Source organism: Flavobacterium gelidicaeli (assembly GCF_013294005.1).
Classification (GTDB): Bacteria; Bacteroidota; Bacteroidia; order Flavobacteriales; family Flavobacteriaceae; genus Flavobacterium.
Window position 1 is genome coordinate 403,700 of record NZ_JABSNK010000001.1, and the last position, 57,671, is coordinate 461,370.

General features: G+C 34.1%; 58 protein-coding genes and 1 riboswitch (2 of these 59 running past the window's edge). Of the genes, 34 read left to right on the forward strand and 24 right to left on the reverse strand.

Annotated features, from left to right (window positions below):
- Window positions 1-911, reverse strand: partial view of a metallophosphoesterase gene (locus tag HNP99_RS01775; protein ID WP_173850653.1) — the 5' portion only. The gene continues 322 nt to the left of window position 1, outside the view; 911 of the gene's 1,233 nt are visible here — the first part of the coding sequence; the start codon lies at window positions 909-911; its stop codon lies off the left edge, out of view.
- Window positions 912-1,204: 293 nt separating this feature from the next.
- Window positions 1,205-2,722, reverse strand: a complete 1,518-nt coding sequence (locus tag HNP99_RS01780) for a hypothetical protein (RefSeq protein ID WP_254596801.1) — start codon at window positions 2,720-2,722, stop codon at window positions 1,205-1,207.
- Between the two features lie 354 nt (window positions 2,723-3,076).
- Here HNP99_RS01780 and polA point away from each other — a divergent pair, with 354 nt between their 5' ends.
- Both polA and HNP99_RS01790 read left to right on the forward strand, forming a co-directional pair.
- On the forward strand, window positions 3,077-5,914 hold the full coding sequence (gene polA, locus HNP99_RS01785) for a DNA polymerase I (protein ID WP_173850655.1): 2,838 nt from the start codon (window positions 3,077-3,079) through the stop codon (window positions 5,912-5,914).
- A gap of 44 nt (window positions 5,915-5,958) precedes the next feature.
- The gene (locus tag HNP99_RS01790; protein WP_173850658.1) at window positions 5,959-7,080 is read left to right on the forward strand and encodes a hypothetical protein; all 1,122 of its coding nucleotides are present in this window, start codon (window positions 5,959-5,961) and stop codon (window positions 7,078-7,080) included.
- A 290-nt stretch (window positions 7,081-7,370) separates the two neighbouring features.
- On the opposite strand, the gene HNP99_RS01795 is transcribed toward HNP99_RS01790, so the two are convergent.
- Window positions 7,371-8,402, reverse strand: a complete 1,032-nt coding sequence (locus tag HNP99_RS01795) for a LacI family DNA-binding transcriptional regulator (RefSeq protein WP_173850660.1) — start codon at window positions 8,400-8,402, stop codon at window positions 7,371-7,373.
- A 345-nt stretch (window positions 8,403-8,747) separates the two neighbouring features.
- Between HNP99_RS01795 and rplM the strand changes: the two genes are divergently transcribed.
- The 15 genes from rplM to HNP99_RS01870 all read left to right on the forward strand — a co-directional run bounded on the left by rplM (window position 8,748) and on the right by HNP99_RS01870 (window position 21,297).
- Window positions 8,748-9,203 (forward strand): 50S ribosomal protein L13, encoded by a 456-nt coding sequence (gene rplM, locus HNP99_RS01800; RefSeq protein WP_173850662.1) that lies wholly within the window; start codon window positions 8,748-8,750, stop codon window positions 9,201-9,203.
- Window positions 9,203-9,589, forward strand: coding sequence for a 30S ribosomal protein S9 (rpsI, locus tag HNP99_RS01805; protein WP_173850664.1), 387 nt, complete (start codon window positions 9,203-9,205; stop codon window positions 9,587-9,589). The genes rplM and rpsI overlap by 1 nt, the downstream gene beginning before the upstream one ends.
- Window positions 9,590-9,760: 171 nt before the next feature.
- Window positions 9,761-10,579 carry a 30S ribosomal protein S2 gene (rpsB, locus tag HNP99_RS01810; protein WP_173850666.1) on the forward strand — a complete coding sequence of 273 codons (819 nt, stop codon included), beginning with the start codon at window positions 9,761-9,763 and terminating at the stop codon, window positions 10,577-10,579.
- 112 nt (window positions 10,580-10,691) lie between these two features.
- On the forward strand, window positions 10,692-11,516 hold the full coding sequence (gene tsf / locus HNP99_RS01815; protein WP_173850668.1) for a translation elongation factor Ts: 825 nt from the start codon (window positions 10,692-10,694) through the stop codon (window positions 11,514-11,516).
- 413 nt (window positions 11,517-11,929) lie between these two features.
- Window positions 11,930-12,367: a lipocalin-like domain-containing protein gene (locus HNP99_RS01820; RefSeq protein ID WP_173850670.1), complete on the forward strand. Its 438-nt coding sequence runs from the start codon at window positions 11,930-11,932 to the stop codon at window positions 12,365-12,367.
- 73 nt (window positions 12,368-12,440) lie between these two features.
- Window positions 12,441-13,022, forward strand: coding sequence for a DNA-3-methyladenine glycosylase I (locus HNP99_RS01825; protein WP_173850672.1), 582 nt, complete (start codon window positions 12,441-12,443; stop codon window positions 13,020-13,022).
- A gap of 59 nt (window positions 13,023-13,081) precedes the next feature.
- Window positions 13,082-13,178, forward strand: a riboswitch (TPP riboswitch).
- An 86-nt stretch (window positions 13,179-13,264) separates the two neighbouring features.
- Window positions 13,265-13,471: a sulfur carrier protein ThiS gene (gene thiS, locus HNP99_RS01830; RefSeq protein ID WP_173850674.1), complete on the forward strand. Its 207-nt coding sequence runs from the start codon at window positions 13,265-13,267 to the stop codon at window positions 13,469-13,471.
- Window positions 13,472-13,788: 317 nt separating this feature from the next.
- Window positions 13,789-15,612 (forward strand): phosphomethylpyrimidine synthase ThiC, encoded by a 1,824-nt coding sequence (thiC, locus tag HNP99_RS01835; protein WP_173851024.1) that lies wholly within the window; start codon window positions 13,789-13,791, stop codon window positions 15,610-15,612.
- Between the two features lie 50 nt (window positions 15,613-15,662).
- Complete coding sequence (locus HNP99_RS01840) at window positions 15,663-16,256, forward strand: thiamine phosphate synthase (RefSeq protein WP_173850676.1); 594 nt, start codon at window positions 15,663-15,665, stop codon at window positions 16,254-16,256.
- Window positions 16,229-16,984: a hydroxymethylpyrimidine/phosphomethylpyrimidine kinase gene (locus tag HNP99_RS01845; RefSeq protein WP_173850679.1), complete on the forward strand. Its 756-nt coding sequence runs from the start codon at window positions 16,229-16,231 to the stop codon at window positions 16,982-16,984. Before HNP99_RS01840 ends, HNP99_RS01845 begins: the two co-directional genes overlap by 28 nt.
- Complete coding sequence (locus HNP99_RS01850) at window positions 16,977-17,615, forward strand: thiamine phosphate synthase (RefSeq protein WP_173850681.1); 639 nt, start codon at window positions 16,977-16,979, stop codon at window positions 17,613-17,615. The genes HNP99_RS01845 and HNP99_RS01850 overlap by 8 nt, the downstream gene beginning before the upstream one ends.
- The gene (locus HNP99_RS01855) at window positions 17,596-18,372 is read left to right on the forward strand and encodes a thiazole synthase (protein WP_305798034.1); all 777 of its coding nucleotides are present in this window, start codon (window positions 17,596-17,598) and stop codon (window positions 18,370-18,372) included. Before HNP99_RS01850 ends, HNP99_RS01855 begins: the two co-directional genes overlap by 20 nt.
- Window positions 18,373-18,616: 244 nt before the next feature.
- Entirely contained in the window at window positions 18,617-18,994 is a 378-nt protein-coding gene (locus HNP99_RS01860; protein WP_173850683.1) for a GxxExxY protein, read from the forward strand.
- 69 nt (window positions 18,995-19,063) lie between these two features.
- Window positions 19,064-20,179, forward strand: coding sequence for a 2-iminoacetate synthase ThiH (thiH, locus tag HNP99_RS01865; RefSeq protein WP_173850685.1), 1,116 nt, complete (start codon window positions 19,064-19,066; stop codon window positions 20,177-20,179).
- 407 nt (window positions 20,180-20,586) lie between these two features.
- Window positions 20,587-21,297, forward strand: coding sequence for a HesA/MoeB/ThiF family protein (locus tag HNP99_RS01870; RefSeq protein WP_173850687.1), 711 nt, complete (start codon window positions 20,587-20,589; stop codon window positions 21,295-21,297).
- Window positions 21,298-21,701: 404 nt separating this feature from the next.
- Here HNP99_RS01870 and aat read toward each other — a convergent pair whose 3' ends face one another.
- Window positions 21,702-22,343: a leucyl/phenylalanyl-tRNA--protein transferase gene (aat, locus tag HNP99_RS01875; RefSeq protein WP_173850689.1), complete on the reverse strand. Its 642-nt coding sequence runs from the start codon at window positions 22,341-22,343 to the stop codon at window positions 21,702-21,704.
- Window positions 22,344-22,412: 69 nt separating this feature from the next.
- On the opposite strand from aat, the gene HNP99_RS01880 reads away from it, so the two are divergent.
- Window positions 22,413-23,144 carry a phosphatase PAP2 family protein gene (locus HNP99_RS01880; protein WP_173850691.1) on the forward strand — a complete coding sequence of 244 codons (732 nt, stop codon included), beginning with the start codon at window positions 22,413-22,415 and terminating at the stop codon, window positions 23,142-23,144.
- A 56-nt stretch (window positions 23,145-23,200) separates the two neighbouring features.
- Here HNP99_RS01880 and HNP99_RS01885 read toward each other — a convergent pair whose 3' ends face one another.
- On the reverse strand, window positions 23,201-23,575 hold the full coding sequence (locus tag HNP99_RS01885) for a DUF3127 domain-containing protein (RefSeq protein ID WP_173850693.1): 375 nt from the start codon (window positions 23,573-23,575) through the stop codon (window positions 23,201-23,203).
- Between the two features lie 27 nt (window positions 23,576-23,602).
- Window positions 23,603-24,478: a flavin reductase family protein gene (locus tag HNP99_RS01890; RefSeq protein ID WP_173850695.1), complete on the reverse strand. Its 876-nt coding sequence runs from the start codon at window positions 24,476-24,478 to the stop codon at window positions 23,603-23,605.
- Window positions 24,479-24,666: 188 nt separating this feature from the next.
- Here HNP99_RS01890 and HNP99_RS01895 point away from each other — a divergent pair, with 188 nt between their 5' ends.
- Window positions 24,667-25,830 (forward strand): sensor histidine kinase, encoded by a 1,164-nt coding sequence (locus HNP99_RS01895; RefSeq protein WP_173850697.1) that lies wholly within the window; start codon window positions 24,667-24,669, stop codon window positions 25,828-25,830.
- An 18-nt stretch (window positions 25,831-25,848) separates the two neighbouring features.
- Here HNP99_RS01895 and HNP99_RS01900 read toward each other — a convergent pair whose 3' ends face one another.
- Complete coding sequence (locus HNP99_RS01900) at window positions 25,849-26,238, reverse strand: HIT family protein (RefSeq protein WP_173850699.1); 390 nt, start codon at window positions 26,236-26,238, stop codon at window positions 25,849-25,851.
- Between the two features lie 28 nt (window positions 26,239-26,266).
- A complete protein-coding gene (gene greA / locus HNP99_RS01905) occupies window positions 26,267-26,743 on the reverse strand; it encodes a transcription elongation factor GreA (RefSeq protein WP_173850701.1) in 477 nt (158 codons plus the stop codon).
- 258 nt (window positions 26,744-27,001) lie between these two features.
- Between greA and HNP99_RS01910 the strand changes: the two genes are divergently transcribed.
- A complete protein-coding gene (locus tag HNP99_RS01910; RefSeq protein WP_173850703.1) occupies window positions 27,002-27,415 on the forward strand; it encodes a Rieske (2Fe-2S) protein in 414 nt (137 codons plus the stop codon).
- Window positions 27,416-27,471: 56 nt separating this feature from the next.
- On the opposite strand, the gene HNP99_RS01915 is transcribed toward HNP99_RS01910, so the two are convergent.
- From HNP99_RS01915 to HNP99_RS01935, 5 genes are all read right to left on the reverse strand, one after another.
- A complete protein-coding gene (locus tag HNP99_RS01915) occupies window positions 27,472-29,709 on the reverse strand; it encodes a TonB-dependent receptor (protein ID WP_173850705.1) in 2,238 nt (745 codons plus the stop codon).
- Window positions 29,710-29,957: 248 nt separating this feature from the next.
- A complete protein-coding gene (gene arfB, locus HNP99_RS01920) occupies window positions 29,958-30,362 on the reverse strand; it encodes an alternative ribosome rescue aminoacyl-tRNA hydrolase ArfB (RefSeq protein ID WP_173850707.1) in 405 nt (134 codons plus the stop codon).
- On the reverse strand, window positions 30,350-32,479 hold the full coding sequence (locus HNP99_RS01925; RefSeq protein ID WP_173850709.1) for a DUF4301 family protein: 2,130 nt from the start codon (window positions 32,477-32,479) through the stop codon (window positions 30,350-30,352). The genes arfB and HNP99_RS01925 overlap by 13 nt, the downstream gene beginning before the upstream one ends.
- Complete coding sequence (gene pnuC, locus HNP99_RS01930) at window positions 32,440-33,063, reverse strand: nicotinamide riboside transporter PnuC (protein WP_173850711.1); 624 nt, start codon at window positions 33,061-33,063, stop codon at window positions 32,440-32,442. The genes HNP99_RS01925 and pnuC overlap by 40 nt, the downstream gene beginning before the upstream one ends.
- 1 nt (window position 33,064) lies before the next feature.
- Window positions 33,065-33,805 carry a phosphoglycerol geranylgeranyltransferase gene (locus tag HNP99_RS01935; RefSeq protein WP_173850714.1) on the reverse strand — a complete coding sequence of 247 codons (741 nt, stop codon included), beginning with the start codon at window positions 33,803-33,805 and terminating at the stop codon, window positions 33,065-33,067.
- 82 nt (window positions 33,806-33,887) lie between these two features.
- Here HNP99_RS01935 and HNP99_RS01940 point away from each other — a divergent pair, with 82 nt between their 5' ends.
- From HNP99_RS01940 to HNP99_RS01950, 3 genes are all read left to right on the forward strand, one after another.
- The gene (locus HNP99_RS01940; protein WP_173850716.1) at window positions 33,888-34,499 is read left to right on the forward strand and encodes a Crp/Fnr family transcriptional regulator; all 612 of its coding nucleotides are present in this window, start codon (window positions 33,888-33,890) and stop codon (window positions 34,497-34,499) included.
- Between the two features lie 61 nt (window positions 34,500-34,560).
- Complete coding sequence (locus HNP99_RS01945) at window positions 34,561-34,842, forward strand: hypothetical protein (RefSeq protein ID WP_173850718.1); 282 nt, start codon at window positions 34,561-34,563, stop codon at window positions 34,840-34,842.
- A 1-nt stretch (window position 34,843) separates the two neighbouring features.
- Window positions 34,844-35,233, forward strand: coding sequence for a group III truncated hemoglobin (locus tag HNP99_RS01950; protein WP_173850720.1), 390 nt, complete (start codon window positions 34,844-34,846; stop codon window positions 35,231-35,233).
- A gap of 77 nt (window positions 35,234-35,310) precedes the next feature.
- On the opposite strand, the gene HNP99_RS01955 is transcribed toward HNP99_RS01950, so the two are convergent.
- A complete protein-coding gene (locus HNP99_RS01955) occupies window positions 35,311-35,961 on the reverse strand; it encodes a 4'-phosphopantetheinyl transferase family protein (RefSeq protein ID WP_173850722.1) in 651 nt (216 codons plus the stop codon).
- Window positions 35,962-36,236: 275 nt separating this feature from the next.
- On the opposite strand from HNP99_RS01955, the gene ahcY reads away from it, so the two are divergent.
- The 5 genes from ahcY (at window position 36,237) to HNP99_RS01980 (ending at window position 40,232) form a co-directional block, all read left to right on the forward strand.
- Window positions 36,237-37,553 carry an adenosylhomocysteinase gene (ahcY, locus tag HNP99_RS01960; protein ID WP_173850724.1) on the forward strand — a complete coding sequence of 439 codons (1,317 nt, stop codon included), beginning with the start codon at window positions 36,237-36,239 and terminating at the stop codon, window positions 37,551-37,553.
- Between the two features lie 301 nt (window positions 37,554-37,854).
- Complete coding sequence (locus tag HNP99_RS01965) at window positions 37,855-38,370, forward strand: hypothetical protein (RefSeq protein WP_173850726.1); 516 nt, start codon at window positions 37,855-37,857, stop codon at window positions 38,368-38,370.
- Between the two features lie 91 nt (window positions 38,371-38,461).
- Window positions 38,462-38,980: a hypothetical protein gene (locus HNP99_RS01970; protein WP_173850728.1), complete on the forward strand. Its 519-nt coding sequence runs from the start codon at window positions 38,462-38,464 to the stop codon at window positions 38,978-38,980.
- A gap of 148 nt (window positions 38,981-39,128) precedes the next feature.
- Window positions 39,129-39,539, forward strand: a complete 411-nt coding sequence (locus HNP99_RS01975) for an Rrf2 family transcriptional regulator (RefSeq protein ID WP_173850730.1) — start codon at window positions 39,129-39,131, stop codon at window positions 39,537-39,539.
- A gap of 60 nt (window positions 39,540-39,599) precedes the next feature.
- Window positions 39,600-40,232: an NAD(P)-dependent oxidoreductase gene (locus tag HNP99_RS01980; protein ID WP_173850732.1), complete on the forward strand. Its 633-nt coding sequence runs from the start codon at window positions 39,600-39,602 to the stop codon at window positions 40,230-40,232.
- A gap of 59 nt (window positions 40,233-40,291) precedes the next feature.
- On the opposite strand, the gene rpmA is transcribed toward HNP99_RS01980, so the two are convergent.
- Both rpmA and rplU read right to left on the reverse strand, forming a co-directional pair.
- Entirely contained in the window at window positions 40,292-40,558 is a 267-nt protein-coding gene (gene rpmA, locus HNP99_RS01985; RefSeq protein ID WP_091082981.1) for a 50S ribosomal protein L27, read from the reverse strand.
- A 24-nt stretch (window positions 40,559-40,582) separates the two neighbouring features.
- Window positions 40,583-41,020: a 50S ribosomal protein L21 gene (gene rplU / locus HNP99_RS01990; protein ID WP_173850734.1), complete on the reverse strand. Its 438-nt coding sequence runs from the start codon at window positions 41,018-41,020 to the stop codon at window positions 40,583-40,585.
- Between the two features lie 247 nt (window positions 41,021-41,267).
- Here rplU and HNP99_RS01995 point away from each other — a divergent pair, with 247 nt between their 5' ends.
- Both HNP99_RS01995 and HNP99_RS02000 read left to right on the forward strand, forming a co-directional pair.
- Entirely contained in the window at window positions 41,268-42,593 is a 1,326-nt protein-coding gene (locus HNP99_RS01995; protein ID WP_173850736.1) for a M16 family metallopeptidase, read from the forward strand.
- A gap of 12 nt (window positions 42,594-42,605) precedes the next feature.
- Window positions 42,606-44,021 carry a M16 family metallopeptidase gene (locus tag HNP99_RS02000; protein ID WP_254596802.1) on the forward strand — a complete coding sequence of 472 codons (1,416 nt, stop codon included), beginning with the start codon at window positions 42,606-42,608 and terminating at the stop codon, window positions 44,019-44,021.
- Between the two features lie 59 nt (window positions 44,022-44,080).
- Here HNP99_RS02000 and HNP99_RS02005 read toward each other — a convergent pair whose 3' ends face one another.
- Window positions 44,081-44,947: a DMT family transporter gene (locus tag HNP99_RS02005; protein ID WP_173850738.1), complete on the reverse strand. Its 867-nt coding sequence runs from the start codon at window positions 44,945-44,947 to the stop codon at window positions 44,081-44,083.
- 110 nt (window positions 44,948-45,057) lie between these two features.
- On the opposite strand from HNP99_RS02005, the gene HNP99_RS02010 reads away from it, so the two are divergent.
- The gene (locus tag HNP99_RS02010) at window positions 45,058-45,438 is read left to right on the forward strand and encodes a heavy-metal-associated domain-containing protein (protein WP_173850740.1); all 381 of its coding nucleotides are present in this window, start codon (window positions 45,058-45,060) and stop codon (window positions 45,436-45,438) included.
- A gap of 156 nt (window positions 45,439-45,594) precedes the next feature.
- Here HNP99_RS02010 and gldD read toward each other — a convergent pair whose 3' ends face one another.
- From gldD to mutY, 4 genes are read right to left on the reverse strand one after another with little or no spacing between them, the layout of a single operon-like run.
- On the reverse strand, window positions 45,595-46,179 hold the full coding sequence (gene gldD, locus HNP99_RS02015) for a gliding motility lipoprotein GldD (RefSeq protein ID WP_173850742.1): 585 nt from the start codon (window positions 46,177-46,179) through the stop codon (window positions 45,595-45,597).
- Window positions 46,172-47,470, reverse strand: a complete 1,299-nt coding sequence (locus HNP99_RS02020) for a gliding motility-associated protein GldE (protein WP_173850744.1) — start codon at window positions 47,468-47,470, stop codon at window positions 46,172-46,174. The genes gldD and HNP99_RS02020 overlap by 8 nt, the downstream gene beginning before the upstream one ends.
- Before the next feature lie 22 nt (window positions 47,471-47,492).
- Window positions 47,493-47,933: a single-stranded DNA-binding protein gene (locus HNP99_RS02025; RefSeq protein WP_173850746.1), complete on the reverse strand. Its 441-nt coding sequence runs from the start codon at window positions 47,931-47,933 to the stop codon at window positions 47,493-47,495.
- 48 nt (window positions 47,934-47,981) lie between these two features.
- Window positions 47,982-49,016 (reverse strand): A/G-specific adenine glycosylase, encoded by a 1,035-nt coding sequence (mutY, locus tag HNP99_RS02030; protein ID WP_173850748.1) that lies wholly within the window; start codon window positions 49,014-49,016, stop codon window positions 47,982-47,984.
- A gap of 134 nt (window positions 49,017-49,150) precedes the next feature.
- Here mutY and HNP99_RS02035 point away from each other — a divergent pair, with 134 nt between their 5' ends.
- From HNP99_RS02035 to HNP99_RS02045, 3 genes are all read left to right on the forward strand, one after another.
- On the forward strand, window positions 49,151-49,441 hold the full coding sequence (locus HNP99_RS02035; RefSeq protein WP_016989051.1) for an HU family DNA-binding protein: 291 nt from the start codon (window positions 49,151-49,153) through the stop codon (window positions 49,439-49,441).
- A gap of 387 nt (window positions 49,442-49,828) precedes the next feature.
- Window positions 49,829-51,373 (forward strand): Rne/Rng family ribonuclease, encoded by a 1,545-nt coding sequence (locus HNP99_RS02040; RefSeq protein ID WP_173850749.1) that lies wholly within the window; start codon window positions 49,829-49,831, stop codon window positions 51,371-51,373.
- Between the two features lie 241 nt (window positions 51,374-51,614).
- The gene (locus tag HNP99_RS02045) at window positions 51,615-52,145 is read left to right on the forward strand and encodes a hypothetical protein (protein WP_173850751.1); all 531 of its coding nucleotides are present in this window, start codon (window positions 51,615-51,617) and stop codon (window positions 52,143-52,145) included.
- A 142-nt stretch (window positions 52,146-52,287) separates the two neighbouring features.
- On the opposite strand, the gene HNP99_RS02050 is transcribed toward HNP99_RS02045, so the two are convergent.
- From HNP99_RS02050 to HNP99_RS02060, 3 genes are all read right to left on the reverse strand, one after another.
- Entirely contained in the window at window positions 52,288-53,445 is a 1,158-nt protein-coding gene (locus tag HNP99_RS02050; RefSeq protein WP_173850753.1) for an MFS transporter, read from the reverse strand.
- Window positions 53,446-53,584: 139 nt separating this feature from the next.
- Window positions 53,585-55,960 (reverse strand): penicillin-binding protein 1C, encoded by a 2,376-nt coding sequence (gene pbpC, locus HNP99_RS02055; protein WP_173850755.1) that lies wholly within the window; start codon window positions 55,958-55,960, stop codon window positions 53,585-53,587.
- A gap of 53 nt (window positions 55,961-56,013) precedes the next feature.
- A protein-coding gene (locus HNP99_RS02060) for an alpha-2-macroglobulin family protein (RefSeq protein WP_173850757.1) crosses the window boundary here: on the reverse strand, window positions 56,014-57,671 show its 3' end. It continues 4,033 nt past the right edge of the window; the window shows 1,658 of its 5,691 coding nt (coding positions 4,034-5,691); the start codon falls outside the window, past its right edge — the gene reads right to left on this strand; its stop codon occupies window positions 56,014-56,016.

Below are 57,671 nucleotides of genomic sequence, written 5' to 3' on the forward strand. Positions count from 1 at the left end.
GCAGCCGCTTTGTTTATGTCTCCGGCCTTCTTAAAATTATGCCCCCAATTTTCTACTCCAATTAATGCCAACTTATCTTTCCCTTTTTCAATATAGGTATGCTCATTTAGCATTAATTGAAATCCTATTTGACCGTATAAACTTTTTATTGCTTTAAAATTAGCCTCTTTATCTGCTTCGGTAGGCCAAGTAACATACTCACCATAATCGTGGTTCCCTAATACTGCATACTTACCGTACTTATGCTCCTTAATTTTATTGAAAGTTTCAATCCAAGGATACATTTCTTTAGCGTGTGTATTAACAATATCTCCTGTAAAAAGAATCATATCAGAGTCTTGATCGTTTACCAAATCAATAGCATAACTAATCTTTTCTGGATTATCAAAACTCCCACTATGTACATCAGATATTTGTGTGATCTTAAACCCATCAAACTCCTCAGGTAAATCCGGGAAATAAATGCGTTGCTTAATTACCTTATAATTGTATTTCCCCACGGTGATACCGTAAATTAAAGAAGCAAAAGGAATGGCAGCCAATCCAAGCCCTATTTGGCTCACAAATTTTCGTCTAGAATTTAAGAATTCAAATTTTTCATTATTGATAAAATAGCGAGCTGAACCTGAACCAATCCTAAAAACATCTTCTCCTAACATTATTAGGCATAAAATTATTTTTGGAACATAAATCACTAGCAACATACCCATGGTAAACATGGTTTGCTTAGTTTGTCCAATAGAACGATCAAACTGCGTAAAAGAATAAACGATAAAAACCAAGGCAATAGCACTAAGTATTTGATAAGCGGTAAGAACCCACTTTAGCTTTATCAAAGTTTTCAACGCTTGAAAAGCATAAAGCTCTACTATAAATAAAAAAAGACTCAGCAAGAAAACACGAAAAACCATTATAATTATTTTTTTGACAAAATAACAAATTATGAAGGGACTACGCATTGATATTAATCAATATTTAACTAAAAAAATGGAATATAAATTGACTACCTTAAAAAACACATAAGTTCTTGATTTAATTAATTTCAACAACCATTAACGACATAGCAATATTTAATCACTAAAAGATATAAAGTAAATTAATATAAAAATGACAATAAGACAAAAATATATGAGATTCAAAATTAATGCTGGCAATTGCTAATATTAATTTTAAACCTCATACTCAAAACCTTTTCTTTCATTAATTACCTCAATGACATATTATAAGAATTAAAAGTTATTACACCACCATTGGCAGTATTACCACTAGCTTTACGAACGTATAATGAAACATAATCACCATCTGACAATTCAACTGTTCCAGTAACCGAAAAACTTTGCACAAAACCTGAATTCGAATCAATAAACGTATCTGAATCGCTTATGAAACTACCACTACCACCAGAAAATTTAACAAATGAAAACAAATAATCTTGTGTTCCAGTGGTACCACTTGCTTGCATAGAAATTGAAGCTGAAACTGTAAAAACTCGCTTCGCTCTTCCTTTATATACTAACTTATTATTTTCCGATGTAGGATCACCATCTGCCATTCGGAATAATCTTGATGAAATAGTTGTCCCATTCAGTCTAACAGCAGTCCCCACAGCTAAATTTGACACGTTATTTTGCGCTGTTGTTGATCTGTCTAGATACAATGTGCCAGTAGCGAACCTATCTCCTTCTAAAGTTATTCCAGGACAATTTATAGTCCATTTATTAGTAAAATTATAACCACTATATGTACCAGTTCCCGTATATGCTTTTACAAATCCAGCAATATTAGATCCAGTAAATACAACAGCTTCCATAACTGCATCTCCTGAGATAATTGGATTAGAAGATACATCAAAACCAATAGCCGAACCATTAACTTCGGTAAATCCACTTTGCTTTTGAACTAAACCAAAAGTCCCTATTAATTTTTCATAAGTTCCACTATTAGTTCCAAACCACCCAATGTTACTCAACAATAATTTACTAATATTTGTGTAAGTAACACCTGCAGCATTACCAGCATATTGAACAATACTAGAAAACACAAGCCCAAACCCACTTATCGTTCCAATACTTTGAGAATTAACAACAACACAATCCCTAAAAATTAATGATTCAGTTGAACCACCTGTCAATGTAAAAACAGCCCCAACAGTTGCCTGAAGAGTAAGCCCTTTAATAGAACCACCTTTCCCAGTAAAAAGAGCGCCCATTGCCTTTACTAATTTATCTTCGTTAGTATCCAAACCAATCACATAAGCATCATTAAGATCTATAGGTAAATCTAAATTAATTGTACCATTAATTTCATATAGTGTATTGGTATTTAAAAGATATTTACCCCCTAAACCCGCTGTTTTTTCAGCAGCTAAAACCGTAGCTAAAACATCAGTAGATTTAATGCGTTTAAAGTTTAATCTATCTGATGCACCAGCTACACTATTCATCGGAAGCCACAAACTAGTGGTTGCTTCATAATAATAAAATGATTTAAGCGTAGTATCATAAACCATTAATCCGTTTGCAGGAGTCGTAATAGCATTTCTTTGCGTTGTAGTCATTCTAGGAGTAAGCATACCCTTTGTTGTAGAGCTTACATCAAGAACAGCAGTTGCATCAGGTGTAACAGTACCTATTCCTACTTGTGCGACAGTCAAATTCGCAAAAAACAAGAAAAATAAAAACAAACTAGTAATCAGCGACTTATAAAATGTAGTTTTATTCATAATAATTGATATTAAAAAATTAAAAAATATTTTCTCTCTCAGTAGAATATATTAGATCAAACATACAACTTAATCCGATTAAAAGCGTATTATTCCGATTAAATACATCTTATTTTAACTATTACAATATTATTCGCTATTAAAATAGCTTATTTACTACAAAAAATAAAAGGCTTTATAGTAAATAACTAACCTAATTTATCAAAAAAAAACTAATAAAAACCGTTTATGAGTAAAATAAAACGATCTAAAAAAGAAATAAACGATCTAAAACCAATTCCTTATAAATTTAACTTCGTACAACACATTATCTTTTAAGTTTTGTACTTTTGAAATCTTTACAAAATTATAACCATGTCACAACAAAAAAGACTTTTTCTATTAGATGCCTACGCTTTAATTTTTCGTGGCTATTATGCCTTCATAAAAAACCCTCGAATAAATTCAAAAGGAATGGACACCTCTGCCATAATGGGATTCATGAATTCCTTGATGGATGTTATTAAAAGAGAAAAACCGGATCACTTAGCAGTCGCTTTTGATAAAGGAGGTAGCGCTTTAAGAAATGAACTTTTTCCTGAATACAAAGCCAATCGAGACGCCACTCCTGAAGCCATAAAAATTGCCGTTCCCTACATTCAAGCTTTACTAAACGCCATGCACATTCCTATTATAGAGGTCGCAGGTTTTGAAGCCGATGATTTAATAGGAACCATTGCTAAACAAGCTGAGAAAGAAAATTACAAGGTTTTTATGGTAACTCCTGACAAGGATTTTGCTCAGTTGGTTTCAGAAAATATTTTCATGTACAAACCTGCCCGCATGGGTAACGGAATTGAAATATGGGGAATTCCTGAAGTTTTGGCAAAGTTTGAGATTGAAAGACCTGAACAAGTAATTGACTACCTAGGAATGATGGGCGATTCTGCCGATAATATCCCTGGATTACCTGGTGTGGGTGAGAAAACTGCAAAGAAATTTCTAGCCGAATATGGATCAATGGAAAATCTTTTAGCCAATACCCATGAATTAAAAGGAGCGATAAAGACTAAAATAGAAGCCAATAAAGAGTTGGGACTACTCTCAAAAAGATTAGCTACTATTTTATTAGATTGTCCCGTAACATTTAATGAAAGTGATTACGAATTATCTACGCCTGATGTAGAAAAAACAGATGCTTTATTCAATGAATTAGAGTTTAGAAGGATGGCCGAACAATTTGACGCCATTTTCAAAAAAGGAAATTCAGATGCAGGTGTAGCTACCGATGAAGCAAAACTTTACAAAAAACCGCAACCAAAAAACGAAGATCAATTTGACCTTTTTGCAAGTGCAATTCCTACTGATAACAACACTAATGAACACCAGCAGTTTTACAACACTTTAGAAAACACAACCCATTCGTACCAAATAGTTCAAGGGGATCTAGGCATTAAATTGCTGTTGCAAAATTTACTAAAACAAAATGCTGTTTGTTTTGACACCGAAACCACTGGACTAGACGCTTTGCATGCTGAACTGGTAGGAATCTCATTTTCTTACGAAAAAGGGAAAGGGTATTATGTTCCTTTTCCCGAAAGCCAAGAAGAAGCTAACATTCTTGCAGAAAAATTCCTTCCGTTTTTCGAAAATGAAACCATCGAAAAAATAGGTCAGAATTTAAAATACGATTTGAAAATTTTATCAAATTACAACATTACCGTCCAAGGAAAACTATTTGACACCATGATAGCGCATTATCTAATCAATCCTGATATGCGTCACAATATGGATATTTTATCCGAAACTTATTTAAAATATTCTCCAAAATCTATTGAAACACTTATTGGTAAAAAAGGTAAAAACCAAAAATCAATGCGTGATGTAGCCTTAGAAGAAATCAAAGAATATGCCGCAGAAGATGCTGATATAACATTTCAGTTAAAAGAATTATTTGCTGTCGAACTTGATAAAACAGAAACTAAAAAATTATTCGAAGACATCGAGATTCCGTTAGTAAAGGTTTTAGCTGATATGGAAAAAGAAGGAATCCGTTTAGACACTGACTTCCTCCACTCCTTATCACACGACCTAGATAACGATATTATAAAATTAGAGGCAACTATATATGAAGTAGCTGGAGAACATTTTAACTTGGCTTCGCCCAAACAGCTTGGCGATATTTTATTCGATAAATTAAAAATTGGAGGTGCAAAACAAAAGAAAACCAAAACAGGACAATACGCCACTGGAGAGGAAGTTTTAAGTTATTTAGCTAATGAAAACCAGATCGTAAAAGACATCCTGGAATGGCGCCAATTAAATAAACTTAAAACCACCTATGTAGATGCTTTGCCAAATCAAGTAGACCCAGTAACCTTAAGAGTGCATACTGATTATATGCAAACCGTGGCTGCAACAGGAAGACTAAGCTCAAATAATCCCAACTTACAAAACATTCCTATTCGTACCGAAAGAGGACGCCAAATCAGGAAAGCATTTGTAGCAAGAGACGAGAATTACACTTTAGTCTCTGCCGATTATTCTCAAATTGAATTGCGTATTATTGCAGCTTTAAGTGGAGAAGAAAACATGATTAAGGCGTTTTTAAACAACGAGGATATTCATAAATCTACCGCTTCAAAAGTATTCGAAGTTCCACTAGAAGAAGTAACGAGAGAACAACGTAGTCATGCTAAAACGGTGAATTTTGGAATTATATACGGCGTTTCAGCTTTTGGGTTAAGCAATCAAACGTCACTTTCCCGTTCAGAAAGTGCTGCTTTAATTGAGGCCTATTACAAAACCTACCCAAGGTTAAAAACCTACATTCAAGAACAAATTGATTTTGCTAGGGACAATGGCTACGTGCAAACCGTTTTAGGACGCCGTCGCTATTTAAAAGATATCAATTCACAAAACGCCATGGTTCGTGGTGGCGCTGAACGTAATGCCGTAAATGCACCTATACAAGGGAGTGCTGCTGATATTATCAAAATCGCCATGATCAATATCCATAATAAATTAAGTACTGAAAACTGGAAAAGCAAAATGTTGCTTCAGGTTCATGATGAATTGGTGTTTGATGTTCACAACAGTGAATTAGAAAAAATCCAAACAATGATTAAATATGAAATGGAAAATGCCTTTAAACTTGACGTTCCTTTAATTGTTGATTTAGGAATGGGTAAAGATTGGTTAGAGGCGCATTAAAATATTCATATATTTTTATCTAATCACTAAATAAAATGAGAAAAATGATTTTAATCTATTGCTTAGCAATTGCAGCAATTTTATATTTCATATATAAAATAAATGTGTATTTAGCTCTAGGCATTGACACTTATGCAATCAATCTTTTTCCTAGAAAAGAACTACCACATGAATTTGATGATTACAAAAATTTATCGGAAATTAACGATTTAGGTAATTATGCTATAAGTCTATTTGCTAAAGACGAAAAAGATTATCTGACCCGCTATGTTCAAATAATTGAAATCTCAAAAGAAAATACAATACTTAAAGCTATCACGAAAACAGAACGTTTTGATAATGGCGGAGGTAATAGTGGGAACAATTTTTCGAATACTGTTTTCAAATTTGATTCATTCGGAAATATTTTAGATACTATTAACTACAAAACCTCCTCTTCAAATCAATCTGAATTTGGAAATACTGTTTTGCTTAATAAACAAATAGTCAATAAAGAGTTACTTTACTATCAAACTTGGCCGACTGATGGTGACAAAGTAAAAAAAGATTTTATTCCGTTAAACAAAGATTTTAGCTGGAACACAGAGGAAATATCTAAATATTATTATAACACAATAGTACCTAATAGCGCTTATCTAGAGCATTTTTCCGCATGGAGAGATAGCACAATTCATTACACTAAAAGACAATCCGTTTTATTTTTATTAGATAATAAATGGTATATCCTTTATGGAGTTAGTAATGAAATAACTGATGATATCAGAAAACGAAGTGTAGACGATGATAAAAAAATAAAATATGAAAATTTATTTACTGATATACCTAGTGAAAATATAGTATTTAAGTACTTTCATAAATTAGAATATTGTTCTAACATGGCAGGCAAAACTCAATCTAACAGTCCCTATACTTATTATTACTGGAATGGAAATGCGTATTTAGATATTATATTTAATGGAGAAACTCTTAAAGTGAAACAAGAAGATATATCATTAGATGATTATGATACCAAAGAGCCATCGATTTATGACAAGATAGAAGACAAGAGAATAAAAATGGAAACTGATGCCAAAAAAAAATATTCTTTTTACACTCATACTAATTTGAAATTTGCTTTTATTTCAGACGATGAACATAACTTATACCTCATTAAAAATAAAAAATAATTCCCTAACAATCATAACTAATTAACAGTAAACTCACAACTTAAAAGGTAGATCAACTAAAATAACAGCACAGCTTCAGGATGAACTTGTGTTTTTGATATGTATACTAAAAACCAGAAAAATTCACCCGTTGATTAAATACGAAATAGAAAAGTCCTTTATACTTGACGTTACTCTAATTGTTGATTTCGGAATGATTAAAGACTGCCTAGGAATTTATTAATCAGTAAAATACATATAAAAAAACTCCATCTGCAACTAACAGATGGAGTTTTTTATTTTAAATATCTTTAATCATTATTTTTTCTAGAAGATTCTCTTTCTTTTAATTTTGTTTTAATCACAACTGTCTCATAAGGAATATTTTCTTCAGTAGATTCTAAGCGATCAATAAGCAGCTTAGCAGCAACCTCCCCTATTTCTACACCGTGTTGACTTACCGTGGACAAACTAGGCGTTAATCTGCGTGAAGCAAGAATTCCATCTGCAAAACCTATTATTGAAAGTTCTTCAGGTATTTTATATCCTTTTTTTAATCCCATTTTTAAAGCAGCAACAGAATCGTTTTCATCTAAAGCAAAAACGGCATCTATGGTATTATTTTCAAAAACAGCATCTATTCTTTCTTTTAAGTCAGCTTCGGAATCTGCACGAAGAATTATCTTATCATTTATAGCAATGTTATTGTTCTCCAAAGCTTGCAAATAGCCGTTAGCTCTTAATTTACCAACACTCAAATTATCAACAGATGAAAGTAATGCAATATTTTTACAACCTAAATCAATCAAACGTTGTGTAACATGTAGCGCTGAATTATAATCATCAACTACCACCTTATCACATTCTACTTCATCAGCAATACGGTCAAACATAACTATAGGAGTACCGTCATTAATGATTTCGGTAAAATGCGAATAATCTTGAAGTTTTTGCGCTTCCTCAGATACTGATAATATAAAGCCATCAATAGTACCATTACTCAACATCTCAAGCGTATTGATTTCTTTTACGATCGATTCATTCGAGATACAGGTAATCACATTGTAACCTTTTTCATCAGCAACTTTTTCAATCCCGCTAAATACTTTCGCAAAAAAAGAATTTAAGATATTTGGAATAATAACACCTATAGTCTTTGTTTTTCTATTCTTAAGGTTCAAACCAATAACATTTGGCTTGTAATTTTTAAGTTTAGCATACTCCTTAATCTTGATCTTAGTTTGATCACTTATTTCAGGACTATCATTAAGTGCCTTTGAAACAGTGGAAACCGATACGTTAAGTTCTTTTGCAATTTGCTTAAGGGTTGCTTTAACTTTCATAATTATATATTTATTAAATTTGGTAATCCAATAGCGCTTCTAAAATCACCTTTGCTTTCGAGAGTTTTCCTTTCGATAAAAAACAATATTTTAAGTTGAAAATTGTATTCCAAGATTGCAAGATAAAAATTTTATTATTGATAACAAATGTAAGTCAAAAAATGAAACACACTGATAACATCATTTAGAAAACAGTTGTAATAATGGCAATCTTAAATATATAATTGATAATCAGGCAAAACAGACAATAAAAATAATCATTTAAGGTATTTGTATTTAAAATAATTAATTGTACTTTTGCATCCCCTTTATAGGGGACGGAATGTTTAATTAAAATTTATTATTGTGAACGCATTAAGCTACAAGACAATTTCAGCAACAAAAGCCAACTCTACAAAAGAGTGGATCGTTGTAGATGCTGACGGTCATAACTTAGGTCGTCTTGCTTCAAAAGTCGCTATGATTTTAAGAGGTAAGTACAAGCCAAGTTATACACCACACGTGGACTGTGGAGATAACGTTATCGTTATCAACTCAGAAAAAATCAACCTTACAGGTAACAAAATGGACGAAAAGATTTACATGCGTCATACAGGTTACCCAGGAGGACAAAGAACTTTAACTGCTAAAGTATTGCAATCAAAAAACCCTGCATTACTAGTAGAAAAAGCGATAAAAGGAATGTTACCAAAGAACAAAATTGGTGCTGAACTTTTTAGAAATTTAAATGTTGTTGTTGGATCTGAGCACAAACAAGGAGCTCAAAAACCAAGAACAGTTAACCTAAACGATCTTAAGTAATGGGAGTTATTCACAAAATCGGTAGAAGAAAAACCGCTGTTGCACGTGTTTATGTTTCGGAAGGAACAGGAGTAATCACTGTAAACAAAAAAGAATTCGCGACTTACTTCCCAACAGCTACTTTACAGTACAAAGTTATGCAACCAATGTCTATGACAGAAAATGCAACTAACTATGATGTAAAAGTAAATGTTTACGGAGGTGGTTCAACTGGACAAGCAGAAGCTGTAAGAATGGCATTAGCACGTGTTATGTGTGAAATCAATGCTGAAAACAGATTAATCTTGAAACCAGAAGGTTTATTGACAAGAGATCCAAGAATGGTTGAACGTAAGAAATTCGGTCAGAAGAAAGCTCGTAAGAAATTTCAATTCTCGAAACGTTAATATTGCCTGTCTTGAGTACCTTTATTCAAGACTTATTGAATTTATTGAATTTAAAACAATGTTGTTGTTGTCTCATTGAGGTGAGAAATTAGTTTAGCATCTAAATGTATTTAGCCGAGAAATCGCCATTTATACATTGCTAATCAACAGAACGTAAACTAGTACAAAAAAATGTCAAACAAAGTAGAAGTAAAAGAATTACTAGAAGCAGGTGTTCACTTTGGACACATGACTAGAAAATGGGATCCAAACATGGCTCCTTACATTTATATGGAGCGTAATGGTATACACATTATCAATCTATATAAAACTGCAGCAAAAATTGAAGAAGCTAATGAAGCTTTGAAAAAAATCGCTGCATCAGGTAGAAAAATATTATTTGTTGCTACCAAAAAACAAGCAAAAGACATCGTTGCTGAAAAAGCAAAAGCTGCAAACATGCCTTACATCACTGAAAGATGGCCTGGTGGAATGCTAACTAACTTCGTAACTATCCGTAAAGCTGTTAAAAAAATGGCTACTATTGATAAAATGAAGAAAGATGGTACTTTCATGACCCTTTCAAAGAAAGAGCGTTTACAAGTTGATCGTCTTCGTGCTAAATTAGAGAAAAATTTAGGTTCCATTTCAGATATGTCAAGATTACCTGCTGCATTATTCGTAGTAGATATCAAAGCGGAACACATCGCAATAAAAGAAGCTCAAAAATTAAACATTCCAGTTTTTGCAATGGTAGATACTAACTCTGATCCTCGTGAAGTAGAGTTTGTAATTCCATCAAATGATGATGCTTCTAAATCTATTGATAAAATTTTAACTTTAGTAACTAACGCAATCACTGAAGGTCTTTCTGATAGAGGGGCTGACAAAGATGCTGAAACTTCTGAAAAAGCGGCTCCTGCTGCAACTACAGAAAAAGTAGCTCCGGCTGCAACTGAAACAGTAGCTCCTGCTGCTGAACCAGCTGCTCCAGCAACTGAAGAAAAATAAAAATAAATTTGAAGATTGAAAGATTTAAAGATTACTTAAAGTGTCAATGTAAAATTAACGCTATTTTTAATCTTTAAATTCTTCAATCTTTTAATCTTTAAATAAAAAAAACATGGCAACAATAACTGCTGCAGACGTAAATAAATTAAGAACAGCTACTGGTGCAGGGATGATGGACTGCAAAAAAGCATTAGTTGAAGCAGAAGGAGATTTTGATTTAGCGATCGAAAACCTTCGTAAAAAAGGACAAAAAGTAGCTGCAAATCGTTCAGATAGAGAATCTACTGAAGGAGCTGCAATTGCTGTTGTAAATGCTGACAAAACTGCTGGTGTAGTAATCACTCTAAACTGTGAAACTGACTTCGTAGGTATGAACGAAAGCTTTGTGAAAATGGCTACTGAAATGGCTAACCAAGCATTGAACTACGATTCTAAAGAAGCATTTTTAGCTTCTGATTTTAACGGAATTACTATTGCTGATAAATTAATCGAGCAAACAGGAGTTATCGGTGAGAAATTAGAAATTAGAACTTTTGAGAAATTAGAAGGTGCATTTGTAGGATCTTACATTCACTCTGGAAACAAAATCGCTACTTTAGTAGCTTTATCTGCTGCTCCAGCTGGTGCAGAAGAAGTTTCTAGAAACGTTGCTATGCAAGCTGCTGCTATGTCTCCTATCGCATTAAACGAGGAAGGTGTAGACGCTGCAACTATCGAAAAAGAAATTGAAATCGCTAAAGACTTACTTCGTCAAGAAGGAAAACCAGAAGCTATGTTAGATAACATCGCTAAAGGTAAACTAGCTCGTTTCTTTAAAGATAATACTTTAGTAAACCAAGATTACATTAAAGATAACAAATTAAGCGTTGCTGCTTATGTTAAATCTTTAGATAAAGATCTTATTGTTACAGGATTTAAAAGAGCTGCTTTAGGTTAATCTAAAACAAGTTCTAAAATATTAAAGAGCGATTTGAAATTCAAATCGCTCTTTTTTTGTGCCATATATCTCAAAAATATGTTTCATTATTATACAAATTGTCAGTTTAGCACGACCATAAACTAATACTACATCTGGGCTGTGCTCAATATTATAAAATTAGGCTAGACTATATTTTATTAAATTATAGTACAAGTTTCATAACAGCTTTTCTAATTGCTAAACAAAACCAGCATCCACAAACATCAGAAAGATTTACATCTAAACACAGCCTATGATTAGCAAATAAAAAGCACATGTAAATAGCGTTTATTCACTATTAGAAAAAGACTACTAAATAGTTAAATTAAAATTTTTTATTTGTAAATTTTAATTTACATTTGTCAAAATTTTAACAAATAAAAACGAACAAAATGAAAAAATTAAGCATTCTTTTTTTGTCAGTAATTACTTTAGGGTTAACTGTTTCAAGCTGTAGTAGTGATGATAAAGATTCTGGATCAATTGAAGGAAAATGGCAACTTACTGAAGAAGGAGTAGTATTAAACGGTCAAGAAGTTTTACAGCCAGCTACAAATGAAGGTGGATGTAATAGTGAAACTTACGAATATTTAGAAAATGGTACCGTAATCAACACTTATTCTGAATTTGTTAATTCAAAATGTACAGAGTATAATGATAGTGGAACTTGGAGCGTAGACGGTAATAATCTTACAGAGAAGTATGACGGAGATAGCACAGGTGACAAGTATGAAATTGCTACCGTAACAGGATCACAGCTTAAGCTAAAAGAAACATATAGTGAAGCTGGAGTTACATTTGCAACTATACGTGTTTTTAAAAAAATCTAATTAAAATTAAAGTATTATTAAAACCTCAAATCTTTACTGATTTGAGGTTTTTTTTTATCTTTAATCAAAAAAAATGCAAGACAAACCACGATGCACTTGGTGTCTATCCAGCGAACTTTACAAAAACTACCACGATCAAGAATGGGGAACTCCCGTTTATGACGATGCTACATTATTTGAATTTTTATTACTCGAAACTTTTCAAGCGGGCTTGAGTTGGATTACCATTCTCAACAAAAGAGAAAACTTCCGTGCTGCTTTTGACCAATTCGATCATAAGAAAATAGCAGTATACAATGATGACAAAATCCTAGATTTATTACAAGATGCAGGTATCATCCGCAACAAACTCAAAGTATATTCGGCGGTAACCAATGCGCAAAACTTCATCAAAATTCAAGAAGAATTTGGTTCATTCTCAGCATATATTTGGAAATTCACAGATGAAAAACCGCTCATCAACAACCCAAAAACCCTGAAAGAGGTTTCTGCTAGTACCCCACTTTCTGATAAAATCAGCAAAGATTTAAAAAAAAGAGGCTTTAAATTTGTCGGTTCTACGGTTATGTATGCCTTTATGCAAGCCACTGGAATTGTCAATGACCACGTGGAAAGTTGCTGGAAATCCCCCCAACCTCCGAAGGGGGAGTTGTAAATGCAACAACTTTAAACTTAAAATTGTAAATTTTTAAACTAATTTTTTATTACATTTGCTTCACACTTTAGGGGTGTCTACAACTTTGTAGGCTGAGAATTACCCTCTGAACCTGATCTAGTTCATACTAGCGTAGGGAAAAGTACGATGACTTCCATAGCCCTTTTTTTGGGCAATTTGTAGCCATTCCTAAAGTTGAGCCGCGTTTTAATGCAGCGCTAAAACAACTAAACTCAAAAGGAATGGAACTTAAAATCAACAATCAAAACAAAAATTTTGCCAGCAGTAACTTAACTGTTCAGGCACTTCTTGACTTGGAAATTCCCGAAAAACAAAACGGAATCGCCATAGCCATTAACGACACCGTAATTCCTAAATCCAATTGGAATTCCCATCCCTTAAAAGAAACCGATACCATTTTAATAATTTCCGCAACCCAAGGAGGGTAATTGGTAAATAGTGATTAGTAACTAGTGATTAGTTAATAGTTTAAGGGACAGATTAAAGAGTTGAAAACAGCTAAGTAAGAATTAATTACTAGAATTAAAAATCTGCGAGCTATTTGCATCCAATCAAACTTTGACGAACAAATTCCAATTATTAAGCTGCAATAAAAATAAAATCCGCGTCAATCCGTGTTTTTACTTTTGTAAATCCGTTGAATCCGCGTGCGATCTGTGCCCAATAAATATAAAAATTGTATACGATGCAGTTCGCATCAGTCCGCATGCCATTTACGCCTAAACTAACTTTAAGACATACTAAAATGACAAACGAAGAAAAGATTTCAAGAACACCATTTCCCAATTCAAGAAAAGTATATATCGACGGTGACATCCACCCGATCAAAGTGGCGATGCGTGAAATCACATTGGCCGACACAAAAATGTCTAACGGTCGTATCGAAAAAAATCCGCCAGTTACTATATATGATACATCAGGACCTTTTACAGATCCCAATATCGAAATCGATATTCGCAAAGGATTACCTCGCATTCGTGAGCAATGGATTTTAGACCGTAATGATGTGGAAGAACTAACAGAAATTAGCTCTGATTACGGAAAAGAACGCTTGAATAACAAAAAGCTAGACGAATTGCGTTTCGAGTATTTACACAAACCAATGCGTGCCAAAAAAGGCGCCAACGTTTCGCAATTGTATTACGCTAAGCAAGGTATCATCACTCCAGAAATGGAATACATTGCGATTCGTGAAAATCAACGTATCGAGCAATTAGATACCCAAACTAAAGCGATGCAGTGTCAACATCCTGGACACAGCTGGGGAGCCAACACACCTAAAAGCAAAATCACACCCGAATTTGTTCGCAATGAAGTAGCCATTGGTCGCGCTATAATCCCTAACAACATCAACCACCCTGAAAGCGAACCTATGATTGTGGGGCGTAATTTCTTGGTAAAAATAAATGCCAACATTGGGAACAGCGCTGTCACCTCAACCATCGAAGAAGAAGTAGAAAAATCAGTTTGGGCTTGCCGTTGGGGAGCCGATACGATTATGGATTTATCAACCGGAAAAAATATTCACGAAACTAGAGAATGGATCATCCGTAATTCTCCCGTGCCTATTGGAACCGTGCCAATTTACCAAGCTTTGGAAAAAGTAAACGGAATCGCTGAGGATTTAACTTGGGAAGTTTTTAGAGATACTTTGATCGAACAAGCAGAACAAGGTGTTTCTTATTTCACTATTCACGCAGGCGTACTATTGCGTTACATTCATTTAACAGCTGAACGCGTGACTGGAATTGTATCTCGTGGGGGTTCGATCATGGCAAAATGGTGTTTATTTCACCACAAAGAAAACTTTCTTTACACGCATTTCGAAGACATTTGCGAAATCATGAAGCAATACGATGTTGCTTTCTCTCTTGGTGATGGTTTGCGTCCAGGCTCAATTGCAGATGCTAATGACGCGGCACAATTTGCCGAATTAGAAACTTTAGGTGAGTTATCTAAAATTGCTTTTAAGCACGATGTTCAAGTATTTATAGAAGGTCCCGGTCACGTACCGATGCACATGATTAAAGAGAATATGGAGAAACAATTAGAACATTGCAACGAAGCACCGTTTTACACTCTTGGCCCACTAACGACTGATATTGCTCCAGGTTACGATCACATTACATCAGCCATTGGTGCTGCTATGATTGGTTGGTACGGTTGTGCGATGCTGTGCTATGTAACGCCAAAAGAACACCTTGGTTTACCCAATAAAAAAGATGTAAAAGACGGTGTAATCACGTATAAAATTGCTGCCCACGCTGCTGATTTAGCCAAAGGACATCCGGGCTCACAATACCGTGACAATGCCTTGAGTAAAGCTAGATTTGAATTCCGTTGGGAAGATCAATTTAATTTATCGCTTGATCCTGATACCGCAAGAGAATTTCACGACGAAACTTTACCTGCTGAAGGCGCTAAGATTGCACACTTTTGTTCGATGTGCGGACCTAAATTTTGCTCTATGAAAATATCACAGGAAATCCGTGACGTTGCCGAAGCAGAAAAAGGAATGGCAGCAAAATCAGAAGAGTTTATTGAGCAAGGAAAAGAGATTTATAGTTAAAGCCCCCTAACCCCCGTAGGGGGAACTCTAATTTGAATTAAAAACCACAAATGATTGTAATCACAAATCCAATTGCTGTAGCAAATGAAACCAACACCATTCACGCTCTTTTTGAGTGTGGATTGGAGTTGCTTCATGTGCGTAAACCTAATTACTCAGTTGGAGAACTAAGGCTGTTTTTATCGAAAGTAAATCCTGAATTTCGATCGCGATTGGTTTTACATCAGCAGCATCAAGTGGCAAATGAATTTGGAATTCATCGCATTCATTTTACTGAAAGCACAAGAGCAGCTTTGGATTTGGAATCAAAAAATAATAACGATGGTTTTATCAAATCGACTTCGATTCATACAATAACTGATTTTAACCAACTTGACAGTTGTTTTGAATACGCCTTTTTGAGTCCGATTTATCAAAGTATTTCTAAACCAGATTATAAATCTGATTTGGATGCTGAAAAAGCCATAACACAGCGAACCAATTTTAAAACTAAACTAGTGGCTTTGGGAGGAATTTCAATTGAGAACATAGAGAAAATCTACCAACTTGGATTTGATGAAGTAGCGCTATTAGGAAGTATTTGGAACAGTAATCAACCCATTCAAAATTTTAAATTATGCCAGAAAATCGCCCATTTGTATTAAGCATCGCTGGTTTTGATCCTTCGGGAGGTGCCGGAATCTTAGCAGACTGTAAAACATTCGAACAGCTTCAAGTCTATGGTCTTGCTATCAATACGGCAAACACGATCCAGACAGAAAATAATTTTCATGAAATTGAGTGGACTTCTTTAGAATTCACCATTCGTTCCGTGGAAAAACTTTTCGAAACTTATAAAATTAAGGCTGTTAAAATTGGGATTGTTCCTTCATTATTTTATCTGGGAACCATTGTTACATTGATTAGGCAAATTGCTCCAGCAACTAAAATTGTATGGGATACTGTGGTAAAATCCTCGACTACATTTGATTTTTTAGAGATCAAAAACTATGAATCTCTAAAAATTATTTTAAGCGAAATAGATTTAATCACTCCCAATTATAATGAGATTATAAAGCTATCTCAAGAAGAAATAGATCCTGAATCTATTGCCGAAATGCTTTCAGAATATTGCACTGTTTTACTTAAAGGCGGTCACAACCCTAACGAACTTGGAGTAGATTATCTATATACTAAAGATCGGTTTTATAGATTAGAACCACGTCATACTGATGTAGATGAAAAACACGGTTCGGGTTGTGTATTATCATCAGCGATTACAGCTAATCTTGCTAAGGGTGAAACGGAACTAAACGCGTGCAAAAACGCTAAAATTTATATTGAAAACTACCTATTGTCTAACCACACAAAACTAGGATATCATAATGTTTAACAAATTACAATATATCTCGCAAGGAAACTCGGTTGAGGAGCAAACTAGAAATATTCATGAAGCACTAGACGGCGGTTGCAAATGGATTCAGCTTCGTTTTAAGAATCATTCCCATGAAGAAATTTTTGCTTTAGCGGAAGCCATAAAAATTTTATGCGAAGAGTACTTAGCTAATTTTATCATCAACGACAATGTGTATCTCGCTCAGCAAATCGTTGCAGACGGCGTACACCTTGGATTAACCGATATGTCGATAACCGAAGCGCGCAGCATTCTAGGAGACACAAAAATCATTGGAGCGACTGCAAATACTTTTGAAGATATTCAAAACCACATACAAAACGGCTGTGATTATATAGGTTTAGGTCCGTTTCGATTCACAACAACAAAGGAAAAACTGAGTCCGATTTTAGGTCTTGACGGCTATCAAAACATCCTAACAGAGATGAAAAACAACGGACTTACTACGCCCGTGTATGCTATAGGCGGCATTACAACAGACGATCTTCCTGCATTAATGGAAACCGGAATTTATGGCATTGCCGTTTCAGGATTAATCACACAATCAAAACATAAAAAAAAGACAATCAAACTACTTAAAAACGACCTTTATGGAACCATCATTGTTTAAAATAGGGGATAAAATATTACAGTCTCGTTTGTTTTTAGGAACGGGAAAATTTGGTTCGAATGCCCAAATGGAAGAAGCCATTTTAGCTTCAGAAAGTGAGTTGGTTACCGTAGCTTTAAAACGCATTGATCTCGAAACAGAAACAGATGCTATTTTGAAACACCTACAGCATGCACACATCAATTTATTACCCAATACCTCTGGAGCAAGAAATACTAAAGAGGCAATTTTTGCCGCTCAATTAGCCAGAGAAGCGCTAGAAACCAACTGGCTAAAGTTAGAAATCCATCCCGATCCAAAATACTTGATGCCAGACGCTATCGAGACTTTGAGAGCCACAGAAGAATTAGCCAAGCTAGGTTTTATCGTATTGCCCTACATTCATGCTGATCCCGTTTTGTGCAAGCGATTAGAAGATGCTGGAACCGCGGCCGTGATGCCATTAGGTTCGCCAATAGGCAGCAATAAAGGACTTAAAACAATCGATTTTCTGGAGATTATTATTGAACAATCTAAAGTTCCTGTGATTATTGACGCGGGTATTGGCGCACCATCGGATGCAGCAAAAGCAATGGAATTAGGTGCTGACGCTGTCTTAGTAAATACCGCTATTGCCGTTGCAGGAAATCCTAAACTAATGGCAGAGGCTTTTAAAGAGGCGGTAATTGCTGGTAGGAAAGCGTATGAAGCGAGATTAGGACAACAGTATAAACATGCTATGGCATCGAGTCCGTTGACGTCCTTTTTGTATGAATAGTTTATTGCTCTATGATGAAGTTAGATTAGGGCGAAAGTATAAACATGCGATGACGTCAAGTCCGTCGATATCTTTTTCACAGATATAAAATAATTTAATTAGCACGCAGATTTGGCGGATTTTGGCAGATGAAAAATATTTTATCAGATTATAAAGCAATCTACTGATTTTTAATATTTTAAAATACATAATAAGAATTATTTACAGTAAATTATTACTTTTAATAAAATATAAATTCTTAAAAATGACTGAAAACGACATATCATTTAAAATTAGAGGAGCAATATTCAAAGTTTATAATACACTTGGTCCTGGCTTATTTGAGTCTGTATATGAAAGTGCATTGTATTATGAATTAACTAAGTTGGAATTAAAAGTTGAAAGACAAGTAGAAATCAATATTCCATACGAGGACATCATTTTAGATGTAGGGTTTAGAATTGATTTATTGGTTGAAGACAAAGTAGTCATTGAAATAAAGTCCGTGACAGATTTAGCACCTATTCATTATAAACAAATCACAAACTATTTAAAACTAACGAATAAAAAGCTTGGCATACTTGTCAACTTCAACACAGTAACAATTTTAAATGATATTAAATGCGTAGCAAATAACCTGTAAAATATCAGCGCAAATCTGCAAAATCTGCGTGCGTGATCAACATTGTACTTACAATAACCTAAAGCACTAATGACAACATTCAAATCTACTTTCGAACAATACAATTGGGATGAAATCCAATCCAAAATCTACGCTAGTACTGCAAAGCAAGTGGAGCAAGCCTTAGCCAAATCTAAAAGAAACTTAGATGACTTTTTAGTTTTGATCTCCCCAGCTGCGCAACCTTACCTCGAAGAAATGGCGCAGGAATGCCATGAACTAACTAAAAAACGTTTTGGTAAAACCATCCAAATGTATGCTCCTTTGTATGTGAGTAACGAATGCCAGAACATTTGTACCTACTGTGGCTTTAGCCTTGACAATAAAATTAAGCGAAAGACCTTGCTTGATTCGGAGATTAGGCAAGAGGTAGCAGCATTGAAATCCTTAGGTTTTGACCATGTATTGTTAGTTGCTGGAGAAGCAAACTATACGGTGAATATCAACTACTTTCTAAACGCTGTTGATGTAATCAAGAATGACTTTTCGATTATTTCTATTGAGGTGCAACCGCTTTCGCAAGAAGAATACGAACGCTTGCATGAAGCTGGTGTGTACTCCGTGTTAGTGTATCAGGAAACCTATCATCAGGAGGTGTATAAAAAGTATCATACCAAAGGAAAAAAATCCAACTTTGATTTTAGACTAGACACGCCAGATCGCATAGGGAAAGCCGGCATACACAAAATAGGATTGGGTGTGTTATTGGGTTTAGAAGATTGGCGAACCGATAGTTTTTTTAACGCTTTGCATCTAGATTACTTACAGAAAACCTATTGGCAAACGAAGTACTCCGTTTCGTTTCCAAGATTACGACCTGCAGAAGGTACCGCTCCACCTAATTTTATTATGGATGACCGAGATTTGACTCAGCTGATTTGCGCTTATCGTTTGTGGAATGAAGACTTGGAGATTTCGATTTCGACTCGAGAGAATGAAAACTTTAGAAACAACATTATCCCCATTGGAACAACAAGCTTGAGTGCGGGTTCAAAAACAAATCCAGGTGGTTATGTGGTCGATCCCCAATCGTTAGAGCAATTCGAAATTAGTGACGAGCGCTCTGTAGCAGAGATTGCCGACATTATCAGATCTAAAGGCTACGAGCCCGTATGGAAAGATTGGGACAAGAGTTTTGCCCCCTAACCCCCGAAGTGGGAATTCCTTGATTGCGGTAACTGTTTTTGATACCGTTTAAGTAAATCTAAGAACTTCACAATAACTGACATTCAATTTACTTTTCACTAGCTACTTTTGACTAATCACTATTCACAAGTTACTAAGTACTATTAACTTATTACTATTCACTTAGGATGAAATAAATTACCACTTAAAAAAGGTTCTCGACTCCGCTCGAACTGACAGCTGATTTGCTAATTACTATTAACTAATAACTTTTCACTAGTTACTTATTACTATTCACTTAGGATGAAATAAATTACCGCTTAAATAAAGGTTCTCTACTCCGCTCGAACTGACAGCTACTTACTAATTACTATTAACCAATAACTTTTCATTAGTTACTAATCACTTTTCACTAATTACTAAAACACATGAGCATTATACAAGATTTTTTACGTTACAACCGACAAGTAATGTTACCCGAAGTGGGTGACGCTGGCCAAGCAAAAATTAAAAAAGCCAAAGTATTGGTTATTGGCGCGGGAGGCTTGGGCTGTCCTATCTTACAGTATTTGGCCACGGCTGGTGTTGGCACTATTGGTATCATTGATTTTGATACTATCGAAATTCACAACCTCCACCGTCAGATATTATATACTGAAGATCAAGTGGGATTATCAAAAGCCGCAACTGCCAAAGCGACTTTACACAAATTAAATCCGTTAATCAATGTGATTGCTATTCCCGAAAAGCTTACTGCAGCTAATGCGGCTTCTATCTTGGATGACTTTGATATTATCGTCGATGGTTCTGATAATTTTGCTACCCGCTATTTAGTTAACGATACTTGCGTGAGTCTGGATAAAACATTGATTTATGGAAGTATCTTAGGTTTTGAAGGACAAGTTGCCGTCTTTAATCATCGAAAGAGTAAAAACCTGAGAGACTTGTTTCCAGATTCACCTGACCCAAAGGATGTGCCTAATTGTAATATGAATGGTGTACTAGGTACTTTGCCAGGGATGATTGGGACTATGATGGCGCATGAGACATTGAAGGTGATATTGGAATTGCCTTGTTTAAGGAATGAGTTGGTTTTGTTTAGTACGTTGAACTGGCAGTTTACTAAGTTGAAGTTTTAGTTTTTTTTTGAGTTATTGAGTTACTGAGTTGCAAAGTGGCAGCGTTGCAGAGTTGTTGCGAAATGGAACACGGATGACGCGGATTTGCTAAAGCAAAAACACGGATGAAAACGGATTTTATACTTTATGCTGTTTACTTTGATTGTATGATTTTTGCACGCAGATTTAAATGGATCTTAATGGATTTATTAACTGTTCTTTTTTGCTTTATGAGGTAGTGAACTTCTTATGCTTTACAATTTTCTTTGTGAGAGGGATGTGTTTTGCCCCAGATGGGAGTGGAAAGCCCAGAGGGAAAAAACTATTTTTTCTAGGCGTAAAAGAGCGACCGCAGGAAGCTCCTTTTATGACTTTAGAAAAAAAGGTTTTGAGCGAGGACTTGTAGCGTACAGCTGGATTAGGCTCTAATTATTGTCTTTAAGAATCGAAATGAAGTCTTGACGTGGTATTTCGCGGCAACCTAGGCTTTCTAGATGTTCGTTGTAGACTTGGCAGTCTAGAAGTTTATAATTTTCTTTTTGCAAATGGCGGACTAAGGTGATAAATGCGACTTTGCTTGCGTTAGAAACTTTTGAAAACATGCTTTCGCCACAGAAAATATGACCTAAATCAATGCCGTATAATCCGCCTACTATCTGGCCATCTTGCCACACCTCAACAGACTTTGCGATGCCTAGTTCATGCAACTTGCAATAGGCTTCGATCATGTCATTAGTAATCCAGGTTCCGTTTTGACCGTCGCGCTTTATTTGCTGGCAGTTGGCAATTACTTCTCTAAAATTTTGATTAAAAGTAACTGTAAATGTATCTCGGTTGAAGATGTTTCGCATGCTCTTTGTGACTACTAACTCGTCAAGAAATAAAACCATACGCGGATTGGGAGACCACCAGGTGATGGGTTCGCCATCTTCAAACCAAGGAAAAATACCGCTTTTATATGCTAATAGTAATCTTTGTGGCGATAAATCACCACCTAAGGCAATAATTCCAGAAGAATGCGTTAATGATACGTGAGGGAAAAATAAATCTTGCGATAAATAATGCATAAGTTTGGGACTGTAATTATAGTATAAAGGCTTATTTTTGATGAAATTACTTTTTCAACTTATTATAAAATGAAAAAAATAACTGTAACACTCCTCTTTATCCTAATGATTCCACAAATGTATGGACAAAATGTGGATAGTTTAGCGGTATCAAAAAAACTAAGTTATAAGCAATTTATAGTTCCCGCAGCATTTATTACTGCAGGTGCAATTTTATTAAATTCTGAACTTAACCAGGATATTCAAACAAAGACAAATAATGTTTTTGGTTCTGATTTTAAATCTAGAATAGATGATGTTTTTCCGTTTGTTCCTATTGGACAAATCTATTTAGGTAAATCTCTGGGGTTTCAACCAAAAACAAATTATAGGAATCAAACTGTAACTATTTTAGTAGCTAATGCGGCAACTATAATTGTTTATGAAATGACGAAACGTTTAGCGAAGAGAGACCGCCCTGATTTGTCTAATAATTTAAGTTTCCCCTCAGGACATTCGGCTGTGGCATTTACAAATGCTACTCTTTTATATTATGAATATAAAGATGCTAATTTTTGGTATGCGAGCAGCGGTTTTCTATTTGCAGGAGCCACCGCAGCATTTAGAATTGCTAATAACAAACACTTTGCATCTGATGTGCTTGTAGGTGCTGGAATAGGTTTAGCCTCTGGAATTGTCTTCTCGCATATTAGTCCGTTAAAATCATTTAGAGTTTCTAAAAAATCAAAAACTACTGCTTTTATTTACCCACAAATAGGCAATCATCTAGGGATAGGCGCTATCATAAACCCAAATTTTTAGGTATAAAAAAAACCTTGATTTCTCAAGGCTTTTATATACTGTATTTTACGCTTTGATTAAAAAGGCAAATCGTCTGCTTCTTCTTCATTTAAGTTTGTCGCTGGTGCAAAAGCTTGAGCTGAAGGCATAGGTGCAGATGGCCCTTGTGGTTCACCAACAGGTACTTTTTCAATTCTCCATCCTTGAATACTATTGAAATATCTCGTTTCTCCTTGTGGATTAACCCATTCTCTACCTCTCAAGTTGATTGATACTTTTACTGGATCACCAATGCTATAATTGTTTAACAAATCACATTTATCTTGAGTAAACTCAATCATGATGTGTTGCGGATACTGCTCTTCGGTAGTAACAACTAGTTCTCTTTTTTTAAATGATGCACTAACTTGTTGCTCTGGATTAACAACTTTAATTTTCCCTGTAACTTCCATCTTCGTTATTTTAATTGTTATATAAGATTATTTTTTTGCTAAAAGCACTTTCCACGCCGAAACAACATCATTGTCATTTAAGTATTTTTTTGCCTCTAAATGCACTTTTTCTAGATCATCAGCACTTAAAACGGCCTTAACCGAAAAGTTATTTGAGACAAAGATACTAACTTCTTCTGGCGTAGGCAAGGCTTCTATGTTTCCTAATTTCCCTAAATCATTTCCGTCAAAAACAGTACTCACTATAACTTCCTTAGGGATAGCATCTACGCCTATTCCCAGAGTTGCTAAAGGTTTTGGCACTTCAAATAATCCTTGATTTGATCTCGAATACCAATTTCCTCCTAGTCTGGAAACTAAGTCAATTTTATATTGATCTATACTTCCGTTTTCGTCTAGAATTGCTTCATCAATGTGGATTTTGATCACTTCACACAAAATTAAATTCCCTGCTCCTCCCTCATCACCTAAAGCGATAATTTGAGTCACTTTACATTCAAACTGTACAGGAGATTCTTTTACTCTAAACGGTTTTACTAAATCAGAAGGAACTGCTGTTAGTCCCGATTTTATAAATTCATTCACGCCATCAGCATACTCAGTGCTTGCTAATGATGTTTGTTGAACAATATCAAAATTCACTACGTTAATCACCACTTCCTTAGTAGCCTCACAGTTGATTAGCGTATGTTTAATTGAATTATCACGTACCCGTCTGGCAGGTGAAAAAACAAGAATAGGCGGATTAGCACTAAATACATTAAAGAAACTAAAAGGCGACAAATTAGGATTACCATCTACATCAACGGTACTCGCAAACGCTATTGGTCTTGGTCCTACTGAACCTTGTAAATACCCTTGCAACTTTGCTGTTTCTATACTTTTAGGATCAATACTAATCATGTTATATTATTTTTTTTCTAGTTAAAAAAATGGTGTCATACAAAAGTAAACAAATGAAATTACTATAAAAACAGGATTGCTCTTTTAATCCTTTAAAATTATTTTCTTTTTGAAATCAATGCTTTCGCCAATAAACTAAAACAATGCAGCATATATTTTGTTATATTTATCGCTCAAACAATTAAATTATGCAGTTTTCTGAAAGAAGAAACACAAGCCGGTGGGTTATTATTGCTACTTCCTTTTTAATCATCACATTGATATTATGGAATACCTATACTTTTTTTCAAATTTTTAAAAATGAAGAACGTTTAAAAATGAATCTTTGGGCTCAAGCCCAAAAAACCCTTATAAATGCTGAAGTTGACGCTGATGTAGAGTTACCATTACAAGTTTTTAGTAATAACACTTCTATACCCATTATGTTAATTAAAAACGATCGCATTATAAATACCATAAATATAGATAATGCCATTGTTAAAGATGAAAACGCATCAAGAAAATTTCTAGAAAAATTAAAGAATGAAAACCCTCCAATTGTAGTTGAATACATCCCTGGGAAATTTCAAAAATTATATTATGGGAATTCTGAATTACTAAATAAACTTAAGTACTACCCTATTGCGCTAGTCTTAATATTAGTGCTTTTTATTGCTTTAATTTACTATTTTTATATCAGTACTAAAACTGCTACGCAAAACAAACTTTGGGCAGGAATGGCCAAGGAAACAGCACACCAAATAGGAACGCCGTTATCTTCTTTAATAGGTTGGGTCGAAATATTGAAGAGCGATGATGTTGAAGAATATATTATTATCGAAATTGAAAAAGACATAGAGAGACTGCAAACCATTACAGACCGGTTTTCAAAAATAGGTTCAAAACCCATACTAGAAAAAACAGATATCATTGATGCTACATTAACGGCTTATAATTATCTTCAGTTGCGTTTTTCAAAGCAAATTGAGTTTAGTTTTTCTGCGCCAAAAACACCTATTTACACCTTATTAAATTCAAGTTTACACAGCTGGACCATAGAAAATCTAGTAAAAAACGCTATTGACGCAATGAAGGGGAAAGGAAAATTATCCTTAAAAATTGAACACGATAAAGATACCGTAAAAATTAATATAACTGATACCGGAAGTGGCATCCCTAAAAGTCAATACAAAACTATTTTTGAACCCGGATACACCACTAAAAAAAGAGGTTGGGGATTGGGACTGTCTCTTACTAAAAGAATTGTAGAAGAGTATCATACTGGAAAAATAAAAGTATTGCATTCAGATATAGGGAAAGGAACTACAATACAAGTGGCAATAAAAAAACACACGAATATTGGTAATCAATAATTCGTGTGTGCTTTATTTTTATAGCTTAGCCTGAATGCTTTTTGCAACAGCTTCAAACTCTTCTTTAGATAAGCTTACTTTATTTTGAAAACGCATTTCATCCATTTCGTTTAACGGAATCAAGTGTACATGCGCATGAGGAACTTCTAGACCTACAACAGCCATTCCTACACGTTTACAAAGCACTGCTTTTTCTAAAGCTATAGCTACTTTCCTAGAAAAATGCATTAACCCTAGGTAGTGCGTTTCCTCCATATCAAAAATCTTATCGACTTCAAATTTTGGTATGCATAACGTATGTCCTTTTGCATTAGGATTTACATCTAGAAAAGCCAAATAATTCTCGTCTTCTGTGATTTTATAACACGGAATTTCGCCATTTACTATTTTAGTGAATATAGAACTCATGATGTTTTATTTTATTTAGTAAAAAAAATTAGCCACGTGAAATTTCTAAAATCTCAAATTTAAGAACGCCGTTTGGAACAGTAATTTCAGCTACTTCACCTACTGTTTTCCCTAGTAATCCTTTTCCAATTGGAGAAGTTACAGATATTTTTCCTGTTTTTAAGTCGGCTTCACTTTCTGCTACTAGCGTGTATTTCATTTCCATACCGTTTGTTTGGTTTTTAATCTTTACAATTGATAAAACCAACACTTTAGAAAGATCAAGATTTGTTTCATCTATCAATCTCGCATTTGAATGTACTTCTTCCAGCTTTGAAATTCTCATTTCTAGCATTCCTTGTGCCTCTTTTGCTGCATCGTACTCTGCATTCTCAGATAAATCTCCTTTATCTCTAGCCTCAGCAATATCTGCAGATGCTTTGGGACGCATGACACTTTTTAAATGATCTAACTCTTCTCTTAATTTTTTTAATCCGTCTGCTGTGTAATAAGATATTGCGCTCATAATTTTTAAATGTATTATTTTGATATTCTACAAAGCTCTGATTTTTATAGTCTGAAAACACTGCTACATCTTTCTCGCTTCAAGTCAAACTTGCTTTTCATCGCTTATATAAATAGAAAAAATCCCATCAGGACGGGATTTGTTTCCACAAAGATAGTATAATTTTTTTCTTGGATATAATTATATGTTAATCATATCTAAATCAAAGTTAAATAAATTAAATTTGTTTAACTAATACTTTTATAATATTCTTATTTAATGAAAAAATGTATCCTTTTACTCTTTATAATGACTGCTTTTATAGGTTGCAGCAACAGCGATTTCAACAATAAGAATCCTAATATTCCTAATTACTCTTTCACTGTAGATCTCAATTTAAATTTGCCAGCATATTCTAATTTAAAATTCCCAAGCAATGCTATTTATTATGCGGGTGTAGGCGCAAAAGGAATTTATGTTTTTAATACGGGTAGTGGCTACAATGCTTTTGATGCAGCTTGTCCTAATCAAGCCTTTACAAGTTGTACCGCGATGACTTTAAACGGAATCAATATTGTTTGTCCCTGCGATGAAAATGAATACAGTTTGTTTACTGGTCAAGGAAAATTAGAATACCCTTTAAAACAATACCGTGTAGAATTAAATGGAAGTGTGCTTCGTGTTTATAATTAACAAAAAAACCTGAAAGCAAATACTTTCAGGCTTTTTTATATTTGTTAAAATCCAAACTAAAACTTCAATGTCAATCCTAGTAAAAAATTAATTCTAGCTTGAGGATAATAACCCGCTCCTTCAATTGTAGTTACTGTACCCGGGTTTGAATAATCATCATCATAAGTATAAAAATACCCGTTAGAAATGTACTTATAATCAAAAACGTTGTTCACTAATCCAGTAATCAAAATAGATTTAAAAACCGACTTAGGTTTAAACTCATAAGAAACATTAATATCGCTTACAAAGTAGGATTTCAATTTAGAATTATCTGAATCGATATTCCCCATGTATTGTTCCCCTACAAACTTAGAAAGTAAAGACACTTGGAAATTAGTAACTGGTAAAAATGTAATGATATTTCCAGCAATAAAATCAGGAGAATAAGCAATATTAGTATTCCCTAAATTAGTTAAAACGCCATCACGACTAAAAAAGAAATCTTTATTTTTATTATTACTAATGGTAACATTAGGCCTGATAATTAGGTTGTCTAAAACTGCTACAGTAGCGTCAAGTTCTATTCCTATACGGTAACTATCGCCACTGTTTTTACGTATTGGCGCCCCTATGTCGTCTAGCGCTCCAGTTAGTATTAATTGGTCTTTATAGTACATCAAATAGGCGTTTGCGTTAAGCTTTACCTTAGCCGAATTATGACGAAATCCCAATTCGATATCGTCTAATTTTTCAGGTTTCGGACTCCCATTTTCGTAGTCTGTTCTATTAGGTTCGCGATTTGCTTTTGCATACGAAGCATACAACTGATTGTTTTTATTGATTTCAAAATTCAAACCTGTCTTTGGATTAAAAAAATTGAAATTATCGTTTACTATTCCAGTTTCGTCACTATTGGCTTTATAATGTACATTACGCAACTGCAGATCCCCATATAAACTCAACTTTTCAGTTACTTGATAGTTTGCTTTCGCAAAAACATTCCCGTCTGTTTTAGTAGCGCCATCACTATAATAACGATCTCCTAATTCACTTTGAGATGCAAATCGTGCCCAAATTACCTTCCCAAAATGAGTCCCTTCGTATTTATTATAACCTCCACCAAGAATTACGTCTAGCTTATCCTTTTTATAATTAGCCGAAAAAGTCGTTCCGTAAAAATCATTATCCAACCATTTTTGACGTACTAAATCAGTTGAATTAATTGTCTCAGTTGCTATTACTAAAGGCGTTAATTTATAATCTCCAAAATCAGCATCCTCTTTGTAATTTTCATAATAACCGCTACCTTTTGTATAATGAAAAGCTAAATTTGTATTCCAATTGTACGACAGCTTTTCATTCCAATGTAATTGATAATGATCTTGTTGGTAATTATCAGTTTCATTATCATAAAAACGAGTGTTACCCAATTCATCGGTATACATTCCAGCTGTATTAAAGGTTCGGTTATTTTTCAAAACATCCAAGTCCTCCAAACCATTCCAAGACTGATACGTTTTCTCAGTCCCTCCAAAAGCCAATGCTTTAATCAAAGTAGTTTTACCCACATACGTCCCTTGTAAGAAATACGATTTTAAATCAGAGGAAGCACGATCAATATATCCATCACTTTTTAATGCTGAAATTCGTCCCGCAAGTTCAAAATGATCGTTTAATAATCCCGTACTAAATTTTACAGTATGCTTTCTAGTGTTAAAACTTCCAAAAGAATTAGAAACTTCGCCATTGCTTTTTTTAGCGTAACTATCTGTGAGCATGTTTAGGCTTGCGCCAAAAGCACCTGAACCATTTGTAGAAGTTCCCACTCCACGTTGCAATTGCAAACTCTCTAAAGAAGAAGCAAAATCAGGCATGTTTACCCAATACGTCCCATGACTCTCAGAGTCGTTGTACGGAATTCCGTTGATGGTTACATTGACACGAGTTGCATCACTACCACGAACTCTTATTCCGGTATATCCTACACCATTTCCAGCATCAGAAGTAGTTACTACAGATGGCAAATAATTCATTAAAATAGGAATGTCTTGTCCCAAATTACGTGGAGCAATTTCTTTCTTACTCAAATTACTGAAACTCACAGGTGTTTTAGTAGTCACACGAACAGCCGAAACCAATACCTCATCCAGTTTATTAACTGCAGTAGTATCTTTAACTTGTGAAAAAGAGTGGAAAGAAATTAGAGCAAAAAGAATTGACGTAGAGATTGCCAATTTTCGTTTTTTTGCAACTTTGCAACTTTGCAACTTTGCTCCCAAAACTGTAGGATTGTGATCAATAATAGTTTTCATTCGTAAAAAATCACGAATAAAAGGGGGAATTATTCTTGTTGTTAAATTTGTAATTGATTGTTCGTATGACAAAAGAGCAAAACACTTTTAAGTCATTTTTTCCCTTGACAACATTACTCGTCCAGGTTCGTTGGGTATAATCTCAGCTTTCATTCTATTCCTAGATTTTGGCACCCCTTTGAGACATCGCAAATGTAATTCTAAAAATCTCAAAAATCAAACAAGAAATTCTAAAATTATTTAACACATTATTCCACATCTGGACGCTTGCGTGTTGCTTTGAGTTTTGATGTGTTTTTTTTATTATTTAGTCTTTTTCTAATGACTGATTTAGGAATTCTTGTTGGTTTTCGTTTTTTAGGAACTTCTAAACCTTTTTTTATAATTTGAAAAAATCGCTTAGTAACAATTTCTTTGTTTTTAAGTTGGCTTCTATCTTCATCACAATTTAAAATTAAAACAGACTCATTCGTTAATCTAGTTGAAAGATTAATTTTGAGCAAAGTTTTCTCTTCATCTGTTAAAGCTTTTGAATTTGGCAAATCAAAACTCAGCACCACCTTTGAAGATACTTTATTCACATTTTGACCTCCGGCTCCACTGCTTCTAACCGCTTTGTATTGAAGCTCTGTAATTAACGCTATATTTTCCATATTTTGCTACGCTGATGCGGATCTTTTAGTAAGTCATTTACAGTCTTCACCGGGTTAAATGTAATTAAAGGAACCTCAACAAATAATGTAATCCAGTTTGCCATTGCTCCATTCCATAAACCAGGTAATTCATAAGCTTTTATAGTATTTCCAGAGGTGTTTTTCTCTACAATAAAACCACTATCCTTGTCGATATAGTTGTTTAAATTAAATTTTTCTCCTTTATAATTTCTAATGGCACAAACTAAATCCACTGGATTAAAATGGGAAGCATCCGCCATAATAGCGGCTTGATCTTCGTTATCCAGATCTACTTGTGAGGATTCTACAATTTGTAATGAAACCGCTTTTTTGTAATCTTGAACCCAGAATGGTCCTCCACCAGGTTCTCCTTCATTTTTAACCACACCACATACACGTATAGGTCGGTTTAATTTATTTTTTATGTAGTCAATCTTAGCCTTAAGGGTCCAGCTATGAAAATTCTCATCTATTTTAATACAAAGGTTCTCTTTCAAAAAATCAAGAACTTGTTCTATATTTTCTTCCTTCAAAGAATTAGCATCAATTTGTTCCAAATACGAGAAAATTTGCTTTTGCGTTTCTAATAATATTCCGCCTAGCGCTTTTTTATAAAGTGCTATTACCTCATTATTATTTTGAATTACATTATCAATATTTTTAATAAAAATAACATCTGCCTCTAACTTGTTTAAGTTTTCAATTAATGCACCGTGTCCTCCTGGTCTAAAAACTAGTGCCCCATTCTCATCATGAAAAGGAGTATTTGAAAGCGTTACCGCAATGGTATCAGTACTTTTATTTTGGAAAGAATAATTAACCGTAACTGTAGTATTGGTTTCTTTTTTTACAAGGTCTTGAACCGAAGTTATAATATCCTCAAACAATACCTGATGTTCTTGTGATACCGTAAAATGCAACAGTGACTTATCATCAACACTTGCATAATACCCACACTCGTATAAATGCTCCTCAATAGGAGTTGCTATATTATCAGCATATTTATGAAATGGCAGTATCCCTTTGGGCTTTTCTGCGTAATTGAAATACTCATTTGATATCAAGAATTTTATAAAATAGTAATTTTTATAATCTCGTTCTAAATCTTCAAAATTTTCTATTTCACTAACCAGTTTTTCATATACTTCATTAAAAAACGGAAAACGATCAGTACCTACAATAAAAACAGCAAGTTCGTTATCTTTACGTCTGTTTATATAGGAGTTTATAGTCTCTCTCTCTATATCAAATCTATTCAAAAAAACATTTAAAAATTTAAACATTCTCGAGGCGGCTCCAGATGCTGGAACAAATTTCTCAAGTAATAAATTTGATTTATTATCATCAAAATAAGTCGCTTTCTGGCGAAATTCATCTTTTGATAATTTTAAAATTCCGTTTGAAACAGCTGCTGGTTCCACTAATTTTGCTTTAGGGATACCACTTTTAAAAAAATTCAATTGCGCTACAATATTTTCAAAGGGGATTCCGTGCTCATAGATTTGCACAAAATCTACTGATGACAAACCTAATTCTTTGGCTACAGCCAAATCATCAATAATTTTGATTGCTTTATTTAATCGGAGCGCTTTATCTCCTGATAGCGTTATAAAAGGTTTATGATTATCAATCAAAGACTTTTTAAATACTGAAAAAACAGATTCTCTTCCGCTTGGTCTGTCTCTCAAATCGTCTTTTTCCCAAGGCACATCAATATCCGTTAAAAAAAACAAATCATATTCATGCTCTTGTGCCGCCTTATCTAGTAAGGGATCACAATAATTATAATATACTTCTGAGAAAACTTTTGTAACCATTAAGTTCGTATCACAAAACAAAAATTTAGTAGCCTGAGCTAATTTTTCATTTTCTAGTTTTGCTTGTCCATAAGCTATTGGCAACATATCCTCAACAGTACAAATCTCTTGCTTTTTATTCCATTTTTCTTGCAAATAATCTCTTGCAAACTCAGGAACCCAAGCTGTTTTATAATGATCCGATAACTGTATCGCCAATGTTGTTTTACCGGTACTTTCAGGACCAAACATGGCAATTTTTAAGACGTCAGTTTTCTGTTGTTTAAGATTTTCTTCCATTCTAAATAGCCATATACGGCAATAATTGTGAATACTACATATTGAATACTAGTAAAGGTATATCCTTTTGCAAAATAAAGCGGTACGGAAAGTAAATCACCTAATATCCAAAAAATCCAGTTTTCGATTTTTCTTTTAGCCATTAGCCACATCCCTACAAAAAATATTGCTGTAAGAAGGGTATCTAAATAAGAATACCAGCTTGTGAACTTTTTAAAATAAAGATACACAAAAACTACAAATACCAAAGTCAAAACAAAAATAATCACTGCCTGCACTTTGTCTTTGCTTGTCATTACTGCTATTGGGTACTCCTCAATATCCCCATTTTTACGTGTCCAGTGGTACCATCCATAGATGCTCATGATAAAATAATAGACATTAATCATCGAGTCTCCTAAAAGGCTCCATTGCCACAGTAGGTATGCGTAAATAGAGGTACTAATCAAACCCGTAGGGAATACTAAAATATTATCTTTCTTAGCGTACCAAACACTGCATAGCCCAAAAAAAACAGCAATAAGCTCTAAATATACTTCATGAACTGGGTACGCACTATATTGTGCGAAAAAATAATCAAACATGCTATTCTAGGTTTTTATTTGTATCGAAAAAATGAATATCCTTTTCAAAAGCTGTTCCTATCACAACCAAGTCGGCTCCAGAATCATACGCTTTTTTTATTCCTTGCAAATCTACAATTCCACCACCAACAATTAAAGGAATTGTTAAATTTCGAGACACTAACTCAATAATATTTTCAGGAACAGCTTGTTGCGCACCACTCCCCGCTTCAAGGTAAATTAATTTATTCCCCATCATTTCACCTGCTAAGGCTGTAGCCAAAGCTAGTTCTGCATCAGCTCTATCTATAGGATTTGTTTTACTAACATACTCAACAGCAGTAGTGCTTCCGCCAGAAATTAAAAGATATCCTGTAGGAACAATTTCTAGTTTTGATTTGTATAAAATGGGTGCCGCTTTTACCTGATGCCCTATCAAATAATCTGGATTGCGACCTGAAAGAAGCGAAAGAAACAAAATCCCATCAGCTTCATTCGAAATTTGGGACGGATTCCCTGGAAAAAGAATAATAGGTAAATCTACTTTTTGTTTTAAACGAATAATCAATTCATCTATTCTGTTAGAAGTTACTAGGCTTCCACCAATGAAAACATGAGTTGCTGGTGAATTTATTATTTTATGTATTAAATTGTCTAAACTTTCCCAAACAATTTTATCTGGATCTAGTAGAATGGCTAATAATTTCTTTTTATTAGCTTTACAATTTAGTATTTCTTGGTATATCTTGTTGTTATTTTGCATCAGGCTGTAAAAGTAACCGCTTTTTTTAAAAGTCCAAGCAGTATTTTATTCCAAATAACTATGATTCTATAATTTCCAAACTATGATTGCAATTGATTTACTAGAAAAATATGGTGGGGTTTTGAAGGAATTTGGCAAATCTGAAATCATTTTTGAAGAAGGAACGCTTCCTACCCATTACTACCAAATTGTTTCGGGAGAAGTCAAAATGAATAATTACAATGATGACGGTCGTGAGTTTATTCAAGGCTTATTTTACAAAGAACAATGCTTTGGAGAACCACCTCTTTTTATTCAGCAAAATTATCCTGCAAATGCTATTGTGGTAGAAAACGCTACTATTATTTGTGTAAAGAAAGAGCAGTTTTTTGAATTACTTAAAAAACAGCCGTTGATTAGCATTCAAATCATTGAAAATTTAGCACAACGCCTGTACTACAAATCAGTTATGGCTGCTGAAATTTCCTCCCATGAACCTGAGCATCGCGTATTACGATTACTAGATTACGCTATAACACATTTTAATTTAGAGCATGACAGCAACGGCTATCTCATTCATTTTACCCGACAACAAATAGGCGACTTAACGGGACTCCGGGTAGAGACTGTGATTAGAGCAATTAAAGCATTAGAGAAAAAGAAGGAATTACAAATCATCAATAGAAAGGTATATCGAAAAACTGCCACTTTATGATTTCAATCATAAAAGAGTAGCTTAGAGTAATTGTAAATTTGCTGTATTAAATCAAATTATTATGACACTTTACAACAAAACATTCGTAAATTTTGACCACGGTTTTTTTGGATATGCAACAATGGGAATCTTAGGACAAAGTTGTCTAGGAGGAGTAGCGGCAATGACGGTATTGTCTAATGGAACTTCATTACTACAAATGGCTCAACTAGCATTAATTGTATTAGTAAGCATGCTTGCTAACACTTTTATATTAGCACAAATGAACCACAAATTAATTTTTAACACCCTTATTATGAGCGCCATTACTAGTATGCTCTTCATAATATTAAACATTTTATAGAATGCTTAAAGACATTACTACCAGAGAAGACTTATCCCTATTAGTGCACACTTTTTACGGTAAAATAAGAGCCGACAAAGAAATTGCTTTTTATTTTAACGAAATGATTACTGATTGGGACGAGCATCTCGAGAAACTGACTGATTTTTGGGAGATGAATCTCTTTGGTGGTAAGATGTACAAAGGCGATCCTTTAAAAGCTCATGTAAAAGTTGACAATCATTTTGGAGGTAAAATAGGACCTAATGAATTTGGAATTTGGTTGAATTACTGGTCACAAACGCTAGACGAACTTTTTGAAGGCGAAAACGTAGATATATTAAAACGTAGAGCCCGAAAAATGGGGACTTTTATTTATATGGGAATGTTTAATAGTAGAGCTAAAGAGTAGTTTGTAAAAGTGAAGTATGTTAATCCTAAGGGATTGATCAAATGGAGGTAAATTTTAATAATTACAAACTCTTATTTTTATTCTCTAAGTTCACTTTTTTCTTCAAAGGCGTAAACCAAACTAAAGCCTGCAAATTCTTCGTATTTAACAATGTATTTTTGAGACAATCCTTCAAAATGTAGGTCGGCAATGGTTTCTTGATTTTCTAGATCAAAGGGTTTAACAATGATATTGTCTTTAAAACTAATTCCTTTTTCGTTTCTAATTTTAAAGATAGCTTCTTTAGCTCCCCAAATCACGGTGAGTTTTTTGATGTAGCTTTTTGATTCTTTTTTATTAAGGTATTTAAATTCTTTATCTACAAATTTATCTGCAATTCTTATAATTTTTTCGCGTTGCAATTCGATGTCGATTCCTACCGTTTCATTACTTATAATAATGGCCGAGAAATTGTGAGAATGCGTAATCGAAATATGGTTTTCGTCTTTTAGATGTGGCTTACCGTTTTCGTCATAATACAAATCAAGATCATTAAATCCTGCTTCTTGCAATAACTTACGCACACTCAAAAAACCACGTTGGTGCATTTCAGACTTCATTCCGCTTAGCCGAATTCTGTTTTTCATGTTAAGCACTACCTCACTAAAAAGCTGGTCGTAAGATTCGGTTATTTCCCAAATAAGGATTTGGGTGTTTGCATTATGCTGGATGATTTTGTATAAAGGCATCTGGTTGTATCTTGGTTTTTTTTTAGCCCCGATGGCAACGGCATCCTTTTTATCTTGCTGTTGTTTCAGGCATCTGAAAATAACTGCAAGATAAAAAGATATAGTGAACAGCGGGATTAGCTCCTGAAAATGAAGCTAAACGATCTTTATAATTATTATTTTACTGATTTTTAAAAGATTACAATACTAAACAATTCATAAATATTGCTGAATCCTTTTAAAATAGTAAGTTAATGCGTAAATTTGCAAAAATTACAATTACAAATATACTATAAATGAGTACTACAACTATGCCTTTTGTGGCTTTCAAAGTAAAAGATATCTCTCTAGCAGCCTGGGGAAGAAAAGAAATTGAATTAGCAGAAGCTGAAATGCCAGGTTTAATGGCACTTCGCTCTGAATATAAAGACGAACAACCACTTGCTGGTTCTCGTATTGCTGGATGTTTACACATGACGATCCAAACTGCAGTTTTAATCGAGACTTTAATTGCTCTTGGTGCTGAAGTAACTTGGTCATCTTGTAACATTTTCTCTACTCAAGATCAAGCTGCTGCTGCTATGGCTGCTGCTGGAATTCAAGTTTATGCTTGGAAAGGATTGAATGAAGAGGATTTTGACTGGTGTATCGAACAAACACTATTCTTTGGTGAAGATAGAAAACCATTGAACATGATTCTTGATGATGGTGGAGATTTGACCAACATGGTTATTGACCGTTACCCTCATTTAGTTGCTGGAATCAAAGGATTGTCTGAAGAGACTACAACTGGAGTTCACAGATTGTACGAAAGAGTAAAAGCGGGAACTTTACCAATGCCTGCAATCAACGTTAATGACTCGGTTACTAAATCGAAATTTGACAATAAATACGGTTGTAAAGAATCTGCAGTTGATGCAGTTCGTCGTGCAACTGATATTATGCTTGCTGGTAAAAGAGTTGTTGTATGTGGATACGGTGACGTAGGAAAAGGTACTGCTGCTTCTTTTAGAGGTGCTGGATCTATTGTTACAGTAACTGAAATTGACCCAATTTGTGCTTTACAAGCTGCAATGGACGGTTTTGAAGTTAAAAAATTAAACACTGTTGTTGGAAATGCTGATATCATCATTACAACTACTGGAAATAAAGATATCGTTCTTGGTTCTCACTTTGAGCAAATGAAAGATAAAACGATCGTTTGTAATATCGGACATTTTGATAACGAAATTGCAGTTGCTTGGTTGAACACTAACCACGGAGCTTCTAAAGTAGAGATCAAACCACAAGTTGATAAATATACTATCAACGGTAAAGACATCATCCTTTTGGCTGAAGGTCGTTTGGTAAACCTTGGTTGTGCTACAGGTCACCCAAGTTTTGTAATGAGTAATTCATTTACAAACCAAACTTTAGCGCAAATCGAATTGTGGAAAAACAGTGCAAATTACGACAATGACGTTTATATGTTACCAAAACATTTAGATGAGAAAGTAGCTATGTTACACCTTGCTAAATTAGGAGTTGAATTAGAGACTTTACGTGATGATCAAGCAGCATACATTGGCGTTCCTGTTGATGGTCCATTCAAACCTGAATACTACAGATACTAAATTTTTAGTAATTAGTTACTAGTCAATAGTAATTAGCTAAAATTGATAATAAAAAAACCCCTTGCATTACCGATAACTATCGGGAGCAAGGGTTTTTTGTTTTTGGGCGTGCCCCTTCGTAACCCCGATAGCTATCGGGGTCGGGGTCGGGTTATTCGCTGTATCTTTTAATAGTCTCCATTATCATCGAGACTACATAAAAGGATGCCGCTACAACCCCTCACGCAAAAAGTTACAACACAACGCTCTCACTCCATTTGTTTTTATTACTTTTAATACAAATTAGTCCGCATTCTCAATTATGAAAACACGTTTACTCCTACTACTTCTCACACTAGCGCCATTTTTAGCTACAGCACAATTTTCAAGTGCACAAAGACAAATGAACATGACTAATAATATAGTTAGACAGCAAAACCAAATGTATTTACAAATACAAAGGCAGCAACGCGATTTAGTCATTCTTTCTTCTATGCGCGCTTCAACCGAAAACAAACTATTAAGTGAAGTAAGGAAAAAAGAAAAACTTACTAAAAAATTAAATAAAAAAGAAACTGACTTAAACTCAGAAAAAGCCAAACTAGCGAACCTAAAAAACAGCAACTCACAAGAAAAATACGTGGCTAAAGCAGAAGCAAAAGTTAGTAAAGCAACAGAAGATGTGAATAAAATACAAACAAAAATTGAAACAAGTAATTCTAACATAGATAATTTCAAGAAAACTATAGCCGAATCTGAGGAAAAAATTAAAATACAAAAAGCTGAAAGAGAAGAAAAGAAAAGGCTAAGAAAAGAGAAAAAAGACGCTAAAACATAAATAAAAGTACATTAACTTTAAAAGATGCTGTTACTCACACTTTTCTTTTTGGCATACAATTTGTAGTATAATAATTTAATAAAACAACCAAATGAAAAAAATTATCTTAAGTATGTCTGTTGTAGCTTTAATTTTTGCTACCTCATGTAAAAAAGAAACAACAACAGAAATTACGCCAACATCAACTACTGAAACAACAACAATATCTACTGATGTTACAGCATTGCAAACAGCTTACGATGACGCTGTTTTAAAACTAGAGGAAGCAAAAAAAAGCGGAGATGCTGAGGCTGAAAAGATAGCACAAGAAGCAGTTGACAATGCAAAATCTTCTTGGGAAACTGCTAAAAGCAAAGCTACTGAAATGGGCACTGACATGAAGGAAAATCTTGATGAAACAGGAGCCAAAATAGAAGGCGCTGCTAACAAAGTTAATGAAGATGCAAAAGAATCTGTTACCGAAGCTAAAGCAGCAATCAATAAAGCAAAAGACAATACTGTAGAAGCAGCTACAAAAGCTAAAGCAGATGCCGAAGCGGCTGCAGCAAAAGCAAAAGAAGATGCTAAAAAAGGGTATAACAATTCTCTTGAAAAAATGAAAGTTAAATAATTTAGCTTTTAATTTATATTAAAACCTTGCTACGAGAACTACGTTCAACTAGCAAGGTTTTTTGAATTTAAAAAACATTAAGAAACCAATCAATTTAAAAAAAAATAGTAGTACATTTGTACTGTAATAAAAATTAATACAGAATAAAATGGTTAAGTCAAAATTTTCTATAGCTTTACATATCATGACCATTCTAGCTCATAATAAGGATGAATGGCATACTTCTGCATTTATTGCTGGGAGTTTGAATATCAATGCAGTATTAGTTAGAAATGAAATTAAAACATTAAAAACTGGCGGACTTATCGAAAGCAAAGAAGGTAAAAATGGGGGTGTTCGTTTAGCACAAGACGCAAATAAAATTCTCCTATCTACAATTTTTAAAATAGCAAAAGGGGACAATCATGTCCTAGGATTTTGCAGTAATACGCCAAATCCCAACTGCCCAATTGGTAGACAAATTCAAAGCAAATTAGACAATATCTTTATTAGTGTTGATGATGCTATTATCGAATCACTAAACAAGCAAACATTAGAATCTTTCAAAAATCAATTTTAGCTTTTTTTTAAAAACAACTGTCATAAAAATTATTACAAATAATAATTAAAAACAAAAAAAATGAAAATTTCAATTTTAGGAGCTGGTGGAAACATCGGACAAAGAATCACAAAAGAGGCTGCTTTACGCAAACACGATTTGCATTTAATCACTTCAAAACCAATATCTTTTTTTGAGCTAGAGAATACACCAACTACTGTTGTAGATATTTTTGACACCGAAGCTTTGGCAAATGCCCTAAAAGATAGTGATCTAGTTATTAGTGCCTACGCACCACCTTTAGATAATCCAGCTAAACTTTCTACTGCGAGCGAATCAATTTTGGGAGCTGTTAAAAAAAATGCACAACGTCTAATAGTTGTTGGCGGAGCAGGTAGTTTATTGATTGGAAAAAATGAACTATTAGTAGATTCTCCAAATTTTCCAGAAGCATACAAAGGCGTTGCACTAGCACATAAAGATGCCTTACATAATATTTACCGCAAATCAGAAGGAGTAAATTGGACCAATGTATCTCCAGCTGCATACATTTTTGAAGGTGAAAAAACAGGTCAATTCCGTATAGGAAAAGATAATTTAATTGCCAATGAAAAAGGAGAAAGTTCTATTTCTATGGAAGATTTTGCGGTGGCAATTCTTGATGAAGTTGACAATAAACAATTTTCTAATCAACGATTTACTGTTGGGTATTAATCTAAAATAAAAAACCCAATCTTTTCAGATTGGGTTTTTAAATAAATTGAGTAAATCAATTATGCTTCAACTTCAAATGGAAGTATAGAAACGTAAGATTTGTTATCTCTTTTCTTTTGGAAGTGTACAACTCCATCTACTCTTGCGTGTAGTGTGTGATCTTTACTGATGTAAACATTTGCACCTGGATTGTGTTTTGAACCTCTTTGTCTTACGATGATGTTCCCTGCAATAGCAGCTTGTCCACCAAAAATCTTAACACCTAAACGTTTTGATTCTGATTCTCTACCATTCTTCGAACTACCGACACCTTTCTTGTGAGCCATGACGTATTAGTTTTAATATTGTTATTATTCTTTAGTATCGTCCTTTTTAGCAACTTTTGCTTTTGGAGCTTTTTTTACTTTAGGAGCTTCTGCTTCTTCTGTAGTTGCTTCAGCTGCTGCTTTTTTAGGAGCTGCTTTTTTAGGAGCACCTGCTGCAGTAATACCTTCAATTACAATTTGAGTAAGATACTGTCTGTGACCGTTTCTCTTTTTGTATCCTTTTCTTCTTTTCTTCTTGAAAACGATAACTTTATCTCCTTTTAAGTGTTGTAACACTTTAGCTTCTACTGAAGCACCTTCTATAGCTGGGGCGCCTAAAGTGATTGTTCCATTGTCATCTAATAAAAGAACTTTGTCAAAAGAAATTTTTGAACCTTCTTCACTAGCTAAACGGTGAACATAAACCTTTAAGTCTTTGCTTACTTTAAATTGTTGCCCTGCTATCTCTACGATTGCATACATATCAAATTGATTTATTGATTTTTAAGGTTGCAAATATACGTTTTAATTTTTATTGTGCAATCCCTTTATCAAAAAAAATATTTCATTTACTTAATCGCCTATTTTCAATACTTTACAAAAATTAAAACAACATCCTTTTGCTAAAAAAAGAAACAAAACGAGATAGCTGATTAAAAAGCGGTATTTTTGAAGTGACAATTATTTCTCTTGTAATGCTTTTGCAAAATACAACATTTTATTAATCTTTATGAAAAAAACGATAATGGTATTAAGTACTGCCCTTATGCTTGGTGGAGTAGCAAATGCTCAAAAAATAGCTTTTGAAGAATATGATTTAGACAACGGATTGCACGTTATCTTACACCACGACCCATCTGCACCTGTTGTACTTACCTCTGTAATGTACCACGTAGGTTCAAAAGATGAAAACCCTAATAAAACTGGTTTTGCACATTTTTTTGAACATCTTTTATTTGAAGGAACAGCAAATATAAAACGTGGAGAATGGTTTAAAATAGTATCATCAAATGGGGGAACTAACAACGCTAACACCTCTGATGACCGAACTTATTACTATGAAATTTTCCCTTCGAATAACTTAGAATTAGCCCTTTGGATGGAATCCGAAAGACTAATGCATCCCGTAATTAACCAGATTGGTGTTGATACTCAAAACGGAGTGATTAAAGAAGAAAAAGCTTCCCGTTACGACAACCGCCCTTACGGTAAAATAATAAATGAAGTTAAAAAAAACCTATTTATCAATCATCCTTATCGATGGTCTACGATAGGATCAATGGAACAATTAGACACAGCAACTTTAGAAGATTTTCAGGCTTTTAATAAAAAATTCTACTCCCCTAACAATGCAGTTCTTGTAATCGCTGGTGATTTTGACAAGAAAAACGCTAAGGAATGGATTCAAAAATACTTTGGAAGCATCCAAAAAGGAGAAAAAATAAAAAAAGAAATATTTATTGAAGAACCAATTACCAAAACCATAAGAGCGACCTACCAAGATCCAAACATCCAAATACCAATGGTGATTGCCTCTTATAGAACTCCGTCTATGAAAACGAGAGACGCTCGCGTTCTAAATTTGATTTCTTCTTATTTAAGTGATGGAAAAAGCTCTAAATTATACAAGAAAATTGTAGATGAGAAAAAAATAGCATTACAAATAGGTGCTGTGGGCTTTAGCCAAGAAGACTACGGAATGTACATTCTTTACGGCTTACCTATGGGAACACATACGGCTACTGAATTACTACAAGAAATAGACGAAGAGATTGTAAAAATACAAACCGATTTAATTTCGGAGCGTGATTATCAAAAATTACAAAATCAGTTTGAAAATCAGTACATCAACAACAATTCAAACGTAGAAGGTGTTGCCGAAAACTTAGCGAAATATTACTTATTATATGGCGATATCAACCTTATTAATAGCGAAATAGAAACCTATCAATCCATCACAAGAGAGGAGATTAGAGCTGTCGCTAAAAAATACCTGAACCCCAACCAGCGTTTAATCCTAGATTATATTCCCGCTACCGATAAGACTCAGAAATAAGCTTCCCTTATCATGAAAAAAACAACTATTCTATTCATCCTATTATCAGTAACAGGAATCATGCAAGCACAAGATCGCCCACAACCAAAAGCCGGAAAAGCCCCCGTTGTAAACATAAACAAACCACAATCTTTCACTTTAGACAACGGACTAAAAGTGATGATTGTAGAAAACCACAAACTTCCTAAAGTAACTTTTAATTTAACGATTGATAACCCACTCTTTGCAGAAGGAAGTAAAAAAGGAGTTGACCTACTGTGCAGTAATTTAATAGGAAACGGCAACATCAGGATTAAAAAAGATGCTTTTAATGACGAAGTAGATTTCCTAGGCGCAAACATGGGATTTAGTTCTCATGGCGCTTATGCAAGCTCACTCTCTAAATATGCAGCACGTATTTTAGAACTAATGACTTACGGCGCACTGTATCCTAGTTTCACTCAAGAGGAATTCGATAAAGAAAAAGCAAAATTACTCGAAGGTATCAAATCCCAAGAAAAAAGTGTTTCCGCAATTGCTGACAGGGTTACTGATGCTTTAGCTTACGGAACAAGTCATCCTTCCGGAGAATATACTACTGAGCAAACAATTAACAACATTACTCTTGAAGATGTAAAAGCAAATTACAACAGTTACTTTGCTCCTGACCATGCCTATCTTGTTGTGATTGGTGATGTAAAATTCAAGGAAATAAAGCCTATAATTGAAAACTATTTTAGCTCTTGGAAAAAGAAAAACACGAAATATACAAATTACATTGCTGCTAAAAATGTTCCTTTTACTCAAATTAATTTTATTGACGTTCCAAGCGCATCACAATCAGAAATTGCACTTGTGAATACGATTGATTTAAAAATGAGCGACAAAGATTTCTTTCCAGCTGTTATTGCAACCTATATTTTAGGTGGCGGCTTCAACAGTTACTTGAATATGAACTTAAGAGAAGAACACGGCTGGACTTACGGAGCAAATGCTTTGGTTGGAGCAGGGAAATACACTTCTAAGCTCAAGTCGGCTTCATCAGTAAGAACAGTAGCCACAGATAGCGCTGTAGTCGAATTTATAAAAGAAATCAAACGCATTAGAACCGAAAAAGTTTCTGAAGAACTATTACAAGAGGTAAAAGCAGGATACATTGGCCGCTTTGTTATGAAGGTCGAAAAACCAGAATCGGTTGCTCGTTACGCACTCAATATAGAAACCGAAGACTTACCTAGAGATTTTTATGAAAACTACATCAAAATCATCAATGCAGTAACTGCAGATGACGTGATGAAAGCTGCAAACAAATATTTCTTAATAGACAATACGCGAATAATTGTTACTGGAAAAGGATCCGAAGTCATTTCTGGCTTAGAAAAACTAAATATCCCGATGTTTTACTTTGATAAATACAGTAACCCAATTGAGAAACCAAAATACGATTAGTTACAAATACTATTAAAGCTTTAAAAGGGCAGTTAGAAAAATTTCTAACTGCCCTTTTTTTATTTTTTAGCAGATAAATAAACCCCTATCAATATTATAAAAGCACCACCAAATTGTACTGCGGTCAATACTTCATTATCTAATAACCCCCAGAAGAAAGCTACTACGGGAATTAAATAAGTTACTGACGTAGCAAAAACAGGAGAGGAAATTTGAATTAATTTAAAGAACAATATATTAGCGATACCGGTTCCTACCACACCTAAAACCATGATAAACAATACAGAATGCTGCACTTTGGCTACAGCCATAACATCATAAAACCCTGTAGCAAACAAAATAGCCAAAGCTGGAACTATTAAAATCAAGAAATTTCCAGTTGTAATACTCAACGGACTTAAATCAGACAAGTATCGCTTAATTAAATTCACATTTACAGCATAACAAATTGAAGCAATTACCACTAGAATAGCATAAAAGTAATTTTGATCAGGATGATTCATCGCACCATTAAATACTAAAAGCAAACTCCCAACTAAACCAATAAGAACACCCCAAACTTGTCGTTTTTGAAAACTAATTCCAAATAACAACGCACCTAATATTAACGTACTCAAAGGCGTTAAAGAATTAAGAATTGCGGTAACAGCACTATCTAATTCGGTTTCAGCAATAGCAAAAAGAAAAGCAGGAACAAAAGTACCAAACACAGATGTCAAGGCAATAAATTTCCATTTCTCTTTTGGGATTTTTGACAAACTTTTAAAACCAATTAATAATAAAAAAATAGCTGCAAAAATTATTCGTAAAGACCCCACTTGAATCGCAGTCAAACCAATTAATCCTTTCTTGATTAATATAAAGGAACTTCCCCATACTAAAGAAAGCACTAATAAATAACCCCATTTTAATTGTTTCGATTCCATGATTTTAATTTTGCCCCAAAATTGTAATAATTTTATGGATTAGCCGTAGTTTTTTGACTAATTTTGTGTGTAAATATCATTTTTCGATCAATACTTAAAATCAAAATATAATGAAAATCTCAAAATTAATTGCCGCAGTAGCTTTAGCTAGTCTCGTATTTGTAAGTTGCAAGAAAAACGCTGACGAAGCACCAACTGAAACTGCAAAAACAGAATCAACTGCTCCAAAAGTTAAAAAAGAAATCGCTGCCGAAAACGTTCAAACAGCAAGTTTTTCTATCGAAGGAATGACCTGCGAAGTTGGCTGTGCTAAAACAATTCAACAAGAATTAACTGATCTAGAAGGTGTACAAACTGCCACAGTAGATTTTGACAAAAAACTAGCGACGGTAACTTTTGATAAAACAGTTCAAAATCCAGAAGCGCTTACTAAAGTAGTTCAAGCAACTGGAGACGGAAAAACCTACACCGTTTCAAACATGAAATCGTAATCAAAATAGTTTTTTCACAAAAAAAGCATTCACTGTCGTGAATGCTTTTTTTATATAGTTCAGTCTCTAAAAATTAAAGTAGAATCGATAATCATTACTGCATCTAGAATACCTCGACCTAGAAATACTAGTGTATATTGTATTGTTTTTTGGGTATTACTTCCATTTTAAGGTTTCCATCAACCTTTGCATATCGTTTTTTACATAACTAGCAGCTGGCATAATAGAGTCATAATTAGGTTTTGCATAAAAATAAACTGAACCTGTAATGAAGTGTTTTATACTATCCGTGGCGTAAAACTGCGAATTAGTTGCCGCATTCCCATCCACTTGATAGAACATACCGTACACTTTTTTAGTAGCATCTAAAAACGGTTGCTCTAAGATATCATCTGCTTTAATAACATGTTCATAAGTTAGCTTTTGAGCATCCTTTAGCAAAACATTAATATTATTATTTACTGGCTTATAAGTCAAATAAATAGTCGCTTTCATTTTAGGATACGTAATTGTAAAACCACAATCTTTCTCCCCTGTTATCACTGCATCAGCATTCATTTCGAAAGTAAACGGACAGTCATTTTCAAAATTTGCATATTTTGCTTCAGCATAATCCAATCGCAAATAACTTGATGGCTTCGGAAGTACATCATTTTTACAACTAGAAAAAAACAATACACTGAAAAACAGTATTGCAACAGCCAATAAACTACCCTTATTCTCCTTTTTAAAATTAACCATCAATCGTTACTTTTATCTGTTTTATACGTTTTTTATCTACTGCTTCTATGGTAAACAAACAGTTTTCAAATGAAATTTTTTGTCCTTTACCTGGAAAGTTACCTGATATCTCTAGAATAAATCCTGCTAATGTCTCTGCTTCTCCTTTTTTAACGTCAAAAAGATCTTCATCTACATCAATAATTCTGTAGAAATCTTTTAAATTTATTTTTCCTTCAAAAATATAATTCTTATCATCTAACTGAGAAAAGTTGATATCCTCGTCATCAAACTCATCACTAATATCTCCTACGATCTCCTCTATAACATCTTCTAGAGATACTAATCCTGATGTCCCACCGTATTCATCAACAACTATTGCTAAATGACTTTTCATATTCTGAAAATCCTTCAGTAAATTGTCTAGTTTTTTATTTTCAGGAACAAAGAAAGGCTGCCTTATTAAAGTTGTCCATTCAAAATCATCTGTATTTATATGAGGTAATAAATCTTTAACAAACAAAACACCTTCTATTTGATCTACGTTATCTCTATAAACCGGAATCCTAGAATAACCTTTTTCAATAATTTTTGGATAAATCTCATCAAAACTTTCAGAAACTTCTAGAGCAAAAATATCAATCCTTGGACTCATAACTTGTTTCGTGTCAGTATTTCCAAAAGAAACAATCCCTTCTAAAATTTTTTGCTCTTCAGAGGAGGTATCATCGGATGAAGTAAGTTCTAATGCTTGAGAAAGTTGGTCTACAGAAAAATTAGTCTTCTGTTTACCGAGCTTATTATGCAGGAAAACCGTCAATTGGCGCATTGGAATACTTATTGGCGAAAGCAATTTATCCAAAACAACTATTGGGTACAAAACAAACTTCGCAAATTTCACGTTGTTTCTACTCGCATATACCTTTGGCAAAACCTCCCCAAAAAGCAACAACAAGAAAGTAACAACAATTACTTCAAGAATAAATTTTAAAACAGGAGATGTAACACTTTCAAACAAACCATCTCCAATAAAAGAGAAAAGAATAACTACACCTATATTAATAAAGTTGTTCGCAACTAGTAATGTTGCTAGTAGCCTTTTAGGTCTTTCGAGTAAATCAGCTAAAATTTTACCTTTGGAGTCATTCCCTTGAATAGCTTCGTCAATATCTTTTTGAGACAAAGAAAATAAAGCCACTTCGGCACCTGACACTAATGCTGAGCACAATAGCAAAACAAATATTCCGAAGAAACCAAACACGAGATTCATATCTATTGTATATGCGAAATTCAAACTGGGATCTGGGTCCAAATTAAAAAAGATTAGTTAAACATTAAAATGGTAAATCATTGATAGGCAAACCATTATTTTTTGGGTCAAAGTTAGTGTTTTTTGCGGATTCTGAACTGTCATTTTGCTTGTTGTTTTCAGCATCCTTTTTTGTAGATAAAAAAGTAAACTCGGTTACTTGAATTTCTGATGCATATTTTGTAGACCCATCTTCGGCTTGCCATTGACGGGACTTAATACGCCCTTCTACATAGATCTTATCTCCTTTTGTCAAATATTTTTCACAAATTTCTGCCGCTTTATTGCGCACTACTAAATTATGCCACTCAGTAGAAGTGATCTTCTCGTTAGTAGTTTTATTAATGTAAACCTCATTAGTTGCAAGTTGGAATCTCCCAATGCAATTTCCTCCATCAAAATAATGCATTTTTATATCGTCACCTAAATGACCAATCAGCATTACTTTATTTAACGTTCCGTTCATAATATATAGGTATAAATACCAAAGATACATTATTTTAAAATCTTCTAATTACGCCTTTTCAATAAAATTATGAATAACAATAGGAAAGGGAAAACTCTTCAAGGTTTCTTGATTTATCCCGCCTTCAAGACTGCCATAAACAGCAACTTTCCAGAACTTAATATATAGGTGTTGGTGCGATAACTTATGAACAATACTTTTTTCATTATCCTCCATAATACTCAATACCTTATTATTATCAAAAAAAGCATCCTGAATTTGCGGAGCTATAAAATCAAAATCAACTTCTTTCTCTGTCTCAATCAAAGGGAACTCATATAAATTGTGCCATATTCCTTTAGCAGTCCTCTTATTAATAATGGTATTTTCATTTTCATCTGTAGCAACTATATAATTAAAGTAGCGTTTAGTCACTTTTAACTTTTTCAACTTCACAGGCAATAAAGCAACTTTATTCTTTTTTAAAGCAAGACAGCTATCATTAAAGACACATACAGTACAATCAGGATTTCTAGGCACACATTGCAATGCACCAAACTCCATTATAGCTTGATTAAAAGTAGCAGGATCATCTTTTGGCATTAATTCAAAAGCCAATGCAGCAAATTCTTTTTTGGCAGAAGCCAAAGCAATATCAGTTTCAATATCAAAATAACGAGACAGCACTCTAAAAACATTTCCATCAACAACAGGCACAATTTCATTATAGGAAAAAGAAGCAACTGCCGCAGCGGTATATTCGCCCACCCCTTTTAATTTTAATAAGTCATTATAATTGTCAGGAAAGACGCCATTTAAATCAAAAGCTATATATTGCGCTGTTTTATGTAAGTTACGAGCTCTAGAATAATAACCTAGTCCTTGCCAAAGTTTCAAGACTTGTTCTTCATCGGCTTTCGCCAAATCAAAAACAGTTGGGAAAGCAGTTGTAAAAGACAGAAAATAAGGCGTTCCTTGCGCTACTCTTGTCTGTTGCAACATGATTTCTGAGAGCCAAATGAAGTAAGGATTAGTGGTATTTCGCCATGGTAAATCACGTTTATTTACTAAATACCACTTAACTAGCGAGTTATAAAAATTCATTGTTAAATATTTGTTTACAAAAGTAAAAGTTTATGTGATTAAAATTTAATGAATTAGCTTGAATATTTGTTTTTTAAATTCATATATTTGCACACTCAAAAAAATTATTACAATATAATAAATAAGGAAAGAAAATGACGAAAGCAGATATCGTAGCAAAAATTTCAGAAAAACTAGGTCTTGAAAAAGGAGATGTTCAAGCAACAGTTGAAACTTTTATGAATGAAGTTAAAAACTCACTTGAAACTGGAGACAATGTATATTTAAGAGGTTTTGGTAGTTTCATCGTGAAAACAAGAGCTGAGAAAACTGGAAGAAATATTTCTAAGAATACCACAATAAAAATTCCTGCACACAACATTCCTGCTTTCAAACCTGCAAAAGTTTTTGTAGAAGGAGTAAAAATAAATAACGAAGCAAAATAATATTAATCATAAAATCAACTCGATATGCCAAGTGGTAAAAAAAGAAAGAGACATAAGGTAGCAACTCACAAACGTAAAAAAAGAGCGAGAGCTAACCGTCACAAAAAGAAAAAGTAGTTTATAACTACTTTTTTCTTTTTAACCGTTCATTGAAATTGAAAAAAGATCAAAGAGAAAAAAGAATAGAGCATAGACGACAAAAAGTCTATGCTCTTTATTCAGTTCTCCAATAATCTTCTTTTCCCCGGGTTCAATACCTGTTAAAATTATTGTTTAATCCATCCTAACAATTCAGTTATAAGTGGTAAGTTATCTGCTATGAGCTTTTTAAAACTCAAACACTAAAACTTTAAACCTGAAACTAAAAGTTTGGATAAAAATTTACAAATGAATAAAGAATTAATCATTAGATCTAGTTCTGATTTCGTAGATTTTGCCTTATTAAAAGATGGAAAACTAATTGAATTACATAAAGAAGAAGAAAAAAGCAACTTTCAGGTTGGTGATATTTTTATTGCTAAAATCAGGAAACCAGTTGCCGGACTTAACGCTGCTTTTGTAAATGTTGGCTATGAAAAAGATGCCTTTTTACATTATCATGACTTAGGCCCTAATTTATCTTCTCAACTGAAATTCATAAAACTTGTAAGCGCAGGTAAATTAAAAGATTTCTCCCTAAAAAACTTTCAGTTTGAAAAAGAGATTGATAAAGATGGAATTATTATTGACGTAATAAATGCCAATCAATCTATTCTTGTACAAGTTGTAAAAGAACCAATATCTACTAAAGGACCAAGGATTAGCGCTGAGCTATCTCTTGCCGGACGTTTTATTGTTTTGGTTCCTTTTTCTGATCGTGTTTCTATTTCTCAAAAAATAGAAGACAAAAAAGAAAAAGACAGACTAAAAAAACTTGTGCAATCCATCAAACCAAAAGGATTTGGTGTTATTGTTCGTACAGTAGCCGAAGGCAAAAATACAACCGAATTAGAAAAAGATTTGCAGAACCTGCTAGGCAGATGGACTGCAATGTGTAAAAAATTACCGACCGCTCATCATCCGTCAAAAATTTTAGGAGAACTCAACAGAGCTTCCTCTATTTTAAGAGACGTTTTTAATGATACCTTTAGTGGTATTCAAATTGATGATGAAGAGTTGTACAACCAAACAAAGGATTATTTGCAAGAAATTGCACCATCCAAACAATCTATTGTTAAGTTTTATCAATCAAATGACACACCCATTTTTGAGAAATACAACATAGAGAGACAAATCAAGACCTCTTTTGGTAAAACAGTCTCCATGAGTAAAGGGGCCTACCTTATTATCGAACACACTGAAGCTTTACACGTTATAGACGTAAACAGCGGAAACCGTTCTAATAAAGCCTCTAACCAAGAAGACACAGCACTAGAAGTAAATATGATTGCTGCCGCTGAAATCGCTAGACAATTGCGTCTACGTGATATGGGCGGAATTATCGTAATTGATTTTATCGACATGTCTAATCCTGAAAATCGTAAAGTCCTGTTCGAATTCCTGAGGGAAGAAATGAGTGATGATAAAGCGAAACACAAGATCTTACCTCCTAGTAAATTTGGACTAGTTCAAATTACTAGACAAAGAGTAAGACCAGAAGTAAACATTAAAACTAGAGAAGAAGATCCTAACGATGTGAAAGGCGAAATTGAAGCGCCAATCTTAATCATTGATAGAATCAACTCTGATCTAGAAAGAATATTAAAAACTCACAAAGATGTTGTGCTTAACGTACACCCTTTTGTGGCCGCATACCTTACCAAAGGTTTTCCATCATTACGTTCAAAATGGTTTTTTGAACATAAAAAATGGGTGAAAATTATACCACGTGACGCTTACACGTATTTAGAATATCATTTCTTTGACAAAAAAGGAAATGTTATAAAAGACTAAACAAGAAACCGCTTTTCGCAAGATTGGCGGTTTTTTTGTGTCTTGTTCTCACTATAAAATTATAAATCAAGCTATTGCAAGAGCTTCATTAAATACAATTATCAGGAGCTATTTCCGGCTATTCGCTACAATCTTTAATCCCTAAAGGTCGGGATCAAAGGATTTTCACTACTATCCGGGCTAAAAAAAAAGAGTATATTTGATAAACATTAACTGTATACTTAGGCATTAAAACTTAAAAATGAATTTTAATAAAAAAGATAGGATAGAAATTGCAGAACAAGCTATGAGCTGGATTGTAACGTTAGCAATGATGGTTTATGGAGCTGGAAAAATCATTCAATTTGATGGAGCTACAGCAATCGATAAAAAAGTTTCACAACTAACAGGAATGCAGTTAATGTGGGCCTTCTATGGCTATTCTAAACCTTACGTAGTAATACTTGGCTTCATGGAAATAACTGGCGGAATAATGCTTTTATTTAAAAAAAGTCGAATTATAGGTTGTTTATTTTTATCTGCCATTCTGGTAAATATAATTTTACAAGATATCTTTTTTCATGTGCATGTAGGAGCACTTAAGACCGCTATTCTTTATCAAACATTATTACTCGCTATTCTTTGGATAAATAAAGACATCGTTATCAAAAGCATAAAATCATTAACCATAGCTGCTGAAAAAACAGACTTAAAAACTAAGTTCTATTATAAGATTCTAATTACTTTTATACTTTTTGTCCTATTAAGAATTATTGAATTTTATATGATTTAACAAGATGAAAAAATGCCCAATTATCAGTTAAAACGGAGTCGAGAACCCCAATTACAGCTTAACTGAGTATAGAATACTAAAATTAAACAATACTGAAATGTTTTTGACATTAGATTACTACTAATTAGATCTATTAATAAGTTTATAAGTCTAAAAGCCTTCTTTTTCTTTGTAAAAAGAAAACAGTAATTAGCGCACCACTTAACGACATTACAACTCCTACTAAATTAGGTGTTGCATAGTTGAATCCTGCCACTAATGGCAATCCCCCTAAAAAAGCACCTAGCGCATTCCCCACATTAAAAGCAGCTTGTATAGAAGCCGATGCAATCAACTCGGAACCCACCGCTGTTCTAATCATTAAGATTTGTATCGCTGAACCAATCGAAAAAGAAATACAACCTGTTGTAAACACTAAAATTAAACTTGCATACTGATTTGAAGAAAAGAGATAAACCAGAACCAAATCAACCGAAAGTGACAGTAAAATAGCTATAATCGAAATCTCAGGAGAAAACCGATCTGTCAACTTCCCTCCTATTAAATTTCCTATTACCATTCCTAACCCGGCTAAAACCAAAATATAGGATACATTTTCAGCTGAGAATTTAGAGACGTTTGTTAACAATGGAGCAATATAACTAATCCAGCAAAACAATCCTCCTGTGCCTATGGCAGTAATCAAAATTACCAACCAAGCGTCTAGTTTTTTAAATACTTGCAATTGACTTTTTACTGTTACTTTTGCTCTGGCTTCTAAATTTGGCATCCAAAAATAAAGTGCCGCTATCGTTAATAGTCCTATAAAGGCAATAATAATAAACGTATACCGCCAAGCAAAGTGATGCCCTATGTAGGTTCCAAAAGGAACTCCAGCGAGATTTGCCACTGTTAAACCTGAAAACATAATGGATATAGCTTGTCCTTCTTTTCCTTTTTCTGCTAGTCTAGTTGCCACCACAGCACCCACACCAAAAAAAGCACCGTGTGGTAGTCCTGATAGTAAACGAGACAAGAACAAGAAATTATAAGAAGGTGCAATAATCGATAGTGAGTTAAAAATGGTCAACATCACCGCGAGAATCATTAAAATCTTTTTGGGAGGTGTATTTCGAGCAACCATTACAATTAATGGTGCGCCTATCACAACTCCTAACGCATAGGCTGATATTAAATACCCAGCCACCGGAATGGAAACTTTTAAATCTGATGCTATGTCCGGCAAAAGCCCCATCATTACAAACTCTGTTATTCCTATTGTCATACCGCCCAACATGAGCGACAGTAAACTTTTCTTCATTTAAATATTTTAATCATTTGGATTTAAAACCTATTTAAAAAACTTAAGTTAGGTCTTTATTATATTTTGCAAATTTAGAAATAAACAAACCCAAAATCAGCACAAATTTTTCTTAAAATCAAAACAACTTTTATCAAAATTATTCCCGAACAATCTCTATTTTTCTTCTAATTTCGTTACCATCCTCATCCTCAACGGTGATATAATGAAAACCTGAAACCGGTTCTATAGGCATTTCATGAAAGGTTTTTGTAACACCCTTATATACATTATCAACATACCAAAACAGTCGTGCTTCACTTTGCGAGTGCGCAACCTTTAATATCACAGGTTGTACTTTGCTATTAAAATCTTTGGTCAAATATATTTTACTATTGGCTTTAGGATAAATAAAATCCATTGAGGCAATTTGGCTACCACCACAATCAGCTCTAAAAGGCGGCAATGTTTGGTATGCGATATGATGACTTTTATAATACCACTCCATTACTGGTGGTAAAACAAACCAATTCTTTACCACTATGTTGTCAATATCCTCACAGCTACTGTTCACTCTAAACTGACCACTTTTATCTACATGAATCGTTTTGTGATACGGACAAATTGTAGTAGCACTTCCTTTTGAGGGTACCAATTGACTAATTTTTGGACAATTTTCTTGTGCTAGGTAACCACTTAACGAGCAAACTTCTACTTCCTTTAAATCTTTATAAGGAGTAGCAAACCACTTTTTTCTTGGTAACAAATTAAACACATCAAATAAAATAGGCGCAGCACTAGTCACACCAGTCAAAGTTGGACGTCCTTCCCCTGTAGCATTCCCTACCCAAACACCTACTACATATTTAGAGTTGGTTCCTATGGCCCAAGCATCTCGATTACCAAAACTTGTTCCGGTTTTCCAAGCAATTTTTAAAGCACTATCATAAAACTTCCAAGCTTCATCACCTTCCGGACGTCCCACTTGTTCCATCGCATTGTACGTAAGCCAAATAGATCCCGCTCCCAATATTGTTTTTTGATCACTTTGATCACCAAAATCTACTTTGTAGTTGTTGTGAATATTTAATTCTGCAAATTCTTTGGTTCTGTATTTCCCGTTATTTCTATTAAAATAATCTACTGTCGAGGATAATCCCGCATACGTTCGGCATAGATCCCACAAATTACTTTCGGCTCCACCTAAAATTAATGACAAACCATAATGATCAGGCGGCTGGGAAATATCCCTCAATTTAAATTTTTGCAATTCTTCATAAAACTTACTTACCCCAAAATCTTGTAGCATCAAAACCGCAGGGATATTTAATGAACGAGACAAAGCTCGATGGGCAGGAACAGCACCATCAAAAGTAAGGTTGTAATTCTGGGGTGCATAACCTGATATTTGTGTAGGAATATCAGGTACTAAAGTATTGGGTAGCAATTCTCCATCATCAAGCATTGCAGCGTACAACAACGGTTTTAAAATACTTCCTGTGCTCCTTGGTGCATCTATAATATCTACATCTTTTTGATGGTTTCTATCCGTAGGTGCATTACCTACATAACTTATCACATTCCTATTAGAGATATCAATTACAATAATCGCTAAATTATTGACTTCATTTTGTTTGTATTGATTATAATAGTATTTAGCTATTTGGTTGACCCTATTTTGCAATTCTACCTCAACGGTAGTTTTTACGCGTTCCCCTTCTTGATCTTTAACAACTTTTTGCAAAAGGTGCGGTGCAATTTGCGGCAGATCGTATGGTTTTTGAGGCAATGGCTCAGCTATTGAAAGAGTATACATTTGGCTATCTATAACTCCTTCCTTTTGTAATTTCAATAAAAGACGGTCTCTTTTTGCTCGCAATCGCTGCTGATTTTTACCCGGATAAATTAAACTAGGTGCATTAGGTAAAACTGCTAGTGTAGCACTTTGCGCCCATGATAATTGATGCGATTGAACACCAAAGTAGCGCCAAGATGCCATCTCGAGCCCAACAACATTTCCTCCAAAAGGAGCATGAGCCGCATACAAACCAAGAATTGATTCTTTTGAATAACCTAATTCTAATCGGGTGGCTAGGATTACTTCAATTACTTTTTCAAAATAGGTTCGGCTTTTGCCTTTTCTAGACAAGCGAATAACTTGTTGCGTAAGTGTACTCCCCCCGCGAACCACTTTCCTCGCAGCTCTATTTTGCTTCACTGCATTAAACATAGCAACGGGATTAAACCCTGGATGGTGATAAAAATGCTCGTCTTCAAAATAAACAATACATTTTTTGAATTTATCTGGAACGCTGTCTTGTTCTGGAAAACGCCATTGTCCGTCACGAGCAATTTTGGCGCCAAGCAAAACACCTTCTTTACTTTCAATAACCGTTGCATACGGTTCTTGAAACAAAGTGCTTGGTAAAGAAAAAAAATAAACCACCAACAGTATAGAAACTATTGATGATTTAATTTTATGCAGTTTTATCCAGTCAATGATGCGTTGCAAAAACGCTAATAGTTTATTCTTCAAGTAATCTCTTTAATATACCCAGCAGTTTATAAAACAGCTGAGTTAATTTATAATTATTTCACAACCTCAACCCATTGCCCTTTTGTTCTGGCTAGAAATGTATTATCATACATCGCTTCGCACTGTAATCCCGGCAAATAATAGGTTCCTAAATAAGAAGCATTCAACAATACTCTAAATGTTTTAGTTTCATTTGCTTTAAGTCCAAAGTAGAAATTCGTTCGATCATCACGTATGTCAATATAGTCAGCAACATTGTTAGTAGCGTCCCCGTAATCTGTAAATCTTGTGTTTACAATTTCAAACCCAGAAGGAAGAATTTGAGACAAGGCAACATTTTCAACACGCTCATTTTTTAAATTTCTAATGTTTATTTCTGCTATAAACTCCGTTCCTTGATCAATTCTACTCACATCAATTACAACACCTTTTCTATTTTTAAAACGTATTGAAGCTGCTAAATTATTTTGTAAAACCTGTTCTTGACCAATAGGCAAAATACCGCTATTTAAGACCCTTACATAAATCGTATTGTCTTTAGTATTGGTTAACGTTACTGAATTAACCCCTGCCTTAACGTCTAAAGATCGGTTTGCAATAGATTTCATCGTTTTTATAGTCTGGACTTTTCCATCTTTCCTAAATTGTACTGCAATACCTTTACTACCATTATTTTGAGCAAACTTAGACATTGCAAGCAAACAGTAGGCTGTAGTTTGCGTACTCATCCATTGATCACTCGCCATTTTCTTAGCTAACTGAGTCGCTACTGCAAATGCTTTTGCTTTTAAACCCAAGGAAATTAAAGTTTCTAAAGTCATGGCTTTATTTCTCTCGCTTGATCCGTAGTAATAATAACGACCATAGTTAGTATTCTCGTCATCAATAGTAGTTTTTAATAATAAAGACACACCCGCTGCTTTTTGGCCAGCCAAAGCGTAAGCCGAAGCCAATCGCAATTTACTTTCATTAGAAATAGCAGCGGTTTCTCTTAATCGATTCATCGAAGACAAATCAGGAGCACCCGCCAAAGCCAAAGTGTATAAACGGTAGGCTTGCGCCAAATCATTGCCATATTGTGGTAAAAATCGCCATTGTTTGGCTTCTCTCTGTTGGTACGAAATCCATTTAGATTTAAAGTTAATAGGCAATACATATCCTTTTTTCTCCGCCTCAACCAAGAAATGTCCCGCGTACGAAGTACCCCAATCATCTGCAACCGCATTCCCTTGCCAGTACGACAGTCCTCCATTTGCTAATTGAAAACCACCTAATCTAGTAATCCCTGCTGTTACATTTTTTTGAATTGCTTGTTGACGACCTGCATCAATATCAACCACATCATTCAAATACAATTGAGGAAAAACAGATGATGTAGTTTGCTCTACACAACCATGAGGATATCCTATTAAATATTGTAACCTTCGATTAAAATCGATAGTTGGCATTGACGAAACTTCTAGTTTCGCCTTATTACTTCCGGCAACACCAAAGGTTTCCCATGAAATTGTCTTAGAACTATTTGGTTCTAAAACTATATCTTTATAGGTATTTGTTATTGGGTTTGGATTGGTCATGTCAATTTCAACATCATAAGAAGCTCTTTCACTTCCCGAAATTGCGGTAATTGTTACTTTACCAATACCGGTGCTTTGGCCTACTTCTAAATTGAAATACGTCATTTTTTCGTCCGGATTTGAAAAATTTAACG

Bases quoted from the DNA above. Each gene is read 5' to 3' on its own strand.
- HNP99_RS01795 (WP_173850660.1), bottom strand. From the start codon at position 8,402: ATGAAAGTTAAAGCAACCCTTAAGCAAATTGCAAAAGAACTTAACGTA.
- pnuC (WP_173850711.1), bottom strand. From the start codon at position 33,063: ATGTTTGATTATTTTTTCGCACAATATAGTGCGTACCCAGTTCATGAA.
- HNP99_RS01850 (WP_173850681.1), top strand. From the start codon at position 16,977: ATGTTTAACAAATTACAATATATCTCGCAAGGAAACTCGGTTGAGGAG.
- HNP99_RS02010 (WP_173850740.1), top strand. From the start codon at position 45,058: ATGAAAATCTCAAAATTAATTGCCGCAGTAGCTTTAGCTAGTCTCGTA.
- polA (WP_173850655.1), top strand. From the start codon at position 3,077: ATGTCACAACAAAAAAGACTTTTTCTATTAGATGCCTACGCTTTAATT.
- HNP99_RS01845 (WP_173850679.1), top strand. From the start codon at position 16,229: ATGCCAGAAAATCGCCCATTTGTATTAAGCATCGCTGGTTTTGATCCT.
- rplU (WP_173850734.1), bottom strand. From the start codon at position 41,020: ATGTATGCAATCGTAGAGATAGCAGGGCAACAATTTAAAGTAAGCAAA.
- HNP99_RS02000 (WP_254596802.1), top strand. From the start codon at position 42,606: ATGAAAAAAACAACTATTCTATTCATCCTATTATCAGTAACAGGAATC.
- HNP99_RS01780 (WP_254596801.1), bottom strand. From the start codon at position 2,722: ATGAATAAAACTACATTTTATAAGTCGCTGATTACTAGTTTGTTTTTA.
- aat (WP_173850689.1), bottom strand. From the start codon at position 22,343: ATGCATTATTTATCGCAAGATTTATTTTTCCCTCACGTATCATTAACG.
- HNP99_RS01860 (WP_173850683.1), top strand. From the start codon at position 18,617: ATGACTGAAAACGACATATCATTTAAAATTAGAGGAGCAATATTCAAA.
- HNP99_RS01925 (WP_173850709.1), bottom strand. From the start codon at position 32,479: ATGGAAGAAAATCTTAAACAACAGAAAACTGACGTCTTAAAAATTGCC.
- arfB (WP_173850707.1), bottom strand. From the start codon at position 30,362: ATGGAAAATATAGCGTTAATTACAGAGCTTCAATACAAAGCGGTTAGA.
- HNP99_RS01790 (WP_173850658.1), top strand. From the start codon at position 5,959: ATGATTTTAATCTATTGCTTAGCAATTGCAGCAATTTTATATTTCATA.
- mutY (WP_173850748.1), bottom strand. From the start codon at position 49,016: ATGAATTTTTATAACTCGCTAGTTAAGTGGTATTTAGTAAATAAACGT.
- thiC (WP_173851024.1), top strand. From the start codon at position 13,789: ATGACAAACGAAGAAAAGATTTCAAGAACACCATTTCCCAATTCAAGA.
- HNP99_RS01915 (WP_173850705.1), bottom strand. From the start codon at position 29,709: ATGAAAACTATTATTGATCACAATCCTACAGTTTTGGGAGCAAAGTTG.
- HNP99_RS01910 (WP_173850703.1), top strand. From the start codon at position 27,002: ATGAAAAAATGTATCCTTTTACTCTTTATAATGACTGCTTTTATAGGT.
- HNP99_RS01895 (WP_173850697.1), top strand. From the start codon at position 24,667: ATGCAGTTTTCTGAAAGAAGAAACACAAGCCGGTGGGTTATTATTGCT.
- HNP99_RS01945 (WP_173850718.1), top strand. From the start codon at position 34,561: ATGACACTTTACAACAAAACATTCGTAAATTTTGACCACGGTTTTTTT.
- HNP99_RS01980 (WP_173850732.1), top strand. From the start codon at position 39,600: ATGAAAATTTCAATTTTAGGAGCTGGTGGAAACATCGGACAAAGAATC.
- HNP99_RS01970 (WP_173850728.1), top strand. From the start codon at position 38,462: ATGAAAAAAATTATCTTAAGTATGTCTGTTGTAGCTTTAATTTTTGCT.
- rpsB (WP_173850666.1), top strand. From the start codon at position 9,761: ATGTCAAACAAAGTAGAAGTAAAAGAATTACTAGAAGCAGGTGTTCAC.
- HNP99_RS01950 (WP_173850720.1), top strand. From the start codon at position 34,844: ATGCTTAAAGACATTACTACCAGAGAAGACTTATCCCTATTAGTGCAC.
- HNP99_RS01995 (WP_173850736.1), top strand. From the start codon at position 41,268: ATGAAAAAAACGATAATGGTATTAAGTACTGCCCTTATGCTTGGTGGA.
- rpmA (WP_091082981.1), bottom strand. From the start codon at position 40,558: ATGGCTCACAAGAAAGGTGTCGGTAGTTCGAAGAATGGTAGAGAATCA.
- HNP99_RS02005 (WP_173850738.1), bottom strand. From the start codon at position 44,947: ATGGAATCGAAACAATTAAAATGGGGTTATTTATTAGTGCTTTCTTTA.
- HNP99_RS01900 (WP_173850699.1), bottom strand. From the start codon at position 26,238: ATGAGTTCTATATTCACTAAAATAGTAAATGGCGAAATTCCGTGTTAT.
- HNP99_RS01940 (WP_173850716.1), top strand. From the start codon at position 33,888: ATGATTGCAATTGATTTACTAGAAAAATATGGTGGGGTTTTGAAGGAA.
- HNP99_RS01955 (WP_173850722.1), bottom strand. From the start codon at position 35,961: ATGCCTTTATACAAAATCATCCAGCATAATGCAAACACCCAAATCCTT.
- tsf (WP_173850668.1), top strand. From the start codon at position 10,692: ATGGCAACAATAACTGCTGCAGACGTAAATAAATTAAGAACAGCTACT.
- HNP99_RS02045 (WP_173850751.1), top strand. From the start codon at position 51,615: ATGAATTTTAATAAAAAAGATAGGATAGAAATTGCAGAACAAGCTATG.
- HNP99_RS01880 (WP_173850691.1), top strand. From the start codon at position 22,413: ATGAAAAAAATAACTGTAACACTCCTCTTTATCCTAATGATTCCACAA.
- HNP99_RS01820 (WP_173850670.1), top strand. From the start codon at position 11,930: ATGAAAAAATTAAGCATTCTTTTTTTGTCAGTAATTACTTTAGGGTTA.
- HNP99_RS01885 (WP_173850693.1), bottom strand. From the start codon at position 23,575: ATGGAAGTTACAGGGAAAATTAAAGTTGTTAATCCAGAGCAACAAGTT.
- HNP99_RS01975 (WP_173850730.1), top strand. From the start codon at position 39,129: ATGGTTAAGTCAAAATTTTCTATAGCTTTACATATCATGACCATTCTA.
- HNP99_RS01840 (WP_173850676.1), top strand. From the start codon at position 15,663: ATGATTGTAATCACAAATCCAATTGCTGTAGCAAATGAAACCAACACC.
- gldD (WP_173850742.1), bottom strand. From the start codon at position 46,179: ATGGTTAATTTTAAAAAGGAGAATAAGGGTAGTTTATTGGCTGTTGCA.
- HNP99_RS02040 (WP_173850749.1), top strand. From the start codon at position 49,829: ATGAATAAAGAATTAATCATTAGATCTAGTTCTGATTTCGTAGATTTT.
- HNP99_RS02025 (WP_173850746.1), bottom strand. From the start codon at position 47,933: ATGAACGGAACGTTAAATAAAGTAATGCTGATTGGTCATTTAGGTGAC.
- thiS (WP_173850674.1), top strand. From the start codon at position 13,265: ATGGAACTTAAAATCAACAATCAAAACAAAAATTTTGCCAGCAGTAAC.
- rpsI (WP_173850664.1), top strand. From the start codon at position 9,203: ATGGGAGTTATTCACAAAATCGGTAGAAGAAAAACCGCTGTTGCACGT.
- HNP99_RS01825 (WP_173850672.1), top strand. From the start codon at position 12,441: ATGCAAGACAAACCACGATGCACTTGGTGTCTATCCAGCGAACTTTAC.
- greA (WP_173850701.1), bottom strand. From the start codon at position 26,743: ATGAGCGCAATATCTTATTACACAGCAGACGGATTAAAAAAATTAAGA.
- HNP99_RS01855 (WP_305798034.1), top strand. From the start codon at position 17,596: ATGGAACCATCATTGTTTAAAATAGGGGATAAAATATTACAGTCTCGT.
- HNP99_RS01935 (WP_173850714.1), bottom strand. From the start codon at position 33,805: ATGCAAAATAACAACAAGATATACCAAGAAATACTAAATTGTAAAGCT.
- HNP99_RS02050 (WP_173850753.1), bottom strand. From the start codon at position 53,445: ATGAAGAAAAGTTTACTGTCGCTCATGTTGGGCGGTATGACAATAGGA.
- HNP99_RS01870 (WP_173850687.1), top strand. From the start codon at position 20,587: ATGAGCATTATACAAGATTTTTTACGTTACAACCGACAAGTAATGTTA.
- HNP99_RS02035 (WP_016989051.1), top strand. From the start codon at position 49,151: ATGACGAAAGCAGATATCGTAGCAAAAATTTCAGAAAAACTAGGTCTT.
- ahcY (WP_173850724.1), top strand. From the start codon at position 36,237: ATGAGTACTACAACTATGCCTTTTGTGGCTTTCAAAGTAAAAGATATC.
- HNP99_RS01890 (WP_173850695.1), bottom strand. From the start codon at position 24,478: ATGATTAGTATTGATCCTAAAAGTATAGAAACAGCAAAGTTGCAAGGG.
- thiH (WP_173850685.1), top strand. From the start codon at position 19,064: ATGACAACATTCAAATCTACTTTCGAACAATACAATTGGGATGAAATC.
- HNP99_RS01965 (WP_173850726.1), top strand. From the start codon at position 37,855: ATGAAAACACGTTTACTCCTACTACTTCTCACACTAGCGCCATTTTTA.